The 56895-nt window shown below is 64.1% G+C and carries 53 protein-coding genes and 1 pseudogene (2 of these 54 only partly in view); 23 read left to right on the top strand and 31 right to left on the bottom strand.

What is annotated here, in order from left to right; translation table 11 throughout:
* The 15 genes from AC27VE_RS06085 to AC27VE_RS06015 form a co-directional block, all read right to left on the bottom strand.
* Positions 1-1049 carry the 5' end (the start) of a rhodanese-like domain-containing protein gene (locus AC27VE_RS06085; protein ID WP_488703329.1) on the bottom strand. It extends 1159 nt beyond the left edge of the window, so the window shows 1049 of its 2208 coding nt (coding positions 1-1049); the start codon lies at positions 1047-1049; the stop codon falls past the left edge of the window.
* A gap of 111 nt (positions 1050-1160) precedes the next feature.
* Positions 1161-2090, bottom strand: a complete 930-nt coding sequence (locus tag AC27VE_RS06080) for a CysB family HTH-type transcriptional regulator (RefSeq protein WP_006223069.1) — start codon at positions 2088-2090, stop codon at positions 1161-1163.
* 9 nt (positions 2091-2099) lie between these two features.
* The gene (locus AC27VE_RS06075) at positions 2100-2450 is read right to left on the bottom strand and encodes a VOC family protein (protein ID WP_035212627.1); all 351 of its coding nucleotides are present in this window, start codon (positions 2448-2450) and stop codon (positions 2100-2102) included.
* Positions 2451-2572: 122 nt separating this feature from the next.
* Complete coding sequence (gene metC, locus AC27VE_RS06070; protein ID WP_488703328.1) at positions 2573-3787, bottom strand: cystathionine beta-lyase; 1215 nt, start codon at positions 3785-3787, stop codon at positions 2573-2575.
* A complete protein-coding gene (locus AC27VE_RS06065) occupies positions 3784-4410 on the bottom strand; it encodes a cysteine dioxygenase family protein (protein ID WP_006223072.1) in 627 nt (208 codons plus the stop codon). Before AC27VE_RS06065 ends, metC begins: the two co-directional genes overlap by 4 nt.
* A gap of 19 nt (positions 4411-4429) precedes the next feature.
* The gene (locus AC27VE_RS06060; RefSeq protein WP_006223073.1) at positions 4430-5260 is read right to left on the bottom strand and encodes an amino acid ABC transporter ATP-binding protein; all 831 of its coding nucleotides are present in this window, start codon (positions 5258-5260) and stop codon (positions 4430-4432) included.
* Positions 5247-6065: an amino acid ABC transporter permease gene (locus AC27VE_RS06055; protein ID WP_424626250.1), complete on the bottom strand. Its 819-nt coding sequence runs from the start codon at positions 6063-6065 to the stop codon at positions 5247-5249. The genes AC27VE_RS06060 and AC27VE_RS06055 overlap by 14 nt, the downstream gene beginning before the upstream one ends.
* The gene (locus tag AC27VE_RS06050; RefSeq protein ID WP_088588113.1) at positions 6055-6792 is read right to left on the bottom strand and encodes an amino acid ABC transporter permease; all 738 of its coding nucleotides are present in this window, start codon (positions 6790-6792) and stop codon (positions 6055-6057) included. Before AC27VE_RS06050 ends, AC27VE_RS06055 begins: the two co-directional genes overlap by 11 nt.
* Positions 6789-8036 (bottom strand): aminotransferase class I/II-fold pyridoxal phosphate-dependent enzyme, encoded by a 1248-nt coding sequence (locus tag AC27VE_RS06045; RefSeq protein ID WP_488703327.1) that lies wholly within the window; start codon positions 8034-8036, stop codon positions 6789-6791. Before AC27VE_RS06045 ends, AC27VE_RS06050 begins: the two co-directional genes overlap by 4 nt.
* Positions 8033-9457, bottom strand: a complete 1425-nt coding sequence (locus AC27VE_RS06040) for an FAD-binding oxidoreductase (RefSeq protein WP_488703326.1) — start codon at positions 9455-9457, stop codon at positions 8033-8035. Before AC27VE_RS06040 ends, AC27VE_RS06045 begins: the two co-directional genes overlap by 4 nt.
* Entirely contained in the window at positions 9454-10341 is an 888-nt protein-coding gene (locus tag AC27VE_RS06035) for a transporter substrate-binding domain-containing protein (protein ID WP_175216722.1), read from the bottom strand. Before AC27VE_RS06035 ends, AC27VE_RS06040 begins: the two co-directional genes overlap by 4 nt.
* 30 nt (positions 10342-10371) lie before the next feature.
* Positions 10372-11208 (bottom strand): transporter substrate-binding domain-containing protein, encoded by an 837-nt coding sequence (locus AC27VE_RS06030; protein ID WP_088588116.1) that lies wholly within the window; start codon positions 11206-11208, stop codon positions 10372-10374.
* Between the two features lie 151 nt (positions 11209-11359).
* On the bottom strand, positions 11360-12394 hold the full coding sequence (locus AC27VE_RS06025) for a Bug family tripartite tricarboxylate transporter substrate binding protein (RefSeq protein ID WP_427961073.1): 1035 nt from the start codon (positions 12392-12394) through the stop codon (positions 11360-11362).
* The gene (locus AC27VE_RS06020; protein WP_488703325.1) at positions 12391-13320 is read right to left on the bottom strand and encodes a TauD/TfdA dioxygenase family protein; all 930 of its coding nucleotides are present in this window, start codon (positions 13318-13320) and stop codon (positions 12391-12393) included. Before AC27VE_RS06020 ends, AC27VE_RS06025 begins: the two co-directional genes overlap by 4 nt.
* Positions 13321-13445: 125 nt before the next feature.
* Complete coding sequence (locus tag AC27VE_RS06015; RefSeq protein WP_488703324.1) at positions 13446-14672, bottom strand: FAD-dependent monooxygenase; 1227 nt, start codon at positions 14670-14672, stop codon at positions 13446-13448.
* 139 nt (positions 14673-14811) lie between these two features.
* On the opposite strand from AC27VE_RS06015, the gene AC27VE_RS06010 reads away from it, so the two are divergent.
* Positions 14812-15753, top strand: a complete 942-nt coding sequence (locus AC27VE_RS06010; protein WP_488703323.1) for a LysR family transcriptional regulator — start codon at positions 14812-14814, stop codon at positions 15751-15753.
* Positions 15754-15791: 38 nt separating this feature from the next.
* On the opposite strand, the gene AC27VE_RS06005 is transcribed toward AC27VE_RS06010, so the two are convergent.
* Positions 15792-16691, bottom strand: coding sequence for an alpha/beta fold hydrolase (locus tag AC27VE_RS06005; protein WP_488703322.1), 900 nt, complete (start codon positions 16689-16691; stop codon positions 15792-15794).
* Between the two features lie 16 nt (positions 16692-16707).
* Positions 16708-17355: a pyroglutamyl-peptidase I gene (gene pcp / locus AC27VE_RS06000; protein ID WP_488703321.1), complete on the bottom strand. Its 648-nt coding sequence runs from the start codon at positions 17353-17355 to the stop codon at positions 16708-16710.
* 92 nt (positions 17356-17447) lie between these two features.
* Between pcp and AC27VE_RS05995 the strand changes: the two genes are divergently transcribed.
* On the top strand, positions 17448-18374 hold the full coding sequence (locus tag AC27VE_RS05995; protein WP_488703320.1) for a LysR family transcriptional regulator: 927 nt from the start codon (positions 17448-17450) through the stop codon (positions 18372-18374).
* A gap of 27 nt (positions 18375-18401) precedes the next feature.
* Here the strand turns inward: AC27VE_RS05995 and AC27VE_RS05990 are convergent, their stop codons facing one another.
* The 3 genes from AC27VE_RS05990 to AC27VE_RS05980 all read right to left on the bottom strand — a co-directional run bounded on the left by AC27VE_RS05990 (position 18402) and on the right by AC27VE_RS05980 (position 21190).
* Entirely contained in the window at positions 18402-19061 is a 660-nt protein-coding gene (locus AC27VE_RS05990; RefSeq protein ID WP_488703319.1) for a hypothetical protein, read from the bottom strand.
* 4 nt (positions 19062-19065) lie between these two features.
* Positions 19066-19866 (bottom strand): hypothetical protein, encoded by an 801-nt coding sequence (locus AC27VE_RS05985; RefSeq protein WP_488703318.1) that lies wholly within the window; start codon positions 19864-19866, stop codon positions 19066-19068.
* Positions 19867-20026: 160 nt separating this feature from the next.
* Positions 20027-21190, bottom strand: coding sequence for an alpha-hydroxy acid oxidase (locus tag AC27VE_RS05980; RefSeq protein WP_488703317.1), 1164 nt, complete (start codon positions 21188-21190; stop codon positions 20027-20029).
* A gap of 177 nt (positions 21191-21367) precedes the next feature.
* On the opposite strand from AC27VE_RS05980, the gene AC27VE_RS05975 reads away from it, so the two are divergent.
* From AC27VE_RS05975 to AC27VE_RS05965, 3 genes are all read left to right on the top strand, one after another.
* Positions 21368-22267, top strand: coding sequence for a LysR family transcriptional regulator (locus AC27VE_RS05975; RefSeq protein WP_488703316.1), 900 nt, complete (start codon positions 21368-21370; stop codon positions 22265-22267).
* A 119-nt stretch (positions 22268-22386) separates the two neighbouring features.
* The gene (locus AC27VE_RS05970) at positions 22387-23439 is read left to right on the top strand and encodes a hydroxyacid dehydrogenase (RefSeq protein ID WP_488703315.1); all 1053 of its coding nucleotides are present in this window, start codon (positions 22387-22389) and stop codon (positions 23437-23439) included.
* An 87-nt stretch (positions 23440-23526) separates the two neighbouring features.
* Positions 23527-24525: a tripartite tricarboxylate transporter substrate binding protein gene (locus AC27VE_RS05965; RefSeq protein ID WP_488703314.1), complete on the top strand. Its 999-nt coding sequence runs from the start codon at positions 23527-23529 to the stop codon at positions 24523-24525.
* A gap of 37 nt (positions 24526-24562) precedes the next feature.
* Here AC27VE_RS05965 and AC27VE_RS05960 read toward each other — a convergent pair whose 3' ends face one another.
* Positions 24563-25396: a DUF4189 domain-containing protein gene (locus AC27VE_RS05960; protein WP_488703313.1), complete on the bottom strand. Its 834-nt coding sequence runs from the start codon at positions 25394-25396 to the stop codon at positions 24563-24565.
* 292 nt (positions 25397-25688) lie between these two features.
* Between AC27VE_RS05960 and AC27VE_RS05955 the strand changes: the two genes are divergently transcribed.
* The gene (locus AC27VE_RS05955) at positions 25689-26258 is read left to right on the top strand and encodes a hypothetical protein (RefSeq protein WP_006223095.1); all 570 of its coding nucleotides are present in this window, start codon (positions 25689-25691) and stop codon (positions 26256-26258) included.
* Between the two features lie 9 nt (positions 26259-26267).
* Here AC27VE_RS05955 and AC27VE_RS05950 read toward each other — a convergent pair whose 3' ends face one another.
* Positions 26268-26672: a RidA family protein gene (locus AC27VE_RS05950; RefSeq protein ID WP_488703312.1), complete on the bottom strand. Its 405-nt coding sequence runs from the start codon at positions 26670-26672 to the stop codon at positions 26268-26270.
* Between the two features lie 144 nt (positions 26673-26816).
* Here AC27VE_RS05950 and AC27VE_RS05945 point away from each other — a divergent pair, with 144 nt between their 5' ends.
* The gene (locus AC27VE_RS05945) at positions 26817-27746 is read left to right on the top strand and encodes a LysR family transcriptional regulator (RefSeq protein WP_006223097.1); all 930 of its coding nucleotides are present in this window, start codon (positions 26817-26819) and stop codon (positions 27744-27746) included.
* Between the two features lie 293 nt (positions 27747-28039).
* Entirely contained in the window at positions 28040-29056 is a 1017-nt protein-coding gene (locus tag AC27VE_RS05940; RefSeq protein ID WP_488703311.1) for a hypothetical protein, read from the top strand.
* A 273-nt stretch (positions 29057-29329) separates the two neighbouring features.
* On the opposite strand, the gene AC27VE_RS05935 is transcribed toward AC27VE_RS05940, so the two are convergent.
* Positions 29330-29680: a DUF2185 domain-containing protein gene (locus AC27VE_RS05935; RefSeq protein WP_488703310.1), complete on the bottom strand. Its 351-nt coding sequence runs from the start codon at positions 29678-29680 to the stop codon at positions 29330-29332.
* 64 nt (positions 29681-29744) lie between these two features.
* Between AC27VE_RS05935 and AC27VE_RS05930 the strand changes: the two are divergent.
* Together AC27VE_RS05930 and AC27VE_RS05925 are read left to right on the top strand one after the other, a co-directional pair.
* Positions 29745-30071: pseudogene (locus AC27VE_RS05930) on the top strand (transposase); the annotation flags it as partial.
* Positions 29995-30645 carry a hypothetical protein gene (locus AC27VE_RS05925; protein WP_488703309.1) on the top strand — a complete coding sequence of 217 codons (651 nt, stop codon included), beginning with the start codon at positions 29995-29997 and terminating at the stop codon, positions 30643-30645. The pseudogene AC27VE_RS05930 and the gene AC27VE_RS05925, both read left to right, overlap by 77 nt.
* A 428-nt stretch (positions 30646-31073) precedes the next feature.
* Here AC27VE_RS05925 and AC27VE_RS05920 read toward each other — a convergent pair whose 3' ends face one another.
* Entirely contained in the window at positions 31074-32066 is a 993-nt protein-coding gene (locus tag AC27VE_RS05920; RefSeq protein WP_488703308.1) for a hypothetical protein, read from the bottom strand.
* Between the two features lie 702 nt (positions 32067-32768).
* On the opposite strand from AC27VE_RS05920, the gene AC27VE_RS05915 reads away from it, so the two are divergent.
* Both AC27VE_RS05915 and AC27VE_RS05910 read left to right on the top strand, forming a co-directional pair.
* On the top strand, positions 32769-33509 hold the full coding sequence (locus AC27VE_RS05915; RefSeq protein WP_488703307.1) for an SDR family NAD(P)-dependent oxidoreductase: 741 nt from the start codon (positions 32769-32771) through the stop codon (positions 33507-33509).
* A 32-nt stretch (positions 33510-33541) separates the two neighbouring features.
* The gene (locus AC27VE_RS05910) at positions 33542-34306 is read left to right on the top strand and encodes an SDR family NAD(P)-dependent oxidoreductase (RefSeq protein WP_488703306.1); all 765 of its coding nucleotides are present in this window, start codon (positions 33542-33544) and stop codon (positions 34304-34306) included.
* A 115-nt stretch (positions 34307-34421) separates the two neighbouring features.
* Here AC27VE_RS05910 and AC27VE_RS05905 read toward each other — a convergent pair whose 3' ends face one another.
* The gene (locus tag AC27VE_RS05905; RefSeq protein WP_488703305.1) at positions 34422-35420 is read right to left on the bottom strand and encodes a GlxA family transcriptional regulator; all 999 of its coding nucleotides are present in this window, start codon (positions 35418-35420) and stop codon (positions 34422-34424) included.
* 552 nt (positions 35421-35972) lie between these two features.
* Here AC27VE_RS05905 and AC27VE_RS05900 point away from each other — a divergent pair.
* The 4 genes from AC27VE_RS05900 to AC27VE_RS05885 are packed head-to-tail and all read left to right on the top strand — an operon-like array spanning position 35973 to position 42864.
* Positions 35973-37211, top strand: coding sequence for an efflux RND transporter periplasmic adaptor subunit (locus tag AC27VE_RS05900; RefSeq protein WP_488703304.1), 1239 nt, complete (start codon positions 35973-35975; stop codon positions 37209-37211).
* A 35-nt stretch (positions 37212-37246) separates the two neighbouring features.
* The gene (locus AC27VE_RS05895) at positions 37247-40426 is read left to right on the top strand and encodes an efflux RND transporter permease subunit (RefSeq protein ID WP_488703303.1); all 3180 of its coding nucleotides are present in this window, start codon (positions 37247-37249) and stop codon (positions 40424-40426) included.
* Positions 40423-41859, top strand: coding sequence for an efflux transporter outer membrane subunit (locus tag AC27VE_RS05890; protein ID WP_488703302.1), 1437 nt, complete (start codon positions 40423-40425; stop codon positions 41857-41859). Before AC27VE_RS05895 ends, AC27VE_RS05890 begins: the two co-directional genes overlap by 4 nt.
* Positions 41860-41916: 57 nt before the next feature.
* On the top strand, positions 41917-42864 hold the full coding sequence (locus AC27VE_RS05885; RefSeq protein ID WP_488703301.1) for a LysR family transcriptional regulator: 948 nt from the start codon (positions 41917-41919) through the stop codon (positions 42862-42864).
* A gap of 5 nt (positions 42865-42869) precedes the next feature.
* Here the strand turns inward: AC27VE_RS05885 and cyoE are convergent, their stop codons facing one another.
* Positions 42870-43724 (bottom strand): heme o synthase, encoded by an 855-nt coding sequence (gene cyoE / locus AC27VE_RS05880; protein ID WP_488703300.1) that lies wholly within the window; start codon positions 43722-43724, stop codon positions 42870-42872.
* Positions 43725-44061: 337 nt separating this feature from the next.
* Positions 44062-45288: an MFS transporter gene (locus AC27VE_RS05875; RefSeq protein WP_488703299.1), complete on the bottom strand. Its 1227-nt coding sequence runs from the start codon at positions 45286-45288 to the stop codon at positions 44062-44064.
* Between the two features lie 646 nt (positions 45289-45934).
* Here AC27VE_RS05875 and AC27VE_RS05870 point away from each other — a divergent pair.
* The gene (locus AC27VE_RS05870; protein ID WP_488703298.1) at positions 45935-47398 is read left to right on the top strand and encodes an MFS transporter; all 1464 of its coding nucleotides are present in this window, start codon (positions 45935-45937) and stop codon (positions 47396-47398) included.
* Positions 47399-47534: 136 nt separating this feature from the next.
* Here AC27VE_RS05870 and AC27VE_RS05865 read toward each other — a convergent pair whose 3' ends face one another.
* On the bottom strand, positions 47535-47705 hold the full coding sequence (locus AC27VE_RS05865; protein ID WP_488703297.1) for a hypothetical protein: 171 nt from the start codon (positions 47703-47705) through the stop codon (positions 47535-47537).
* Between the two features lie 297 nt (positions 47706-48002).
* On the opposite strand from AC27VE_RS05865, the gene mqo reads away from it, so the two are divergent.
* Positions 48003-49715, top strand: a complete 1713-nt coding sequence (mqo, locus tag AC27VE_RS05860; protein ID WP_488703296.1) for a malate dehydrogenase (quinone) — start codon at positions 48003-48005, stop codon at positions 49713-49715.
* Positions 49716-50024: 309 nt separating this feature from the next.
* Entirely contained in the window at positions 50025-50717 is a 693-nt protein-coding gene (locus AC27VE_RS05855) for a hypothetical protein (protein WP_488703295.1), read from the top strand.
* A 96-nt stretch (positions 50718-50813) separates the two neighbouring features.
* Here AC27VE_RS05855 and AC27VE_RS05850 read toward each other — a convergent pair whose 3' ends face one another.
* Entirely contained in the window at positions 50814-51752 is a 939-nt protein-coding gene (locus tag AC27VE_RS05850; protein ID WP_488703294.1) for an NADP-dependent oxidoreductase, read from the bottom strand.
* Positions 51752-52180, bottom strand: a complete 429-nt coding sequence (locus AC27VE_RS05845; protein WP_488703293.1) for a nuclear transport factor 2 family protein — start codon at positions 52178-52180, stop codon at positions 51752-51754. The genes AC27VE_RS05850 and AC27VE_RS05845 overlap by 1 nt, the downstream gene beginning before the upstream one ends.
* 98 nt (positions 52181-52278) lie before the next feature.
* Between AC27VE_RS05845 and AC27VE_RS05840 the strand changes: the two genes are divergently transcribed.
* Complete coding sequence (locus AC27VE_RS05840) at positions 52279-53181, top strand: LysR family transcriptional regulator (protein WP_488703292.1); 903 nt, start codon at positions 52279-52281, stop codon at positions 53179-53181.
* Between the two features lie 220 nt (positions 53182-53401).
* On the top strand, positions 53402-54952 hold the full coding sequence (locus AC27VE_RS05835) for an FAD-dependent monooxygenase (protein WP_488703291.1): 1551 nt from the start codon (positions 53402-53404) through the stop codon (positions 54950-54952).
* An 11-nt stretch (positions 54953-54963) separates the two neighbouring features.
* Here the strand turns inward: AC27VE_RS05835 and AC27VE_RS05830 are convergent, their stop codons facing one another.
* A complete protein-coding gene (locus AC27VE_RS05830; protein WP_280027698.1) occupies positions 54964-55719 on the bottom strand; it encodes a sulfite exporter TauE/SafE family protein in 756 nt (251 codons plus the stop codon).
* A gap of 223 nt (positions 55720-55942) precedes the next feature.
* On the opposite strand from AC27VE_RS05830, the gene AC27VE_RS05825 reads away from it, so the two are divergent.
* Together AC27VE_RS05825 and AC27VE_RS05820 are read left to right on the top strand one after the other, a co-directional pair.
* On the top strand, positions 55943-56512 hold the full coding sequence (locus tag AC27VE_RS05825; RefSeq protein ID WP_488703290.1) for a GNAT family N-acetyltransferase: 570 nt from the start codon (positions 55943-55945) through the stop codon (positions 56510-56512).
* 43 nt (positions 56513-56555) lie between these two features.
* Positions 56556-56895, top strand: the 5' portion of a protein-coding gene (locus AC27VE_RS05820; protein ID WP_006223156.1) for an AraC family ligand binding domain-containing protein. It continues 20 nt past the right edge of the window; only the first 340 of its 360 coding nucleotides appear in the window; it begins with the start codon at positions 56556-56558; its stop codon lies beyond the right edge, outside the window.

Genomic DNA, 56895 nt, shown 5'->3' with positions numbered 1-56895 from the left:
ACCACGACGATATCGTCGCCGCGCGCCACGCGCTCGTGCAGTTCCTCGACGTCGATCCAGGGCGTGTGCTTCTCATGTTCGATGACCTCGCCGAACGCCTTGCTGGGCACGTTCGTGCCCGAGAACAGCTCCAGGCCCGCGCGCTCCCAGCCGTCCGTCCCGCCGGCCAGCACCGACACGTCGGTCCAGCCCAGGCGGGTCAGCTTGGCCGCAGCCTGATGGGCCTGGGTTTCGTCGTCGTCCACCAGCACGATGCGGGTGTCGCGGCGCGGCACCAGCCGGTCGGCCAGCAGTTCCAGGCGCCACAGGGGCGCCGGTACGGCATACAGCAGATGGCGGCGGGCATAGCGGCCGGCCTCGCGCACGTCCAGCACGGCGATCTCGGCCTCGCCACGCAGTTCGTCCTGCAATTCTTGCGGCGACAGGCGCGCGTGATAGATGGCTGCGGGCGGCGAAAACGTCCGGTACGTGCCGCCCGCGGTGCTTTCGAACACCACGCGGCCGTGCAGCCGGTCCAGCGCCAGGCCATAGAAGTGCAGATGCGCGCCAGGCTCGTCGCCGACCAGTTCGATGGTGTGCACGTCGCCCGGGTCCAGCACGATCGAACTGCCAGGGCCGACGTCCACGCGCCGCACATGGGTCAAGGTATCGCGTAGCGGATCCTGGCTGGAGGCGCGCGCATAGACCTCGTTGCGCTCGTTGCCGTTCACCCCGGCGATGATGGCCCACGTCGTATGGTCATGGGGCGGCTGTGCCTTGCCCGGTTCGCCCAGCGACAGGTACAGCGCATAGCCGCCGTCGATGTCCTCGGCCAGACGATAGATCGAGGTCGGGCGGCCCGGCACGACGGCAAAGGCATCGGCGGAAAACAGGTCGCGGCGTTGCCCCAGCGCTTCCAGCAGCGTCGCTACCTGGGCCAGTTGCGCGGGCGTGGCTTGCGCCGCATCGGGCGCCAGTTGCCGGACCTGGGCGATGAAGGCGCGCACGGCCCGTGCGCGTTCGGTGTGCTTGCTGAGGGCCGGCGCGGCCGTTTGGGCAGAGGTGCTCATGGGATGACCTGGACTTCCTGTAATGTAGAGAAGTCCAGGCTACGTGCGCGCCCCGGACGGGACAACGTAGAAATGCGTCTATGGATATGCGGCGCGCGGTTCGGCCCGGCGTCAGGCCTCGCCCTTCAACTCGCGGTCCACGACTTCGCGCGTCAGTGTCGGCACGAACATCTCGATGAAATGGAAGGCGTAACCGCGCAGCCAGGCGCCCCGGCGGATGGCCAGGCGCGTCAGGTTGATCTCGAACAAGTGGCGTGCATCGATGGCGGTCAGGCGGGTGTCGCGTTCGGCGTCCCAGGCCACCGCGGCCACGATGCCCACGCCCAGTTCCAGTTCCACATACGTCTTGATCACGTCCGCGTCCATCGCGGTCATCACGATGTCGGGCGTGATGCCTGCCCGGGCGAAAGCCTCGTCGATATGGGCGCGCCCGGTATAGCCGCGCCCATACGTGATGAGCGGATAGCGCGACAGCTGCGACAGGCTGACGCCGTCATGCTCGCGCTCCAGCGGGTGGCCGCGCGGCACGATGATGCTGTGGCTCCATCGGTAGCAAGGCAGGTTCACGAGCCCGGGATAGTCCGCCACGGCCTCGGTCGCCACGCCGATATCGGCCTCGCCTTCCAGCAGCATTTCAGACACCTGCTTGGGCGAGCCCTGATGCAGATGCAGCACCACGTCGGGATAGCGCTGCCGGAATTCCTTGATGACGGGCGGCAACGCGTAGCGCGCCTGCGAATGAGTGGCCGCGATCGACAGCACGCCCTTGCGGCTGTCGGCGTATTCCGCGCCCGCATGCCGGATGTTGTCGGCGCATTGCAGGATCTGCTCCACCAGCGGCAGGATCAGCTCACCGGGCGGCGTCAAACCGATCAGCCGCTTGCCCGACCGCACGAAGATGTCGACACCCACCTCTTCTTCCAGCTCGCGTATCTGGCGGCTGACGCCGGGCTGGGACGTATGCAGGCTTTCGGAAACGTCGGTCAGGTTGAAGTCCTGGCGCACGGCTTCGCGCACCGACCGCAGTTGCTGGAAATTCATCGCGCGCCTTCAGCCCAGAAAGGCCAGTTGATTGCCTGACGGATCTTTCACGTACATGACGCGCGGCTGCGCGTCGGGCAGCGAACAGACAGGGTGATGCCCCGCCTGGCGCAAGCGCGCCAGGATCTCGTCGTAGGCAGGGGTATTGATGGCCAGGTAATCGGGTTTGACGGCCCGGCTGACCTCCGCCACGGGCGACAGCGACAAGGTCGCTCCGCCCAGCGAAAAAAGCAGGCGCTGGTCGTCGGCACCCGCTACCTCTTCCAGGCCGATCACGCGGTGATAGAAATCCCGGACCGCTTCCGTCCGGCGCGACAAGAACGGAAGCTGTACCGATTCAATCGAAAGAAATGGAGTCATGCCCTGCTGCCAGCCATGGAACAAGGCAAATTCTAGTACCCGGGGGTACAACCGGACAAAGAGGTTGTAATTGCTTCTACATAGCCAGAAACCCTAAAGCGCAAGGCTTATTTGCATATGCCTCACGCGCTGCGGCGCAGTGCGTCGCGGGTGGCGGCGAAGGCGCGATCCAGATCGCCGATCAGGTCCAATGGGCTTTCCAGGCCGATGTGCAGGCGCACAACGGAGGGTTTGCCCGCGCCCTGTTGCCAGAAGCTGTGTTCGGCCAGACGCTCGGGCGAAGCCTCCAGCGCCAGGCTTTCATAGCCGCCCCAGGACGCGCCGATGGAAAAGTACTGCAACGCATCGATGAAGCGCGATGCGGCCGTCGAATCCGGGTTGCCGAAGGCGAACGACACCAGGCCGCTTGCGCCGCTGAAGTCGCGCCGCCACAGCGCATGGCCCGGATCTTGCGCCAGTGCCGGGTAGTAGACGCGCGCCACGTCCGCGTGCCGCGCCAGGTATTCGGCCACGGCCAGCGCATTCGTTTGATGGCGCGCCAGCCGCACGTCCAGCGTGCGCAGGCCCCGCAAGGTCAGATAGGCGTCGTCCGCGCCCACTGACAGGCCCAGCGCGTCGTACGTCACGCCGATCTTCTGCGCCAGCTCCGCGCTGTCGACGGTGACCACCCCCATCATTACGTCCGAATGGCCGGCCAGGTATTTGGTGGCCGCCTGGATCGAGATGTTCGCGCCCAGCGCCAGCGGCTGGTAGTACAGGCCGCCGCTCCAGGTGTTGTCGGCCGCGACCAGCACGCCGTGGCGTCGCGCCGTGGCGGCCAGCGAGGGCAGGTCCAGCACTTCGAACAGCAGCGAACTGGGAGACTCCAGATACAGCAGCCGCGTGTTGGGCCGGATGCGCGATTCCAGCGCATCCTGCGCGGGTGAGAAATATTCGACCTCGATGCCGTAGCGTTGCAGCAGCGACTTGTCGACCTTGCGCACGGGCGAATAGACGCTATCGGCCACCAGCGCATGGTCGCCCGGCGCCAACGTCGCCAACAGCACCAGCGCAATCGCCGACAGGCCGGACGGCGCCAGCACGGTCCGGTAGCCGCCTTCCAGCGAGGCCACCGCTTCCTCCAGCGCCTGGTGGGTATCCAGGCCGTGACGCCCGTATGTCGCCACGCGATCGCCCGCGGCGCGCTGCTTGTTCAGGGCGGCATGGGTGGCGGTATCGGCAAAGCGCACGGTGCTGGTGCGTACCACCGGCACGTTCACCGGACCCGACCCGCCCTTCAATTCCGGCGACCCGGCATGCACCAGCCGGGTCTGCACTTGTGCGTGGTCGAGGCTCATGCGCGCACCTCTTGGCCGGGTTTCATCTGGGTGGCGTTGTAGTTCAGGATCTGGCCGGTGGCCAGGTCGATGCCGATGCGCCCCGACAATGTTTCCAGCGGCTGGCCGTAAAGGTGGAAATGCAGCGTCGGCGTGTCGCCGGTGACGTGAATGCTATGGATGTCGTCGGCCAGGAACGACACGGACTGCCCGGGTTGCACCACCACCTCGCGCACCTGCTCCAGCGTGGCGCGCCCTTCCTGCGAGCCGTCGTCACTACGGCGGTACACGCGATTCAGTTCCTGCCCGGACAACGCCACGATGGCGGCCCAGGTCGTATGGTTATGCGGCAACGTGGTCTTGCCCGGATTGATCGAATTCAGATACAGCGCCGGCACGCCCGGCGCATCGTCCGGGTTCAGCCGGTAGCGGGTGGACGCGCCCACGCCCTGCCCGGGTGCGGGTGGCGGGAAGTCGGACACGGGAAACAGTTCCTGGCGTTGCGCCAGTTGCTCCAGGCGCGCGGTCACCGCGGCCAGGCCCTCTCGGGTCACGGGGCCGTCGCCCAGCAGGTGTTGGATATCGGACAGCGCCGCTTGCACCTGCTGGCGGCGTTCTTTGGAAATTGCGGATTCAGTGCTCATGGTCAGACTCCAGTGGGGATCACACCGCCAGGCGCAGCGGATCGAATGTCAGGTAGCTTGCAATAGGGTCAGGCGACGATTGGCGGGCCACGGCCGCACCGGACGACCGTTGCAGAAAGGCACGCGTGCGTTCGCTTTGCGGCGAACCGAAGATGCGCGACGGGGGCCCGGATTCCACGATGCGGCCAGCCTCGGTGAAGTACACGGTGTCGCTGACCTCTTCGGCAAAACGCATCTCATGCGTCACCAGCATGCAAGTCAGGCCGTCCTGCACCAGGTCGCGGATCACGGTCAGCACCTCCCCCACCATCTCCGGATCCAGCGCGGACGTCACCTCGTCGAACAGGATCAGCTCGGGTTGCAGCGTCAACGCGCGCGCAATGGCCACCCGCTGCTGCTGACCGCCCGACAGCTCGCCCGGATAGGCGCGTTCCTTGTGGTCCATGCGCACCTTGGCCAGCAGTTCACGTGCACGCGCCTCGGCCTGGGCCCGCGGCTGACCGCCCACCTTGATGGGCGATATCACCAGGTTTTCCAGCACGCTCAGGTGCGGGAACAGGTTGTATTGCTGGAAGACGAAACCCACGCGCTTGCGCAGCGCGATGAAGTCCGATTCCGTCTTCAGCCCGTCCACTCGCACATCGCCCACCTGGATCGTGCCGCGCTGCGGACGCAGCAGTCCGGTGATGCAGCGCAAGATCGTCGATTTTCCCGACCCGGACGGCCCGATGATGGATACGGCCTGCCCCTGCTTGACCTCCACGTCGATGCCCTTGAGCACCTCGGTGTCGCCAAAAGCCAGGTGGACGTCGCGCAGGCTGACCAGCGGTGAAATATCAATAATGCTCATGGCGTCGTTCCAGATACCGCGTCCAACGCGCGATGGGATAGCAATAGGCGAAGAAAAGCGCCAATAGCGTGAAATAGACCAGGATGGTGAAGTCGCTGCGGGCGACGGTGTTGCTGGCGACGGTGGCCGTGTCGACCAGGTCGTGCACGCCCACCAGCGAGGCGAGCGACGTGCTCATGGTGATGCTGGCCATCAGGTTCATCCAGGACGGCAGCATCCGCCGCACGCACTGCGGCAACACGATCATCCGGAAGATCTGCGTGCGCTTGAACGCCAGCGACTGCGCGGCCTCCCATTGCGCGCTCGGAATCGACTGGATCGCGCCACGGAAGATCTCGGCCACGTTGGCGCTGGCGGGCAACCCCAAACCGATCACGACTTTGATCCAGTCCGGAAACGGCAGATACCACCCCGCCAAGTTCACCTCGAACGGGAACACATAGGTCGTGAAATACACCAGCACCAGGATGGGCGCGTTGCGAAACAGCAGCACGTAGGCCCGCGTCAGGCGCCGCAGCAGGCGCGACGGCGACAGGGACAGCGCACCCACCACCAGCCCGACCAGGGTGCCCAGCGCCATCGCCAGCACGCTGATCTGGATGTTCATCCCCAGCCCGCGCAGCAACGCCGGCGACCAATGCCACAGCGCCTGCACGGCGGCGGGCGTGGTGCCGGTCGCCGCCCACACGACGCCCAGCGCCACCAGCGCCAGCAACAGCCCGAACCACGGGTCGCGCAGCAAGGCGGGCAGGAAGCGTCCGGAGGCCTGCGCGCGGCCGGCCTGCAATGCAAGATCATTGGCCATAGCCGGGCATCCTCAAACGGTCTTCCAGCCAGCGCCCCGCCACGCTGACCAGCCAGGTCAGCAAGCCGAAATACAGCAGGATCAGCAGCAGCAGCTCCAGCACGTTGTCGCGGTGCGACCAGATCATGATGGACTCATAGGTCACGTCGCCCACCGCGATGGCCGAGGCGATGGCGGTCATCTTCACCAGGTCCACCAGATTGTTGACCAGTGCCGGCAAGGCAAAGCGCACCGCCAGCGGCAGCTGCACCTGCGTCAGGATCTGCCGCCGCGAGAACGCCAGCGACCGCGCGGCTTCCATCGTCACCTGCGGCACGGCCTCGATCCCTGCGCGCAGGGCTTCCGCATGGAACACGCCCTTGTGCAAGGCCACCACGATCACCACCCACGCAAACGGGGTGATCGGATTGCCGCCGCCCAGCTTCTGCGTGATCAGCATGTTCAGCACCAGGAACGCGCAGTACAGCTGCACCAGCGTGGGCGTGTTGCGGGTAACTTCCACGAAGGCCTGCAAGGGCCGCGCCAGCCACGGCCGGCCGCTGGTCAGCGCGGCCGCGATCAGCACGCCGAACAGCAGGCTGACCGGAATGGTCCACGCGCACAGCTGCAGCGTCACCAGCAGGCCGTGGCCAAACGCCGACAGTTCGCCCGGGTCCTGCACAAAGCTGTAGTTCAGGCCCAGGGGTTTGAAGAACGCCACCCAGGCATGCAACACCGAATCGATCATGCGGCGGCCTCCAGCGTCTGCGGCAGCGCCAACACCGCCACCGCCCGGCCGATGCGTTCCAGCGCCGCGTCGATATTGGCGTCGGACGCGGCGAAGGACAGGCGCAGGTACGGCGACAAGCCGTATGCCGCGCCGCGCACCACCGCCACGCCCTCGGATTCCAGCAGCCAGTCCACCACGTCGCCATCGTCTTCGATGCGCCGGCCGTCGGGGCGCGAGGCACCGATCAGCCCGCCCACGCCGATCCAGGCGAAGAACGATCCCTGCGGCGCGTGCACCTGCACGCCGGGCACGGCGGCCAGGCCCTTCACGACCCGTTGCGCACGGCGTTCATAGGCCTTGCGGGCGGTATCGACGAAGCCGTCCGCCGCGCCTTGCAAGGCCGCCAATGCGGCCGCCTGGCCCAGCGAGCTGGGGCCGGAGGACACCTGCGACTGCACCGCTTCCAGCGCATGGATCAAGGCCGCTGGGCCGGTGCCCCAGCCGATCCGCCACCCGGTCATGGCATAGGCCTTGGACACGCCGTTGACGACCAGCGTGCGGCCAGCCAGGTCGGGCGCGGCGCGCAACAGGTGCGCGGGTGGCTCGCCAAACCAGATCTCTTCGTACATCTCGTCCCACAGCACCAGCACATGCGGCGCGGCGCGCAGCACCTGCGCCAGCGCCCGCAATTCGTCGGCGGTATAGACCGCGCCGGTCGGGTTGCTGGGCGAGTTCAGGATCAGCCACTTGGTGCGTGGCGTGATCGCCTCGCGCAAGGCGTCGGGCGTCAGCTTGAAGCCATCTTCGGCGCGTGTGGCGACGATCACCGGCACGCCGCCGTTGATGCGCACCGCGTCCGGGAACGTCGGCCAGTACGGGGCCGGAACGATGACCTCGTCGCCGTCGTCCAGGGTGGCGTTCAAGGCCAGGTAGATCACCTGCTTGCCGCCATTGGAAATGATGACGTTGGACGCATCGACCTCCAGTCCGTGCCGCTCGCGGTAGCCGTCCGCCACGGCGCGGCGCAGTGCCGCCGTGCCCGCGGTGGGGGTGTACTTGGTCTGGCCGCGCTCCAGCGCGGCGCTGGCGGCATCCTTGATCGGGGCCGGGGTATCGAAATCGGGCTCGCCCGAGGTCAGCACGATGATCGAGCGGCCCTCGGCCGCCAGACGCGCGGCGCGGGCGCCGGCCGCGGCAATGGGCGACAGCTCGGCGCTGCGGGCACGGCGGGACAACACGCCGGGAAACAGGGTTTCGGTCATGACAGTACCTTTCCGGGATTCATCAGGTTCAACGGGTCCAGCGCCTGCTTGATGCGGCGCATCAGGGCCAGTTCCAGTGGGCTTTTGTAACGGGGCAGCGTGTCGCGCTTGACCTGGCCGATGCCGTGTTCGGCGCTGATCGACCCGCCCTGCGCGTGCGCCTGCGCATGCACGAGGTCGTGGATGCGGTCTTCCAGTTCGAACAGATGGCGCACGGGCCGCAAGGGGTCGTGCGACACGTTGTAGTGCAGGTTGCCGTCGCCCAGATGGCCGAATGCCATCGGCCGCAGCCCCGGGTCCAACGCGCGCAATGCGTCGGCGGCGCCGCGCAGGAATGCGGGCACGCGCGAGATCGGCACCGAGATGTCGTGCTTGACGTTGCCACCAGCGCGCGCCTGCGCCAGCCCGATCGCCTCGTCGCGCAGGCGCCAGAAGGCGGCCGACTGCTGCAGGTTGTGCGCGATCACCGCATCCGCCAGCAGGCCGGACTCCAGCGCCTCCTGCCCCAGCCGCAACAAGGCGGCGCCTGCCCCGTCGGGCGTTTCCGACGCCGCCTCCAGCAAGGCGTACCAGGGCTGGCCCAAGCCCGGCAGCGGCTGCGGCTGTTCGGGCACATGGCTGGCCACCAGGTCCAGCACGGGCTGACTGATCAATTCAAAACCCGTCAACCCCGCGCCCAGGCGCTGGCGCGCCAACGAAAGAAAGGCCAATGCCGCGTCGATGGACGGAAAGCCGACGAACGCACTGCCCTGCCCGCCGGGCAATGGATACAGCTTGAGCGTGGCCGCGGTGATGACACCCAGCGTGCCCTCGCTGCCGATATACAGATCCCGCAGCGAATAGCCGGTGTTGTCCTTGCGCAGGCCGCGCAGTCCGTTCCAGATTTCGCCTTCGGCGGTCACGACCTCCAGCCCCAACGTCAGTTCCCGGGTATTGCCGTAGCGCAGCACCTGCGTGCCGCCCGCGTTGGTGGACAGGTTGCCGCCAATGGTGCAACTGCCTTCCGACCCCAGGCTCAGCGGGAACAGGCGGTTGGCCTGGCGCGCGGCCGCCTGCACGGCGGCCAGCACACAGCCAGCCTGGACCGTGATGGTGTCGTTGTCGGTATCCAGCCCCAGCACGCGGTTCAGGCGGCCCAGCGACAGCAGCACGGCCTGCCCGCCCGCGTCGGGCGTGGCGCCGCCCATCAAGCCGGTATTGCCGCCCTGCGGCACGACCGGCACGCCCGCCGCGCGGCACAAGCGCAACACCGCCGCCACTTCCTCGGCATCCGCCGGGCGCGCCACGGCCAGCGCCTGCCCGTGCAGGCGGCCGCGCTGGTCCGTCAGATACGGCGCGGCGTCAGCGCCTGTCCACACCCATTCTTGCCCCAGCCTGGCACGCAAGGCGGCCAGCAGGGAATCGGCGACGCCGGCCGTCATGGCTTGGCCTGCGCCTCGGGCGGCGCGCTGTCGAATTTGCCGGTTTGCGCCTGCGCGGTCGCCTGCTTCAGATAGTCCGCCGGCACGCCATAGCGGTCGGCCTCCTTGACCAGCAAGCCCGTCTTCAGCCAGTCCTGGATCACGCCGTCGACAAAGGCGCGCGTATCGGCCTCGTTGCGGCGGGTCCAGATGACCGTCGGCGACGGGATCAACTGGTCGGAGGTAGCCAGTTCAAAGTCGTTCCATTCCTTGCCGTTCGGGCCGTGCAAGGTCTCATACAGCGCCGGCTGGATGTGCACCGACGCGTCGCAGCTGCCGCCCTTGAGCGCCAGCAGCGATTCGGGGATGTTGCGCAAGCCCTTGACCACCGCGCCATAGGTATCCTGCAGAGGCTTGGCGAAGTTGCTGCCTTGCGACACGCAGGCCACCTTGCCCTTCAGGTCTTCCCAGCGCTTGATGCCGCTTTGCTTGGACACCATCGCTGCGCCGCCCACCAGGTTATAGGGTGTGGGCGCGTAGCTCAGGATCTCGCTGCGCTCCTGCGTCCACTGGATGTTGGCGATCAACAGGTCGACCTTGCCGGCCTGCAGGAACTGCACGCGTGTGGACGCTGTCACCGGCACGGTCTCCAGCGTCACGCCCAGGCGCTTTGCGATGTCCGCGCCCAGTTCGGTCTGAAACCCGCCGACCTTTCCGGTCGCCGGATCCAGGACGCCGAACGGCGGGCTGGCCCCGTCCACGCCGATCACGATCTTGCCGCGTTGCTTGACCTTGTCCAGCGTGGCGTCCGCCTGCGCGGCATTGCTGGCCAATCCGGTCAGGGCGGCCAAGGCAACGGCGGCGGCCGTCTTCCATCCTGTTGTCTTCATGCTGATGTGCTTCATTTCTGCTTTCCGTTCCTGTCGTGGCCGCGCTCAGCTGCCTTGCTTGTATTTCGCGTTCAGTTCCTGCAGCAGCGGTTGCGCCGGCTCCAGCCCCAAGCGCTTTTCCGTGGCGATCAGCCAGCCCGTGCGGTGCCAGTCCTGCACCACCTTATCGACGGCGGCGATGGTGTCGGCCTCGCCCTTGCGCGTCCACACGACGGAATTGGCCGGCAGCACCTCGGTGGCGATGGGCGCGTGGTAGTCGGCCCATTCCGGATTGCTGCGCAGCAAGGGGTGGATCAGCGTGGAATCGTGCACGGCCGCCACGCACTGGCCGCCGCGCAATGCCAATAGCGAATCGGATGAACTCTTGTAGCCCTTGACCACGGCGCCGTAGTCGGCCGACAGGGGCTTGGCGAAGCTGCTGCCTTGCGACACGCAGACGGGCTTGCCTCGCAGGTCTTCCCACTTGGTGATGCCGCTGGTCTTCAGGGTGGCCGCCGCGCCGCCGACCCGGAAGAACGGCGTGGGGGCATAGCCCAGGATCTCGGCGCGTTCCGGATTCAGTTCCATGGACGCGATCAGCAAGTCCACCTTGCCGGAAATCAGGAACTGCGTGCGGGTGGCGGTCTGCACCTGCACCAGCTCCGCCTTCACTCCCAGGCCGCGGGCCAGTTCACGCGCCAGTTCCGGGTTCCAGCCCACCAGCTGCTGCGTGGCGGGGTCCAGCGAACCGAACACGCCGCCATTGGCCAACACGCCGATGGTGACGGTGCCCCGTTCCTTGATCTTGTCCAGGGTGGCGTCGGCGTGGGCGGAGCCGGCGGCCAAAGCCAGCGCCAGCGCGATTGCGGTGCGGGCTGCGCCCGGTATCTTGCGGATTGCCATGTTGTCGTCTTGTCGTATGCAGTGAACGGAGGTCCATGCTGCGTGCCGCGGGCCGGCAAGACAAAGAAGACTTTCAGATATCAATATGCGGGGCGTCGTGTCCCCAGGGGAAGACGCGTCCGCGCATATAACGATATGACACGAAGCCGCGCTACTTCAGCTTCACTTCCGCCGAAGCGATCACGCGCCGGTAGGTTGCGATGTCGTCGCGCACCGTCTGATCCACGGCTTCGGGTGACGTGGCTGCAATGGTGAACCCCAGGTTTTCCAGCAGCGCCGCAGTCTCGGGTTCACGCAGCACCGCCACCACATCGTGGTTGATGCGGTCCACGATGGCGCGCGGCGTCGAGGCCGGCACCGAGAACCCTTGCCAGCTTTCCACCACGTAATCCGGCAGTCCGGCCTCCTGGATCGTCGGCACATCCGGCAGCGCCTTGGACCGGTACGGCGTGGTGACGGCCAGGGCCACCAGCTTGCCGTTGCGGACGTTCTCGGTGGCCGCGGCCAGCGTGATCAGCATGGCGTCCACGTGCCCGCCCAGCACGTCCAGCGTGGCAGGCCCGCCGCCCGGGTAGGGAATCTGATTGGTCTTGGCGCCGATACGCTCGTTCAGCAGTTCCACTGCCAAATGCTGCAAGCTGCCGGTGCCGCCGGGCAAGGCCAGCGAAATCTCGCCCGGCCGCTGCTTGACCAGCGCCACGAACTCCTGGAAGGTCTTCACGCCCAGCCCTGGCCGCACCACCAGCAATTGCGGATTCACAACCGCCTTGGTCACCCCCTGCAAATCCTTGCCCGGGTCATAAGGCAGCTTGCCCGGCTGCAGGGCGTTCAGCGACAAGGCGTCGCCGCTCAGCAACAAGGTGTAGCCGTCGCCCCGCGCGTGCGCAACCGCCGCGTTGCCGATGGCGCTGCTGGCGCCAGGCTGGTTTTCGACCACGACGCTTTGGTGCCATTTCTCGCCCAGCTTCTGCGCCACCGTGCGCGCCAGCTTGTCCGCGCTGCCGCCGGCCGAGACCGGAACGATGATCTTGACCGGCCGGTTCGGATAGCGGTTGGCGTCTTCACCCGGCACGGGCGCCGATCCGGCGAAATTGCTCAACAGCCCTGCACCCAGCACCACGCCCGCCAGCAAGCCCACACCGGTACGCCAGGCCCGCTTGCCGGCCCATTTTTGCTTGATGCTCATGCCACCGCTCCCGTGTCCACGCCGAACGCGCTGAACGGCTTGCCCAGCACGGCATTCGAATGCCGGCCATCCACGCCCACGGGCACGTCGCCCTCAAGCGTGATGCGGTACAGCACCCGCTCCACGTCCAGATAGGCGAAATCGCCCGGCCCCTGGTGCGCCGTGGCGCGGTTGTCCCAGAAGGCGATGCTGCCGGGCTCCCAGCGAAAGCGCGCGGTGTACTCGGGCCGGGTGATTTCCTCGAAGAACAGGTTCAGCAGGTGGCGGCTTTCCTCTTCGTTCACGTCCTTGATGCGGCGCGTGAAGCCCGGGTTCACGAACAGCGCGCGCTCGCCCGTTTCAGGCAGCACCCGCACCACGGGATGCTCGGACACCAGCGGGCTGGCTTGCACGCGTTGCGCGTAGACGGTCTGGTTATCGAAATCGCCGTTGTAGCCGCCGAACTGATGACGTGCCCACAGCGTGTCTGCCAGCGCGCGCAAGGCGGGCGACAGGTGTTCATAGGCCGCCACCAGGTTGGTGAAGACCGTGTCGCCGCCGTAAGCGGGAACCTGATGCCCGGCGCGCAGAATGGATCCCGCCGGCGGATTGACCACCCCGGTCACGTCCGTATGCCAGCGCTCGCCGCGGCGGCCGGTCTTCGATGTGGACGAGATGGTGCGGATCTGCGGATAGCCTTCAGGCGGATTGGCGTCGTACGGATGCGCCGAAGTCGGCCGCCCGAAATACTGCGCAAACGTCAGATGCTGCGCGTGGTCGATGTGCTGGTCGCGAAAGAAGACCACCTTCCAGCGCAGCAGCGCGGCCTTGATCTGGTCGACCTCGTCGCCGCTCAATGGCCGGGTAAGGTCCACGCCGTGGATCTCTGCGCCAGTGAAGACGGAAAGCGGCCGGATATCCAGCCGCGTGCTTGCTAGCGTGCTCATGTGCTGCCCCTGTCTGTTTGGTAAAAACAGGATAGGTGCGGCCCATGCGCTCAACAAATACCGATACGCAATGTGAAAATAGCGCGCGGCGCGTGCCAAGGTTCGAAGCTCATTGCCAGCGCACGTTATTCGATACGGTACAGGCTGCCGAATCCCACCCCTTGCGCGGGCGTGCTGTCGGTGCAGCCTGGCATTGGCAGGCCCTCTCCCCATCCTGCGGCCAAGACCGCCACGTCACGCACAGGATCGGACGCCTTGGCCCGCTCGTTGCGCATGCGACAAGTTTCAGGATCGGTGGCGAACAGCCCGCGTGCGAAGACTCGACCTTGCTCCGCCAGCTTTGCAGTTTTGGGGCTGCGTACCTTCGCGAACGCCCGAAAGGCCTCATCCAGGCGGCCGCTCGCTCCATCCAGGCACCGGACCAAATGCCACGCATCCTCCAACGCCTGGCAGGCCCCCTGCCCCGACGTCGGCAACGGCGCGTGTGCGGCGTCCCCGACCAGCAGAACATTCGCCCGACTCCATGTATGCAGCGGCTCCAGGTCATGCACCGCTATCAGCCGGATGGCATTTGCGGGGGTGGCACGGATGATATGCGCAATCGGTGCGGGCCATCCCGCGAACAGATCTTCGACCTCCTTGCGTATATCTGCGGTCGGTATGGCTTCAGATAGGGGCCGAGCCTGGGCTGCAGCCCAATACACCAGTTGGGGTCGAATCGCGACGCAACCAAAGCGCTGGCCCGCCCCCCAGAAATCCTGAATCGAAATATCGTCCACCAGCGCATGCTGCCCCTGCGCCACGCCAATCCAGTTCACGAAGCCCTGATAGACAGGCGTGTTGTCACCTGCGACAAACTTGCGAGCCACGGAATCCATGCGACCGTCAGCGCCAATGAGCAGGTCCGGGCGGATGCTCGCACCGTTCTCGAAATGGGCCACAGCCCTGCCATGGGCATCCAGCTCAATACCCACCGCCCGGTGTCCGAACTCCACCGGTATCCTGGCCCGGGCTACATGATCGAGTAACACCTCCTGCAAGTGCCGGCGTAGCACCGTGTAGGTCGGGTATCCCATCGTCCGGTCCAGCAACGCAATATCGAGGCCTCCCAATGCATTGCCGGCAGCGTCCTGTCGGTGCATGACCAGCGGTCGACCGCCAATGGCGTCGATGTCTTGCAGCAGCCCCAGTTCTTCCAGCACAAAGCTGGCATTGGGCCAAAGCGTCACGCCGGCCCCCATGGTTGCCGGCTCCGCTCGGCGCTCATAGACCCGAGGGTTGTAACCCTGCTTGCGCAAAGCCAATGCCACGCTCAGGCCTGCGATGCCGCCGCCAAGTATTCCAATTTCCAAGGTGAATCCCTCCTGTCCAACCGATGCTCGATGCACGGCTCACCACTTCGCATCGAACAAAATGGCATCTTAAATTCCGCCATGACAGAGAACTAGCATGTAAAAATGGGACTCTTTCATACCTGAATCGGGATAATCAATGCGAGATGTCCTCGATCTGAATACCGTCCGTGTCTACACAGCAGTCGTTGATGAGCAAAGCTTTGCTGGCGCATCGCGTCTTTTGGCTATCCCCTCGTCCAACGTCAGCCGCTACGTTGCCGCACTGGAACGTCAACTCGGCACACGCCTGTTGGAACGAAGCACTCGCCATCTGCGTATGACGGAAGCCGGTCGACTGCTCTATGAACGCGCCAAGCCCTTGCTTGACACCCTGCTCTCCACGCAGGAAGAGCTAGGTGCGGTACAGCGCGACCTGCGTGGTCCTCTGAAAATGTGCATGCCCGGCGAAGCGCCAAGGCTGCTGGCTCCCATCCTCGCCGAATTCTGTAGCCTCCATCCAGGCATCGAGCTGGAATGCGATACCCGGATGACCGGCCTGGAAGTGCTTCGAGAGGACGTTGATCTTTCCATCGTCTTCCACCGGGGCCATCAGGAGGACAGCGCCTTCATCACCCGCGAACTCGCCACGCTGCCCAGCATCGTGGTTGCAGCCCCCTCCTTGCTGGCCAAGACCGGCACGCCACGCCACGTGCGCGAACTGAAGTCCCTGCCCTGTATCACTACCCTCAGTGCGCTGAAGGGCCAGCCCTGGCAGTTTCAGGATGCCTCCGGCGATATCGTCAAAGTGCCGGTACGCAGCCGCTACCGCGTCAACAGCGGAGAATTGGCAGTGGCAGGCGCACGCCAAGGCATCGGCTTCGCGATTGTCGCGGCCTATCCCTGCCAGGACGACCTTGCCACGGGCCGATTGCAGGAGGTATCACTGGACCTGTGTCCCGCACCCCTGCAACTGCTGGGGGCATACAGCCATCGTCATTCCGTGACTGCGCGTGTTCGGGCGCTGCTGGATTTGATACAGGTACGGTTGGCTGGATCGGCGAGCGTGAATAAACCCAAATCTCACGAAGTCTTGATCTAAAGGGTGTCGAGTTGCCGCCTTTTCTATGAACATCGACATCAGACGCGGCTCTGCGTCAGGAACGCCAGCATGCGGCGCGCCAGTTCGCGTGGCTGCTCTTCGGGCAGATAGTGGCCGCAATCCTCCAGCACGCCGCCTTGGAGGTCTTGCGCCAAGGGCTTCAAGGCCTGGTGCAGATCAGGTGCGCTGCCCCGGTCGCCACCCAGCGCCAGCACCGGCACCGTCAGCGGCGTATCGCGCAGCGCCCGGTTCTGCGCCGCGTCTTCCACCGCCGCCCGGTAGTACCCCAACATGCCCCGCAGGCCGCCCAAGGTTTGATAGACGCGTTCGTACTCGTCGATGTCTGCACGGCTGAAAACCCCGGGCTTGTTGGCAGTCTTGCGCGAAAAGAACCATTCGATCAGGATGCGCTCGCGGCCGGCCAGCAAGGCTTCGGGCAGGTCCGGCACGCTGTTGAACAGGAAATGCCAGCTCTTCCAATTGTCGGGCCCAAGCTCGATGGCAGGCTTCAACGTCACCCCGGGGATATTGGCGTCCAGCAGCACCACGCGCTCGACCTCGGCGGCGTAGCGCGCCGCATACGGGTACGCGATCCAGGCGCCGATGTCGTGGCCCGCCAGTGCATAGCGCGTCAGGCCCATGGTGTGGAACAAGGCGCGCAGCCGCTCGCCGGCGGTGCGCGTATCGTAGCCATCCAGCGGCTTGTCCGAATCCCCCTGCCCAGGCAGGTCCACCGCGAACACGCGGAAATGCGGGGCCAAAAGCGGCATGACCCGGCGCCATGCGTACCAGCTCTGCGGAAAGCCCGCCAGCAGGATCAGCGCCGGGCCAGCGCCGCCTTCCACCACGTGATAACCCAGGCCGTCCACCGATACCCGCCGATGCTGGAACGTCACGCCGTCCAACGCAAAGGCGTCCGGGCTTGCGAATGTGCTCATTGTCGATGGCTCCGTGTCAGTGCAGCGCGCCGCCGCCGACCTTGATGTCCTGGGTTACGGCCAGCGACGTCGCCACCATGATCTTCACGCCGTGCACCAGCACGTCCAGCGCCAGGCTGGGCGCACCCGGATGGCGGGTCGCCATTTCCGGCAGATACGGCACGTGCACGAAGCCGCCGCGCAGCGCGGGCCGCTCCGTGGCAATGAAATGGGCCAGTCCGTAGAAGATGGTGTTGCAGTTGTAGGAGCCCGCCGTCAGCGACACCGATGCCGGCACGCCGCCCGCGCGCAGGTCCCGCACGATGGCCTTGATGGGCAGCGACGAGAAATATGCCGCCGGGCCGCCCTCCACCACCGGTTCGTCGATGGGTTGGTGGCCGTCGTTGTCCGGAATGCGCGCATCCACCACGTTGATCGCTACCCGTTCGACGGTCACATCGCTACGCCCGCCCGCCTGGCCCAGGCAGATCACCAGGTCCGGCTGCACGTCTTCGATCGCCTGCCGTAGCACGCCCACCACCTTGCCGATCACGCAGGGCAGTTGGCGCGCCACCAGGTGGGCGCCGGCCACCTCCTGGCCATCCAGGCGGCGCGCCGCCTCCCAAGACGGGTTCAGCGATTCGCCATCGAAGGGTTCGATTCCGGTGATGAGCACGGTGGGCATGGCAGGTTCCTTTTCTGTATCCATGCCGGCCATGGTAGAAGCGCGCCGTGCAATTGTTGAAATCGATAATCGTTATTCGTACTATTGATGGCATGAATCTATCTGCTGTCGACCTGAACCTGCTGGTCGCCTTCGAAGCTCTGTACGAAACACGCAACGTGACCCTGGCCGGGCAGCGCATCCACCGCGCCCAGCCTTCGGTCAGCAGCGCGCTCAACCGTTTGCGCCGTGTCTTCAATGACGAGCTTTTCGTGCGCACCGCCGACGGCATGCAGCCCACCGACCACGCTGTGGCGCTGATGCCCGCCATCAGCAGCGCGTTGGACCAGATCCGCCGCGCCCTGGAGCAAGGCGCGGGCTTCGACCCGGCCGCTGCCAACGGCCGGCGCTTCACGCTGGCTGCCAGCGACTACGCCGACGTCGTGTTGGTGCCGCACATCGTTGCCCGGCTGCGGCGCGAGGCGCCCGCGGCCGATCTCCGCGTGGCCCGGCTGGACCGCGCCACCATCTATGAACAGCTGGACAACGGCAGCGTGGACATCGCCATCGGGGGCCACCTCACCGCGCCCAAGCGCATGCGCGTCACGCCCCTGTATGAAGAATCGTTTGTCTGCATCGCCGACAAGCAGCACCCTGGCCTGCGCGGCCGCAAGCTGACCCTGGACCGCTACGTGGCGCTGCCCCACGCGCTGTTCGTACCCAGCGATGACGGCTCGGCCCGCGGCGTGATCGACGCCAGCCTGGCGCGGCTGGGCCGCAAGCGTCGCGTCGCCTGCACATTCGCGCATATCGTCGCCTTGCCGCACGCGGTGGTCGGCACGGACTTGATCGCCACGCTGGCACGCCGGGCGGCGTTGCGATTGGCTGGGCAAGCCCTCAGCCTGCGGCCCTTGCCGCCTGAAGTGGACCCGGGCCCCTTCGGCATCGACATGGTAAGCAGCCGCCGGGCGCCGGCGGATGCCGCCCTGGCCTGGCTGCAGGGGTTGATTCAGCGCGCGGTCAAAGACCTGAAGGATTGAGCCCGGGTGGCGAGCGGCCCTGTGGCCTTATTCGACGCCCGAGAAGAACGCGCACTGGCCCGGGTAGCCGGGCCGCGCATCGCAGGCCTTCAGGCATCCGGGTTTACCGCCCGGAAAACTGGCGGCCACTGACATCCCGAAGCCATACGTCGGCGTCGTCACGTCGAAGCGGCTTTCGCATACCGTCTTCGCGCTGTAGGCGAACGTCATGCCCTCACGCCGGCCATTGATGGCAAACGCGACCTGAAAGCTGTGCATGCTGTTCCACCCCGGCCGGGGCAGCACAACGAAGCGGTAGCGGTTGGCGTCCAGGCGTTCGCCAAAGATCTTCAGCTGCGCGGACGTCGTCCGGGTCGTGGGCGACGGGTACGGCAAGGCCAACAGTGCCCGCGGGTCGCCAAGCACGCCCAGATCGAAGCCCAGGCCCTTCTGGTAGAAAGGCACGTCCAGGCTGGGATAGCCGGCATACTCCACCCGCTTGACCTTCGACCCGAACTCATTCGTCTTGGGCTCGTAGTCGGGCGCCCGCGCAAATGTCACATCAAGCGTCAGCGCCACATCCGCCGGGTTGGCGTCTTCGGACCGGACATGCTTTTCGTACACGTCGGGCGAGCTTGCACACCCGGCAAGCGCCGCGGCACCCGCAAGGGCAAGCCCGCGCAGAACCTGTAACACAGGCGTTCTCATCACGTCATCGCTCCTGCCGGGACTGCACCGGCAGGGGAACCGCCTTCAAGCCCTGCCCCACGAATTGCCAGCCGTCCTTGCCTTCCTGCCATCGAAAATTCCTGTTGATCCATTCGGCCTTCATGTTGGCGTAGAGCCGGCGCTGGTCAATGCGCTTGCCTTCGGCCAGCGCCTTGCGCGCAAGTTCCGAACTGCCGTCCGAAGCGGGCCTGAAGGCGGCGATCTGCATCGCCCTGGTAAACGGCACGCTGGCATACGGGCCTTCGTCCGCTTTGCTCAATCGGATCTCGTTATCCAGCAGCAACGCGCCATGGCGATTGTCTGGCGACACCGACACCAGAAGCGGAATGGAACGCTGATATTCCTTCGGCAATGCGTGCTCAAACCACAGCACCTGTCCCGTGGACGTCACCAGCGCGCGCGACCCCGCGGTGAACAGCAGCAGGTCCTGCCGCCCGGGTTGCGCCAGGCCCATGTCCGGGTCGCGCATATCGACGGTCGGGCTCAGCACGCGCGCAAGCGGCGTGTCGTTCTGCACGGCGATCAGTATCGTGCCCACGCCCATGAAATCGTTGGACACCGCCAGCAGCATCGGCTGGCCCTCTTGAGTCGGACCCAGCGCTTTCACGTAGATGAACTCGTAGGCGTTCAACGGCCGGTAGGCCTTGCCGCGATACCTGATCTGCCGCAGCGTGGACGCCGGATAGCCTTCCAGTTCGAAGGCACCGCCAAGCGGCTCGGTCGCCTTCAGGTAAGTGGGTGCGGCGGCGGGCGCGGCCGCCTGCGCATGCGCGGCAGCCGGCATCCACAAGGCCAATCCCAGTACAGCGACGGCGCACGCTTGGGCGCGCCGGTTAAGCGTCAGAACGGTTCTACGCAGATGAAGCAAGGCATCCTTGGCGGACAGCGCCGCATGAAAGAGGTGCCCGCATTCTAGGCCAAGCCGGCTCCCCCCGCTGCCTGGCCTATGCGCCTGGCAGCCGCACGATGCAGTCCGAGTTGACCGCCTTTACGTCCACCACGCCCAGCAGCCCCATGTTGCGCCGGACCTCTTCCACGATCAGGCCGATGGCGTGGGCCACGCCGCGCTGCCCCGCCACCGCCGCCGCATAATTGAAAGGCCGGCCCACGAAGACGCAACGGGCGCCCAGCGCCATGGCCTTCAGCACGTCCGACCCGCGCCGCACCCCGCTGTCGAGCATCACGTCCATGCCGCCGGCAGCGTCCACCACCGCCGGCAAGGCCTGCAAGGGCGACATGCTGCCGTCCAACTGCCGGCCACCATGATTCGATACGATCACGCCGTCCATGCCCTGCGCGCGCGCCGTGCGCGCATCGTCGGGATGCAGGATGCCCTTGATCACCATCAGCCCCTTCCAGCGGCGGCGGATGGCCGACACATGCTGCCAGTTCAGATGGCCCCGGTCGGAAAAATCGCGCAGCACATTGGCGGACAGGATCGGCGCGCCGCGCGTCGCGTAGTTGTTCTCGAAGTGCGGCATGCCATGGCGCCACAGCGTGCGCAGGAAGGTGCCGAACAACCAGCGCGGATGCGTCAGCCCCTGCCAGGCCAGGCCCGCGCTGGGCCGCAGCGGCGTCGAAAAGCCCGCGCGTACATTGTTCTCGCGATTGGCGGCCACCGGCGTATCCACCGTCAGCACCAGCGTCGTCACCCCGGCCGCCGCCACCCGGTCGATCAAGGCCGCGATCTGCGCGTCGTCGCCCGGCAGGTAGGCCTGGAACCACGTGCCCGGCGCGGCCTGCATGACTTCCTCCAGCCGGATCAGCGACGATCCGCTCATGATGCACGGCACGTCCGCGTCCGCCGCCGCGCGGGCCAACACGATGTCGCCGCGGTAGCTGGACAGGGCCGAAATGCCCATCGGCGCCACGCCGACCGGCGCCGCGTATTCGCGGCCCAACACTGTCGCCCGCGTGCTGCGTTGGGACACATCCACCAGCACCTTGGGCCGGAAACCAAACTGGGCGAACGCCTGCCGATTACCGCGCTCGGACTGCCCGTCTTCCACCGCCCCGGACACATAGGCGTAGATCGGCTTAGGCAATCGCCGCTTCGCGGCCGCCTCGAAATCATGCAGGCTGAGCAAATGGCGCAGAGGGTCGGGCATGGGTTGGGGCTCCTCGCGGCGGTCGACCAGCCTGTGCAGGGGCCGCCGCGCTGTTGTCATGGGAATGGCGGATGACTATAGGCGCGGCGCCATTTTGAATAAAGTGACTTTATCGATATTGGTTATTACACTTTTATTCGCCCTCGACTCTATTTTTTGCCACCGCCCACCGCCGCCATGACGCTTAAACAACTTGAAGCCTTCTACTGGGCCGCCACCTGCAAGAACTTCGCCATTGCCGCCAACCGGCTGAATATCTCGGTGTCGTCGCTGTCCAAGCGCATCGGGGAACTGGAGGCGTCCATCGGCGCGGACGTGTTCAGCCGCAGCGCGCGCAGTGCCACGCTGACCGCCCTGGGCGAACAACTGGTGCCCCACGCCAAGGACCTGCTGCGCAACGCCGACCAATTCATGCAGCAAGCCAGCAACAACCTGACGTATTCCGGGCGCTGCCGGTTTGGCGCGGGAGAACTTACGTCCATCACCTGGATGCCCCGGCTGATCGAAGAAATCCAGCGCGCGCATCCCAATCTGCTGGTGGAACCGTACGTGGGCGTGGGTGAACTGGTGGAGCGCGGGCTGGAAGAAGGCGATCTGGATTTTGCCGTGATCGCCGGCCCGTCGTCCCGCGCCTCCATCGCATCGCACCTGATCGGCAGCGCGGACTTCGAATGGGTGGCGTCCTCCCGCGCGGTGCCCGACCCGGCGGCGCTCACCCCGGCCGACCTTCCGGGGCTGACCTTGATCACGCAGCCGCAAAGCTCCGGCGTGATCCGCATGCTGGACGACTGGCTGACCGAACAAGGCGTATCGCCCGGCCGCACCCAATGCTGCAACAGCTGGGGCGCCATCGCCGGCATGCTGCGCCAGGGCCTGGGGCTGGGTTTCCTGCCCACCGCCTGGGCGCGCATCCTGATCCAGCGCGGCGATCTGCACCGCCTGCCGGGACTCGCCCCCCTGCGCCCCCTGCCCTACACCTTCCAGTGGCGGCGCGACGACACGCGGCCCATGCTGGAAAGCCTGCGCGTGCTGGCGCAGGACACGCTGGATTTCGAGGCACCGGCTGGAATGGTGTGAGCGGGCCAACTGTTTACTAAAAGTCGCCCTTAACTCCGAAAATTATTCGCTTTATCTCCGGTTTTGGCACGGGTAGAGTCGCCTCAAAAGACACCATGCCTATACGGAGACCACACGCAATGCCGGATTTCGGTTCCTCTCAGCAAGACTTCCCCAAACGCCTGTGCCGGCTCGACCTGTGGCTGAACCCGGTGTTCGACCAGCTTATCGACGCCGAGCCCGGCATCGGCTTGTCGGTGCTGCCGGCGCGTGGCGACGATGCGCGCACGTTGGCCGGCCTGAAGACCGCCCACGCCTATCACGTATCCGCCGCCCGCGATGAACTGCCCCGCCACTGGTTCGTGAACGCGGAACTGATTTCGCAATGCCCGGATCTGGTTTGCGTGTCTTCGGGTGGCGCGGGCTACGACACGGTCGACGTGCCAGCCTGCACGGCCGCCGGCATCGCCGTGGTGAACCAGGCGGGCGGCAACGCCGCGTCGGTGGCCGAACACACGTATGCGTTGCTGCTGGCGGTGCAGCGCCGCGTCGTCGAATCGCATCAACGCTTGCGCAACGACACCGGTTTTTCCCGTGAAGACCTGATGGGCCACGAGATCCATGGCACGGTGATCGGCCTGGTGGGCATCGGACAAATCGGCTCACGGGTCGCCCGCATCGCGCAAGGCTTCGGCATGCGGGTAATTGCGCATGACCCGCTGCTGGACGCCGACACCATCCGCAGCCGCGGCGCCGAACCGGTGGGGCTAGCCGAGTTGTTGGCGCAATCGGACGTGGTGTCGCTACATTGCCCGCTGGACGCGTCCACGCGCGGCCTGATCGATGCGCGCGCCTTCGCCGCCATGAAACCGGGCGCCGTATTCATCTCGACCGCACGCGGCGGCATCCATGACGAAGCCGCCCTGTATGACGCCTTGCAGGGCGGGCACCTGCGCGGCGCCGGCCTGGACGTCTGGCAGCAAGAACCCCCTTCGCGCGATGCGCCGTTGCTGGGGCTGCCCAACGTGGTGGCCACCTTCCACACCGCAGGCGTCACCCACGAGGCCCGGCGCAACGTCGCGCAATCGTCCGCGACCCAACTGATCGCGATGCTGCGCGGCGAGCGCCCCCCGCAATTGCTCAACCCCGAAGTCTGGCCCGTCGCCGCGGCGCGCATCGCCAAATTGAAGTAACGCAGTGCCCGCAACGCCACCACGGCGTTGCCCCCCTTAAAAAACAGCGCGGCACCAAGCCGCCGACCCATCCCCCGAGGAGACACCATGCAACACCCCAACAAGCGCCGCATGCTGCGCGCACTGGCCGCGTCCGCCGCCCTGCTGTCGGGCGCCGCCTTCTTTGGCGGCAGCGCCCAGGCCGCCGGCTACCCGGAGCGCCCCATCAACCTGATCGTGTCCTACGGCCCCGGTGGCGGCACTGACCTGGTGGCGCGCATGATGGCGCCGTTCCTGCAGAAATACCTGGGCAACGACGCCCGCATCGTGGTGCTGAACCGCCCGGGCGCAGGCGGCGCCATCGGCTTCACCGAACTGGCGCGCGCCCAAGCCGACGGCTACACCATCGGCTTCATCAACACGCCCAACCTGCTGACGATTCCCATCGAACGCAAGTCCAACTTCACCTGGCAAAGCTATGACTTGCTGGGCAATCTGATCGACGATCCCGGCGCCTTCACCGTGCGCCGCGACAACGAACTGAAGACGCTCGCCGACCTGTCGGCGTACGCCAAGAAGAACCCCGGCAAGGTGACGGTGGGCACGACCGGCACGGGGTCGGACGACCATCTGGCGATGCTGCGGTTCGAACGGGCGTCAAGCACGAAGCTCAGCCACATTCCCTACAAGGGCGCCGGCGAAGTGCGCGGCGCGCTGGCGGGCGGCGAGATCATGATCGGTGCAATCAACGTCGGCGAGGCGCTGCAGTACCAGAAAGGCGGCACGCCGTTGCGTTTCCTTGGACAGATGGGCAAGACGCGCTCGGCAGCCCTGCCCGACGTGCCCACCTTCAAGGAACAGGGTTATGACTTTGAACTGGCGTCCTTGCGCGGCCTGGCCGCCCCCAAGGGACTGCCGGCGGAGGTGCGCGGCAAGCTCGTCGACGCGGTCAAGCGCACGGTAGACGACCCGGAGTTTCAGGCGAAAGCCAAAGAGATGTTCGCCCCGCTGCGCTACCTGGCCCCCGCCGACCACGCCCGTGAATTGGCGGCCGGGGAGGCGGAATTCCAGACGCTGTGGAAGGAAGCCCCCTGGCTGGACAAGTGAGCCGGGTGCGGCCAGACCGGGCCTGGGCCGCCAGCGCTTACTGCGCCTTGACGTCTTCGCCCGGGTAACCGTCGATATAGGCGCGGCCCGAGCAGCGCACCATGGCCACGCAAGCCGGCGCGCCCGTCTTGGCCGTGCAAGTGGTGCGCGACGTCTCGCGCGCCGACACCGCATCGGTGTTCACCGCCGTGAATCGCGTGCCGCGGCCTTCGCTGCCCTTGACCCAGGCCATGCCCACGCAGCTGTCCTTGTAGGTCAGCAGCTTGCGGCAGTCCTTGCAATCTTCCCACTTCAACAGCATGGTGACGGCCTCGTCTTCGGTGGGATAGCCGTCCGCATAGAGCATGCCCCCATCGCCGTTTTCAGCCACGGCGCCCCAGTAGCCGCGGCTGTCCATCTTGGCCGACAGCGCTTCCACGTCGGCGGGCTTGGCCCGCTTCGGGGCCGCAAGGTCTTCGGCGCTATAGGCCGGTCCCGCGCACAACGGCATCGTGGTCAGCCGGCACTTGCCGTCCGGGCTGCCTGCCGTGCAGCGGCGCATGGCCTTCTTGGCCGCCATTTCCGGCGACACGCTGTTGCCCGGGAACAGGTCCTGGCGCGAATTGCGCGCATAGACCATGCAGCTGTCCCAGAACGTGGTCAGCACCTTGCATTCCTTGCCGCCCGCTCGCTTGCACTCGGCGATCGCCCCCATATCGGCCCACTGCTTCGTCTTTTCCGGCATCACCCAATAAATCTTGTTGTGCTTGCCGTCGGTGGCAACGCCGCCATAGACCGTATCAGCCTGCGCCGCAGGAGAGACCAGGCCCGCCATCAAAGCAAGAGCGGCGAACGCGGCACGGATCAGGGGAAGGAATCGGGCAGACATCATCGTCGGAGTCAGGGGTCGAGTGGAGAGCGGGGACGATCTTAGCAAGAAGCTCCCCTGGTCCGTCCCCCTGTGAATATCGCCTGCCGGCATATTACGTAACAAATTTCACAGGCCGCGAAGGGCTGCTGGCCCCGTTTTCCGGTAAAAATGTCGAACTTTTCTGAAAGCAGACCGACAGCGGCAGGTGCATGCGCCACCAGACGGTGTCTGCGGCTCAGACAGCCCTCTGTCACGAAAAGAAACAAAACGCGTTGAGCCACCTCGATCCGCCACGGAGCATCGACAGCACGCCATGAAGTCGCCCCAGCCCTCCCCGATTCGCCGCAAACCGCTCTGGCAAGCAGCCAGCCTGATTGCCGCCGCCGCCAGCCTTGCCGGCTGCGCGCCGATGCCGACGGGCGGCAGTTCCGCGCTGCCCTCGTTGGGCAATGTGTTCAAGTCGGGCCTGTCCTTCTCGCCCAGCGTGAACGTGGCCAAGAACATGGAAGGCCGCTCGATCAATGACGCCATCGCGGCCCTTGGCGAACCGTCCAAGACGCGCACGGTAGGCAACACCGTCGAGCTGGAGTGGTCCGACTATCAGACCGCGCCCTACACGGAATGGGTCACCACCGGCTCCAGCCAGCAGGTTGTCGGCATGATCGCCGCCACCAACACCACCGCCGCCACCCCCGTCTTCCAGACCAACACGACCGGCCACTACCAGAACCGGTCGCGCGTCTATGAATGCAAGGTGCTGATGCAGATGCAGAACAGCGTCATCGTCAGTTCCAGCGTCGACGGCAACGTGTGCCCGGAGTTCATCGCCGCACTGCGTAAATGGGCAGGTGAAAACGAGGCGAACAACTACGTCGTGAAGTAAGCCGCGGGATCAGCCCTTGGCGGCTTCCGGCAGTTTCGCGATCACCTTGATCTCGAAGTCGAAACCGTACAGCCACGTCACGCCCACGGCGGTCAGGGTCGGATGCGGCGCCTTGCCCCAGTATTCCGGCACCACCTGCCAGATGGCTTCGAACTGGGACGCGGGATTGACCATGAAGACCGTCACGTCGACGATGTCGTCGAACGTGCTTCCGGCCGCTTTCAAGATGGCGTTCAGATTGTCGAACGCCCGCCGGACCTGCGTTTGAAGGTCCGGCTCCGGCGAGCCGTCCTCGCGGCTGCCTACCTGCCCCGACACGAACAGAAAACCATTGGACCGGATCGCCGGCGAATACCGGTTGCGTTCGTAAAGCGCCTGGCGGCCCGGGGGAAAAACGACGTTGCGCGTAGTCATCAGTAAGCTCCATCAATGGGCCGGAAACGGCCCGTCATTAACCATGGCTTCACTGTAAAGACCGGTCCGGGCCCGATAAACGGGCAACGTTGTCCATCACTGTTTGTAGAATCCAAACAATCTGCACACCCCCCTGGAGCCGGCATGGACCGATTCGATGCGATGCAGGCGTTCGTCCGCGTGGTGGAAGCCGGCAGCTTCACCAAGGCGGCGGAAACGCTGCACATGAGCAAGACCAGCGTCACGCAACTGGTGCAGCAACTGGAGGCGCGCCTGCGCGTCAAGCTGCTGAATCGGACCACGCGCCGGGTCGCCGTCACCGCCGACGGCGCCGCCTACTACGAACGCGTCGTCAAATTGCTGGCCGACATGGACGATGCCGAAACCGGCTTATCCGCCGCCTCGGCCGCGCCCCGTGGACGTTTGCGCGTGGACGTGCCCAGCCCGCTTGCCCGCATGATCCTGATCCCCGCACTGCCGGCATTCCACGCCCGATATCCCGACATCCAGCTGGACATGGGCGTCAGCGACCGCATCGTGGATGTCATCGGCGAGAACGTCGATTGCGTCGTGCGCGGCGGTGAAATCACCAACCAGTCTCTGATGGCCCGCCGGGTGGCCGACCTGCAACTGGGCGTCTATGCCGCGCCCAGCTATCTGGAGCGCGCTGGCCTGCCATCCCACCCGAAGGAATTGGAAGACACGCATCACCGGATTGTCGGCTACCTGTGGTCGCGCATCGGCCGCGCCTTCCCCTACGCCATGCACCGCGGCGACGAAAGCGTCAACGTGCACGGGCGCTACGTGCTGGCGGTGGACGACGGCAATGCCTACCTGGCCGCCGGCTTGGCCGGCATGGGCGTGCTGTGGCTGCCGCAATACATGGTCCGGCCCTACCTGGCGCGCGGCGAACTGGTGCCGATTTTCGAAGACTGGCGCCTGGACCCCATGCCGCTATACATCGCCTTCCCGCCAAACCGGCACGTCAGCGCCAAGCTGCGCCTGTTCATCGATTGGGTGGTGGAATTGATGGGGCAATATGTGCCAGCGCCTGCTGGGTCCATCACGTCGTGAGGTCCCCCACCCAGTCCGTGTGGCCTACCTTACAGGGGCTGTGAGCTAGACGCGGCTGATGAACGACTGCCATCGGCCAGATGCAGTCATTGCTGGCATGCGACGCGGCGTCAAGGACCGCACTGAGCGGTCCACGGCACTCCTGAAGGAGCCGTGATGTGCAGCCGGCTTTATCGGATCTTCCCGAGCAGAATCGGCTGACGTGAGCGGTCTCTCCCCGGCTCTGTCAACGATCACCACCATGGGCAGTTATCATCGGGGCGCGGCATGACAATGGAGACGGCGACGCGAGTATGAGTGCAATCCTGCAAGTCACGGAAGAACCCCTGGCTGAGGAGGACATCCTGCTGCTGCGCCGTAACCGCAGCGGCAGATCGCTGATGGCCGTGTTCGCCAGCCTGACGTTCCTGCTGCTGTCGAGCAGCGCGATCCTGTGCGTCGCCCTGTTCGTGTCCGACCGCAGTCTGCACCGCGGGGCCGAAGGCATGGTAGTGCTGTCGTGCGCGGTGGCGATGGCGGGCTTCGCGGTCTTTCTTGGACGCAGGTTGTTGCGCATGCCGCGCGCTTGGCGCCGCTTCAACCAGGCGTTGACGGGGCGACTATCCAAGCAGATCGTTTCCGGCCACCTGACCGGCTTTGGCCCGTCCGAAGGGCCGGGCATCTGCTACACCTTCGGCGAGCAGCGCGTGGACGTGGCGCTGCCGTTCTGGAACGAGATCACGAGGGACACCCGTAATGGCTCGCGGCCCCTGACGGCCGCGGCGCTGACAGATTTGCCGGTGCGCCTGCATCTGCTGACGCTGCGGCCCGGCGAGCCGCCGGTGCTGCTGCGGGCCGAATACCCGATGAGCGCACAGGCCTGGAATTCGGTCGAGGAAGTCAGCGATGCCGACCGCGAGACCGTGCGCAAGGAAGAACTGGGCGCGCGCAAGCTCTTCTACGCGCTCGCCCTGGTAGCCCTGGCCGGCAGCCTGTTCCTGGGGCCCTTGATCCTGCTGGCCGCATTCTTCGTACTCATGGGACTCGTCCTGGGCACGCGCAGCCCCAGGCTGAAGCGCGCCCGCTACAAGCACGGGGTGCGCGGCCTGGTCGAAGAGATCGTGACCTACCGCATGCGCACGACCAAGCCGGGCGTATTCACGCTGGTCCAAAACTATCGCATCGGCGGCGTGATGTACCGGGTGGAGCACTTCGGGCAGGAGGCCGCACCGGGCCAGGGCGTCGCGTTCGAGTATCTGGACGGATCGGACTTCCTGGGGCCGCGTGCCTTGTTCTTCCAGATCGAAGACCAGCCCACCATGACGCTATAAGCGCACTGTCGCGCATCCCGCCCATGCCCAGTTGGTCTCCAGTACCGGAGATAGTGCCTGGGGCGATCTGATCGTAAGCGACTCCCTCAGCGGCGGTTCGCTACCTCGGAATCGGGGTCTCTGATGTCCTTGAGATGGCAGAGCAAACCGAGGATTGATGCATCCCGGCAGGCGAGCGGTCGCTTGCCGGCCAGGAGCGGACATGCTCAGTTCGGACAGCCTGCTGAACAAAATTGGCATCATCAAACTGCATCGCAGACTCTTGGTCTCACCTCACTCTTCCGGGGGAGACCAATCATGGACGGCGAGGAACCGCTCGGATTCTGGACGCTTCTCATAGACGCTACCCACTGGGGCATCAAGGAGCGGAACGATACTCGAGTCGAAATTAGCAATCGTATTGACGTCATGGACTCCATGATTCTTGGGATCGTCCATGTAAGCGTTATCCTCAAAACCGCTCAAGAATCGCCAACCGCTATCAACACTGTTGTCTGGAGCCTCTCGGTACATGAACCGGACCGGAAAACCCTCTACTGTTATCCGGTCGGTGGCAATGCATCCACCTCGGCCGATAACCAAGGGTTTGATTTCTTCCGCGGTCAGCTTGAATTTCTTTTCCATCTGTCTCTCCGAGTTGAGAGTTGGCAATTAACCAAATTTTGGCACACTGACCCTACATGCCGTGACCGGCGAGACAGCCAGCGTCGCGTTTGCCTACCAATGCTATACGGGGCAACACCCGGCCAAGGCCGCACGAGCCCAAAGCATTGATCTACACGTGGTCAAACTGCCTGAGGCCAAGAAGGGGTTTATCCTGCTGCCGCGACGTTGGATGGTCGAACGCCGCTTCGGCTGGTTCAACCGCTTCCGACGGCTGACCCGAGATTATGAGCAGCTGCCAGAAACTCTCGCCGCTCTTCGACCGCGGATGCGACTTGCTGCAATACCTGCCGGTTATGCTTGTCATCCAGTTCATAAAACGCCGCCATGTCGAGGATCGTGGCTGGGTTAGTGCGATTATTAGCATCATCAATGTTCAAGACATGCTTGGCCTTGCCGACGTTCGGATTGAGATCAAATGTCGGGGCCGGGTACGCCGCCGCGCCATCCATCACTCCTTTCACGCCGATTCTCGACAGGCAATCCGAACCATGAAGATCTTTGCCGCAGCGTTGCTAAGCCTTTCGTTCCTGGTGATGGCTCCCTCCGTCGCGGAGACTGACGTGGATCAAGCGGAGGTCCTGGGGACGCTGACTGGCGGAAGTTGGCATTCCCGCGACGGGCGGGGCTCCTACCGGGTGATCTTGGAGAACGTGGGTTTCGAGCATGTGAGCTGCCATGTCTGGATCGAGTGGCTGGCCACTAAGACATCCGGAAAGAAGCAACCCGGGCAACCGCCGCGCCTCGTCGCCAGGGCGTCATACAACGAAATCTCCAGCGGCTTCTGGTCTTGCAATCCAAAGAAGGTCGGGTTGGCCGGTGCCACGCTGACCATCCACGCCAAGCACACCTATTCCGGCGAAAACCGCAAGTTTTGCGCCGTGCTGGGCGCACCGGGTGAGTACCGCGATCAGGGCTTATGCTGAGCCTGCTTCCATATCGCGCGGGTTAGTGCCTGCGGCACACCACGAATGTTCCGATCTGTCTGGATATCTCGGCCCAGGAAGGGGCAGGAACGCGGCAATTACCGGGTCTTCGTGCACTGCTTCAACACGGCCCTCGACAACGGCGCTCTTACGCAGTCAAACGCTCTAAGAAGTCCTGCGGACATTGGTGAACGGCAGCTATAGGCAAGGCACAAGGACCGCTTTGGGTCGCAAGCAGTCGTCCAGAGCTTGAAATTTGCCAGGCTGAAGCTGTGCACAAGACTGTTATCGAATGCTGTCGTCGCTGGGTAAAAGTCCAGGTATTGGTAAAACAGAAGCGCCGCCTAACAATGATCTGATCGCATTGCGGGCACGCATAGAAAAGGCCGTTGGTGTTTTTAACCAGCGGCCTTTTTTGTGCGCGGCGTTCAGTGATTCAAAGCGAGCTTTCTCGAAGGCGTGTAAAGCGCCCGCTTTCCCACCATGCAGCCCAACACCAGAAGCGCGGCATACCCCACCAGCGTGACTGTGACCGCCACATTTGATTCAGCAATGCGCGCCGGCGGGCCCCATGGCATTGCGATATCGGCCAAAATTCCCATGCCGATTCCCAGCACCTGCGCCAGCCAGAAGGCCAGCGTGCCATGGGCCAGCGCACGCCCTTGGCGCGCGGCGCCTATCGGGCGCGGCAGGATTTTCAGGCAGATGTATGTGCACAGCACCAGGATGAGGGCGGGCAGGACCAGGTAGCCCAGCACGTGTTCCAGCCAGCCCATCTTCGGCGACTGCATTTGCAGGTAGTTGCCCACGCCGACGAGTACGCTCAATTGCCAGCCCAGCACCATGAGTCCCGAACTCCAGGCGGCATGGCGCTGTTCATATACCGGCCCCCCGACGGGGCCCGCAGGCTGCAAGGTCCTCGTGGCAATGCGCAAGGCGAGATACGCTCCAAGAATTTCCAGGGTAATGGTTAAGGCACTGATGAACAGCGCCACTGCAATGAATTGGCCCGTCTGGCCCGCCTGGCCCGACAGGCCGGCGTGCTCCAGTACGTACCGCACCAGCGCTCTGTGCAGGTGAATCGTGGCGACCGACACGGTTAACGAGAAGATCAACAGCAGGGCGATGAAAGTGCCGAAGAGCTTGCGGGGTTTGTCCACGGCCTGCGTATTGTGCTGACGCAGCCAGCGATGCATGGCGCCCCACACTGTCAAGCCGACGAAGACCGTCCACGTTGCAATGGTGGTCAGCAGCGGCATCAGGTATTTCGGCTGGCTATACACCTCGCGTAGTTGCGCAGACTGGGGTAGGGCGAACAGTTGATAGCTTTGCGCTAGCGCCGCGTAGATCACGCACACGATCACGGCCGTCAGTGCCATACGCCAGGCGAGCGAAGGGGAGCAGCGAGCGGGGTTGGTCATCAGCGTTGTGCCAAGAGTATTGGGATGTACCGCAGTGCAAAAATAAGGGATTGAACATACCACAGCGCTGCGAGGCGGCATGGAGAGGCTGGGGTGTGGGGGTAATGCTGCTTGAGCTATGCGCTATTGGAAGGGGAAAACCCCACCAGGATTTGACAGGGTCAAAGGGGGCGGTTTCCAATCCAGGCGGAAAGTCGCAAAAGATAGCCATCCGGATCCTGCTCTAAAAACTGGCGCACCCCAATTTCGATTTGCTCGCTTCGATACCAGCGCTCCTGCGCTTCCCGGTAGAGCGGCCAATCGGCGTCCAGTAGACGCTTCTTACACGCTAGCCAGGCTTCATGCGAGTCTGGCGCAGACCTCCATGCGGAGACCGCTTTCGGCCAGAAGCGGACTCTGAGAGCGTGCGGTCCATTAGGGTTATTTGAACGAACTGGACCGCAGGGAGACTTAACGGGTTGCGTCATTTTCGGGTCGGTCCGGTACCTTACCGCTGAGAGGTGAGGCTTTACTCCTTCGGCTTGGCCGCACCCTGGCCGCTATGCCCCCCGCGCCAACGGATAGGTTGCATACCTACAAAAGGACGCTGGCCGCGCTGGCGAAATTTGAGGGATCAACGTCTTTTACGCAGAACACCAGTAGGGTGAAACTTCGACATTGCCTATGCGAAGGCTGGCGTCTACGTCAAAAAGAGAGCGATGTATGAATGATCTTTCAGGAAAGCGGGCGATCGTCACCGGCGGGGCCCGGGGGATCGGCGCGGCGATTGCGCGGGAGCTATCTGCTCGCGGCGCGGACGTCGTGATCACCTACAAGAGTGCCGTCGGGCAGGCCAACAGCCTAGCCGATGAGTTGACTGACGAGAGCCGACGTACCGTGGCCATTCAGGCCGATAGTGCCGATGCGCAAGCGGTCCGCTACTCTGTCGAAGAAGGCACCCGCCTGATGGGGGGACTAGACATACTCGTCAACAATGCGGGCATCCTGATTTCGAGCACTCTACAAACAATGACGTTGGCTGATATCGACCGAATCCTAGCAGTCAACATCCGTGCAGCCATCGTCGCCTCGCAAACAGCGATACCACTTCTCTCGAACGGTGGGCGCATCGTGTCGATCGGGTCGTGTCTCGCGGAGCGAGTAGCCATCCCGAACGTGACCGTCTATTCGATGTCGAAATCGGCTCTGCTGTCTTTCACTCGCGGACTCTCGCGCGAGCTTGCGCCGAGGGACATTACCGTAAATCTTGTTCATCCAGGCCCCACTGACACCGATATGAACCCAGCCCAGGGCCCTGATGCCGACTACCTCCGATCACAAATAGCGCTTGGGCGATTCGGAAGCCCGACTGACGTAGCGAAAGCTGTGGCCTATCTTGCGGGCCCAGACGGACGCCACATCACAGGCACCGGCCTGGTCGTTGACGGCGGAATCAACGCCTGACGAGTTCAATCTTCATCGCTCATTCCGGGATAATGCAGATGGCACCCTGCCATTCTCAGCAAATAGCGCGGCCCACATTGCTGCTAAGCGGCGCGAGCCGTGGTATTGGGCATGCGACAGTGAAATTGTTTCACCACAGAGGGTGGCGTGTCTTGACGGTATCGCGGGCGAGCTTTTCGAGTGAATGCGCGTGGGTGGGCGGCGTGGACGACCACATTACCGCCGATCTGGCGAACCCGAGCTCGTATGAACTGATCGCGGCTGAAGTCCGCCGGCGCCTGGGTGGCGCGAAACTGGCTGCGATTATCAACAATGCCGCGATTTCACCGAAACTGGCGAACGGCGGGCGCAAGGGCGTCAGCATGACGGCATATGAAGAGTGGCTTTCGCTTTTCAACGTCAATCTTTTCTCCGCAGCGATGATCGTCCGTCTACTCCTGCCGGAACTCCGCATAGCGCAAGGCGCGATCGTCAACGTGACATCGATAGCGGGTTCTCGCGTTCATCCCTTCGCAGGAGCGGCTTATGCCTGCTCTAAGGCGGCCCTCGCAGCGCTCACGCGCGAACAGGCTTTCGAGTTCGGTCCGATGGGAATCCGGGCCAATGCGATCGCGCCCGGCGAGATCGACACCTCCATCTTGTCTCCAGGCACCGAGGCCATGGTTCAGGCGAACGTGCCGATGGGCCGGCTTGGCGACCCAACAGAAATCGCAGGAGTGATGTTCTTCCTTTGTTCGAACCGAGCCTCGTATGTGAATGGCGCGGAAATCGACGTGAACGGAGGCCAGCACGTTTAATCGCCTGGATGACCGGGGCCTTCCGTGGCAACAATCGCTGGGCACCTACTGGGCATGCCAGTCCGGACGGCCGCCGGATTAAAGGGTTAGCTCCACTCCCGGGTGGGCACCATAGTCAGGCAAGCGGAGACGCTTCCCGGGATGCCATGCGCCGGATGCTCTGCGGCGGATGGCCAAGCACGCGAATGAATGCCCGGCGCATTCTTTCGGGATCGGTGAAACCGATTTTGTGGGCGATGATTTCGATAGGCTCCGCGCCACGCTCGACGCGCTGCCTGGCCACCTCGACCCTCAGGCGCTCGACGGCCTTGGCCGGCGTCTCCCCCGTTTCGGCAAGAAAGGCGCGGCCGAACTGCCGGGGGCTCAGGCAGGCCACGGAAGCCAGGAGCTCGGTCGACAATGATTCGTGCAAGTGTTCACGTATATAAGTAAGCACATTACGAATTCTGTCCGACTCGGGCTCCATATCGGCGATGGCCGAAAATTGGGATTGCCCGCCGGGCCGGCGATGGTAGACGACCAGCATCTGGGCGACCGCGTGAGACAAGTCGGCGCCATGATCCTCTTCGATCATTGCCAACGCCATGTCGATGCCAGTCGTGACGCCGGCTGACGTCCAGATGCCACCTTCTCGGGTGAAGATCCGATCGCCATCCACTTTCACCCGGGGATACTCCCGTTGCAGACGGGCGGCGTATTTCCAGTGTGTCGTCGCGCACCGGCCGTCCAAGAGGCCGCTCGCAGCCAGAATGAAGGCCCCTGTGCATACGCTTGCGATGCGGCGAGCGCCCTTGGCGACGACGTGGTTCAAGTAGTCGCAGGTTTCCGGCAATGCGTCATCGGGGTAGGCGCCAAGGCCGGCTCCCGCCACGATCACTGTGTCGTAGGCGGAAAATCCGGCCTTCCCCGTGGTGACCTCCAGCCCCGCCGAACTTTGAACGGGTCCTCCAGCCAGCGATATGACCTGGCATCCGTAAGCGTCGTCGCCCAGGAGCCTGCTGGCCACCTCGAACGCCGCCAGCGGCCCGGTCACGTCCTGGATCTGGAAGTCGCGGAATACGAGGAAAGCGACGTCCCGCGAAGCGGGACTCGCACTTGATGATGTTGGGTTCATAACACTCTTGCACAACGCTCGAAAGCAGGCTCCACCGCATCCTGGCTACAGGCCGGTGCGTGGACGAGATCTGATGGTACACACCCAGCATGGCGGCGGGTAAGACATATATACCTCAAAAACCGTCACGCCGGCACGACGAGACACAGCCTGCCAGACGCAAGGGCGAATCACGTGTTCCCGCCACTGAACGAAGAGGATTTCACCGTTATGGCGGGCATTAACTGACGCATCGCATGGTCCCAGCATCGAAATTTTCAGAATCTCCAATCGGCGCGCCATGACTCTAAAGGAGGGAACTTAGTCCTTTTGCCATTGGCTCTCCGGCCGGAGAATCTGCACTCGTTGAAAGCCTGGGATGACCCGGATTCACATCGCTCGACGCGACTCCCTCACCCGCCGGGCGGATTGTCTCGGGCCAACGAAAGCGTCTGTGCCAACGGATAGGCCGTAGAAGCGTGGCCGACGTACGCATGGCGCATTCGAGTCTTCTTACATAGCGATATCCAACATGAAGCATAGAGAGTCCAACCCTGCGTGGAGTGCAGCCGCATGACCCGTCCACGCCTTCCCTCCCGCACGGGAGCAAAACCGACCTTCCTGCGCGTGGCTCTGCTGGCCGCGGGGCTCACCGCCGCAACGGCATGCGCCTTGTTTCTACTGCCCGGCAAGAAGTCGTTGTCGGCCGGTACCTTCGAGCCTCCCACGGTATCCGTCGCATTGCCGATGCAGCGCACCGTTATCGAATGGGACGACTATGTCGGCCGTTTCGAAGCGAGCCGCCGCGTGGAAGTCCTTCCCAGGGTGTCGGGCCAAATCGTAGGGGTGCATTTCAAGGACGGCGAAATCGTCCAGCAGGGCCAATTGCTTTTCTCCATCGACCCGCGCCCCTACCAGGCCGCCTACGCCGAGGCGCAAGCCGGCCTCGCGAGCGCGACCAGCGAGCTCACGCTGGCACGCGCCGACCTCGCGCGAGCGCATCGACTGGCGGGCGACAGCGCGATTTCAAAGAGCGACATCGATCAGTTGCAGGCGCGTGTGCGGACGGGAACGGCAAACGTCGCCGGCGCTCAAGCCCGCGTCGCGCTGAAGTCACTTGAGCTGGAATTCACCCAGGTACGCTCGCCCATTACGGGCAGAGTCTCTGACCGACGCGTCGACCCGGGCAACCTGGTCATGAGCGGAGAGGCCGGTAGCGGCACCCGCCTGACCACCATCAACGCGCTGGATCCGATCTATTTCACATTCGACGCGTCGGAAGCCTTGTACCTCAAAGCTATGCGCGCACAGGAACCAAACGCAGCCCAAACCCAGGTCGAGATACGTCTTCAGGATGAGCCTGACTACGCCTGGCGCGGAAAGCTCGACTTCACGGATAACGGGATCGACCCCCGCTCGGGGACCATCCGGATGCGTGCCGTGATCGAGAATCCGAGATTGTTCCTGACACCGGGATTGTTCGGAAACATGAGGTTAGCAAGCGGATCCGGCACGCCTGCCTTGCTGATCCCCGATTCCGCGGTCCAGATGGACCAGACGCGCAAGACGGTTCTTACCGTTTCCGCAGAAGGCACCGTGCTCGTCAGGGCCATCGAACTCGGCCCGCTCATTGATGGGCTCAGGATCGTACGTGGCGGCCTGACCGCCGACGACCGAGTGATCGTCGCCGGGCAACAACACGCCATTCCAGGCGCAAAAGTACAAACGAAGCCGGAATCGGCGGCCTCCCAAAGCGGGATGGGGAACTCGACCCCTCTCATTTCCGACAGCAAGCCCGCGTCCGCGTCGTAACGATGCGCTGGCGGCTGTCCTAAAGGAAAAATCTCATGCGCCTGTCGCGCTTCTTCATTACGCGCCCGATATTCGCCGCGGTGCTGGCGATCGTCATCACGATTGTGGGTGCGATCTCCTATTTTGCACTTCCCGTTGCGCAGTATCCGGACATCATCCCTCCCACCGTGGTCGTTTCCGCGACCTACCCTGGCGCGTCGGCGGAAACCGTCGCGGAAACCGTTGCCGCTCCTATCGAGCAGGAAATCAATGGCGTAGAGAACATGCTTTACCAGTCCAGCCAGTCCACGGCGGACGGGAAGGTGTTCATATCGATTACGTTCAAGGTCGGGACTGATCTCGACGCAGCCCAGATGCTCGTTCAGAACCGGGTGGCAGCGGCCGTGCCTCGCCTGCCGCAAGAGGTTCAGCGCCTGGGCGTCACCACCCGCAAGACTTCGCCCAGTGCCCTGATGGCGATCAACCTGGTTTCTCCAGATGGCTCGCGGGATCAAACCTATCTTTCAAACTATGCCCTGACGCAGTTGCGCGACAAGCTGAGCCGTATCGACGGAGTCGGCGAGGCTCGAATTTTCGGCAGCCGTGAAGTGGCCATGCGTGTCTGGATTGACCCCCGGCGCGCCGCCGCGCGTGAGCTGACGGCCGGCGAGATCGTCGCCGCCATCCGTGCCCAAAATGTGCAGGTTGCCTCGGGAGCCCTAGGCCAACCGCCCTCCCCGAGTGCCGACGCCTTCCAGCTAAACGTTCGGACACAGGGACGGTTGAGCGAGCCGGAGCAGTTCGCCGACATCGTCATCCGCACGGATCCCGCTGGCCGGCAGACTCGCGTTCGCGACGTCGCCCGCGTGGAGCTGGGTGCCGACGACTACGGAACCAATGCCTATTTGTCAGGCAAGCCATCCATCATGATCGGCATATTTCAACGGCCCGGGACCAACGCGCTTGAAACCGGCATCACTCTCGAACGCGAGATGCAGGCAGCGGCCAAGGCGTTTCCGCCAGGGCTTGAATACCGGATTATGTGGAACTCAACGCGTTTCATCGCGCAGTCTACCGAAGCCGTCCGGGATACGCTTTTCGAAGCCGCGGCACTCGTTGTGCTCGTCATCTTCATCTTCCTGCAGAACTGGCGCGCCGCCATCATCCCCGTCGTGGCGATTCCCATCTCGCTGGTCGGCACCTTCGCCTTGCTGGCGATGTTTGGCTACAGTCTGAACAGCTTGTCGCTGTTCGGGCTGGTCCTCGCCATCGGCATAGTGGTCGACGATGCCATCGTCGTGGTTGAAAACGTGGAAAGAAACCTCGCTCAGGGCCTGAACCCGCTAGAAGCGGCTCGCATCTCGATGGACGAGGTTTCGGCGGCGCTGGTGGCCATAGTGCTGGTGCTTTGCGCGGTGTTCATTCCCACGTTCTTTCTGACCGGCCTTTCTGGGGCGTTCTACAAGCAGTTTGCGCTCACCATTTCCGGCGCCACCGTCATTTCGCTCGTCTTGTCGCTAACGCTCTCGCCGGCCTTGGCCACGGTACTTCTGCGGGCGCACACGAAGGAGAAAAGTCGGCATCAGATCATTCGGCGTATGCAGTTTGCCGGCGACTGGTTCAACGAACGATTCGACCGGTTCAGCGCTAGCTACGGCCGATTGACGCAATGGCTCGTGGTGCGCCCGAAGCGTGTCTTGATCAGCTACTGCGGACTTGTGCTGGCGACCATAGGAATTTTCTGGGTAACGCCCACCGGCTTCGTGCCCTCGCAGGACCAGAGCTATCTAATATCGATCACTCAACTTCCACCGGGAGCCTCGCTGGCGCGTACCGATGCCGTCCTGCAAGAGGTGTCCAAGCGCTTGTTGAAGATCGATGGGGTCCGAGGCACGATCATGCTGCCCGGCTACGACGCCGCGTCGAACACGAATTCCCCGAACACCGCCACCGCCTTCATCCCGCTCAAGCCATTTGAACAGCGGTCCCGCCCCGCCAGCGACATCCTCGATGAAGCACGCAAGGCCGTCTCGGACATCGATCAAGCACGGGTTCTCATCATTCCTCCTCCGCTGATCGACGGCATCGGTTCGGCGGGCGGCTACCGGATGATGGTGCAGGATCGCGGCGGCCACGGCTACAAACCGCTGGGGACGATTTCCGATCAACTCATGGCCAAGGCGAACGGCACCGAAGGTTTATCGCAGGTCTATTCATTCTTCAACACATCAACCCCCCGCATCTTCGCCGACATCGACCGGCGCAAAGCCGAGGTGCTGGGCGTCCCGCCAGATCGCGTCTTCGAAGCGCTGCAGGTCTATCTCGGCTCGGCCTATGTGAACGACTTCAACCTGCTAGGGCGCACGTTCCGGGTGGTTGCCCAGGCCGAGCAAGGCCAGCGCAACAGCGAATCCGACATTGCCAATCTTAAGACGCGCTCCGATAGCGGCGCCATGGTGCCCATCGGCTCGGTCGCCACGTTCAAGAGCGAAACGGGGCCGTTTAGGGTCGTGCGCTACAACCTGTTCCCCGCGGTCGAGGTCGACGGAGACACGGCGCCGGGCTATTCCACGGGCCAGTCGCTAGCCACGATGGAAAAGCTCGCCGACCAGATGTTGCCCCCGGGATACGGCTACGAATGGACGGGCATCGCGTTCCAGCAGAAGATCGCGGGCAACACGGCCGGCCTCGTCTTCGCGCTGGCGGTGGTGTTCGTGTTCCTGGTGCTGGCGGCGCAATACGAAAGCCTCACTTTGCCCCTGGCCATCATCCTCATCGTCCCCATGTGCCTCTTCGCGGCCATGGTCGGCGTGAATCTTCGCGGAATGGACAACAACGTCCTGACGCAGATCGGGCTCGTGGTGCTGATCGCCCTTGCCGCGAAGAACGCGATCCTGGTGGTCGAGTTCGCGAAACAGGCGGAAGAGGAAGACGGCTTGATGCCGGCCGCCGCGGCGGTGCGCGCCGCGCAGACCCGCCTGCGCCCAATCCTGATGACGAGTTTCGCCTTCATTCTTGGCGCTGTGCCGATGCTCCTAGCCTCGGGCGCGGGCGCCGAGTTGAGGCAGGCCTTGGGCACCTCCGTTTTCTTCGGCATGGTCGGCGTCACCGTCTTCGGCCTGCTCTATACCCCGACGTTCTACGTCGTTTGCCGCAAGCTCGGAGATCGGCTGTCCCGGCAGACCGGCGCCCGCTCGCTGGAATCGCGGCACGAACAATCAGGAAGCATCAAGTGATTCGATTGCACACCCTATCGATGCTGGTTGCGCCGCTGCTCTTGAGCGCGTGCGCGGTCGGCCCGGACTATGAGACACCGCCGTTCCCGGCTTCCGCGGCGGGGCCTTTCCTCACCCAAAGCGATGCGACCGCGCCCGACGCCACGCCCGTTTCCGCCGACTGGTGGAAGCTCTACCACGACCCGGTGCTGGACAGGCTGGTACAAGATGCGCTCGCCTCGAATACCGACCTGCGCGTGGCGATCGCTCGGCTCGCCCGCGCGCGCGCCCAACTTCGCCAAACGTCCGCCGATCGGCTGCCCAGCACTGAGATCGCCGCAGGCGTGAACCGCCAGCGGCAATCCGCCATCCAGGCCTCGCCCGGCGTCGATCGCGAGAATACCGTTGTCGATGCGGGCCTGTCCGTCGCGTACGAGGTAGACCTTTTCGGCCGCGTACAGCGGAACATCGAAGCCTCGCGGGGCGACTACCAAGCGGCACAGGCCGAGCTGGACGCGGTGCGGGTATCGACCGTAGCGGCGACGACCCGCGCCTATCTGGGAGCCGCCAGCGCCGCGCACCGCCTGGCCGTGGCGCGGCAGATCGTCGAGTTGCTGGACCGCTCGGTCGGCGTGACGAGCAGCAGGGAGGACGCCGGCCTGACAACTTCGCTCGACACCGCGCGTATCGCGGCGCTTCGGGAGCAGCGACGATCCGACATTCCCAGGATCGTTGCCGAGCGCCAGGCCGAGCTGTTCCGGCTCTCCCTGCTCACCGGCCGAGCGCCCAAGGACCTCCCCTCTGAGGCCAGCGCCCTCGCGGCACCGCCCACGATCCTGCAGCCCATCCCTATCGGCGACGGGATGGCCCTCCTCACCCGGCGTCCGGACGTGCGCGCTGCGGAACGACGGCTGGCGGCGGAAACGGCCAGGATAGGCGTGGTGACAGCGGATCTGTATCCGCGCGTCTCCATCGGCGCGTCGGTCGGTTCTACCGGGTTACGCCTAGACGACTTCTTCGGAAGTGGCCCGCTACGCTGGCTGGCTGGATCGCTCCTCTCCTGGTCGTTTCCGAATCAGGAAGCGATCCGCGCCCGCATCGACGGCGCGACCGCCGACGCCCAGGCGGCGCTGGCGGCGTTTGATGGGACGATATTACAGGCCTTGAGCGAAACGGAAACTGCGCTCTCGAACTACGCCCAAACCCTGGACCGGCGCTGGTCGTTGGCCGCGGCCAGGGACCAGGCGGAGAACGTGGCGCGCATCGTTCGGGCACAAGCGCGGGAGGGACGCGCCGACAGTCTGGCTCTGCTCGACGCCGAGCGCACCTATGCTGACGCGCAGGCACAGCTTGCCGAAAGCGAAGCGCGGGTCGTGAATGCTCAAGTGGACCTGTTCAAGGCGCTCGGCGGTGGCTGGGAGTCGGCCCGCGCTGACCGCGTGGTTGCCAAGTAGTTCCCCGTCTTCTGGATGGGCTCAAGGCGGATTATCCGTGGATGGAGGGCGTGGCGCATGAAGGCAGATATCCCGACGGCGATTCTTGGCTCGGCCCGCTCGTCATCCAACGCGCTCCGCGCGAACATACAGCTGAACGACATTGCCATGTTTATTGAGGTCGCGAGGCGGGGCAATTTCAGCCTGTCCGCGGCGGCGCTGGGAGTTCCTCCGTCGACGCTCTCCCGGCGAGTGAGCGGATTGGAACGCGATCTGGGAGTGCAGTTGCTCAGGCGCAGCACTCGGAAAATCGGCCTGACCGAGGCCGGCGCGCTCTACTTCGAGCGTTGCCGGGACCTCATCGATGAAGCTCGTGTTGCGCACGAGCAGCTGCATACAAGCATCGCCTGCGCCAGCGGGCAACTGAGCGTGTCGCTACCCGCCTCCCTGGCACAGGCACTCGTACCTAAAGTGATCGACGCCTTCCACCGCCGGTATCCCGATATCCATTGTCATTTCGAGTTGGGCAATCAGCACGTCGACCCGATCAGCAGCACCTGCGACATCGCGTTGCGCTTCGGCCATCAACCGAGCTCCAGCCTGATTGCCCACGTAATCAGCGCGATGACGCCGCGCCTTTACGCATCCGTTGACTATCTTGATAGGCATCGCGCGCCCCGGTCACCGGCCGACTTGGCCAGGCACCAATGCCTTGCCGGCGCGCGCAGGGGCGAGTTCGAATGGGTGTTGCGCTCCGGGGCACGAGTGGATCGGGTGCGGGTATCGGGCAAAGTCGCGGCTAACGATTCCAGCATGATCCGATCATTGGTCCGCGCAGGAATCGGCATTGGGCCCCTCATGAAGTTCGAGGCCGCAAAGGCCGGCGGCGACGACAAGATTTCCCAGGTTCTGCGGCAATGGTCTTTGCTGCCTGTGCCGCTCGTCGCCTTGCTCCCTAGCCGGAAGGTGCCGGCGCGAGTCAAGGCGTTCCTGGATTTCATTCATCCTTATCTGCAGGATTGCTGATGTCTTCAAATGGCATCTATAGCCATTGCCACGCTGATCAGCACGACTGCAGCGATGGAAGCCGCGAACACCCGCCGCGCCCAGCGCACATCGTCGCCGGCCGTAAACCCGTCCATGGCAGTTTTCAGCCAGTACAGTCCGCTTAATAGAACTATAGAGATGTAGAGATATCCCACGTAACCAAGCGCCGCCAGGGAAAGCGCGGCCACAAGAAATGCGGCAATGTACAAAACGATGCGCTTCTTCGCTTGATGCCGCCCCTTCACCAGGGGCAGTATGGGGATACACGCGGCTTCATAGTCCTTCCATCTAAACATGGCGATGGCGTACGAATGAGGCATTTGCCATATTCCGAAGATCACGAAGAGCGCGACAGCGGCCGTGTCGATGGCTCCGCGTACCGAACAATAGCCCACGACAGGCGGGATCGCGCCCGATATGCTGCCGACCAACGTGGCGTGGACCGATCTGCGTTTCAGGAAAAGCGAGTACAGGCCTACATAGACAATGTATCCGATGAGCATCAGGACCAGCGGCTCAATTCGACGCGTCGCGACATACAAAAGCCAGAACCCGACGAGACCCAGAATACAGGCAAAGGTCAGAGCCGACCTTATCGAAATGCTGCCGGCGGCCATCGGGCGCGTATAGGTGCGTTCCATGAGCCGGTCGATGTCACGGTCAATCACGTTGTTGGCGGCGCATCCGGATCCGATTACGAGCGCGACTCCAGACATCACGAGTGCAATATGAATAGCATCCACGACGCCTCGCGATGCAAGCAGGTAGCCGCCGAGGAGAGATACCAGGTTACCGGCCACGATGCCTGGCTTGACCAATTCGAAATAGGTGCGATGCATAAAATTTTGTCGGGTCGGACTGACCGCAGACAAGGAACAGCGGAACAGGCTTGGATGACAGGAAGAACCGTGATCACGCGATCGGTGGGCCAAAGCCTGGGCCTGTCGGATCAACCGGAAGTCACTGCGATACGGTCGAATGTGGCGGAGGGGTCCCTGAATTACGGAACGCTTCGTTGCAACTGAAGCTTTATACCTTCTGGACGAGAGGGCACGAAAGTGAAATGCCGGACAAAGATCCCGCAGATACCGACGCCACGAATGACCGATGACGAAGGCCGTCTTGGGACGATTTTGTTGCTACCTCGCTGTTCGGCATCATCGCTCCGAGACAGGCTTAGCCCGGCCCGGCCACAGCAGCCCCCCGGGCCGGCCCACGAGCCCACCACCATGTCATCAGACCGGCAGCCAGCACCACCGGCAACATGGCCGCGTTCAGCGCTTCCCACCCGAAGGCGTCCAGCGCCGGTCCGGCCGCCAGCGTGGCCAGCGCGGTAGCGGCATAACGCAGTATCTCGGCCGCGCCTTGCGCGCGGGCGCGTTCCGAGGGACGGTAGGACTGCGCCAGCAGCGTGGTTCCGCCGACGAACATGAAATTCCATCCCACGCCCAGGCAGCACAGCGCCGCATAGAACGCGGGCAACGACGCCGAGGCCATCGCGATCAGCGAGCAGGCGACGTTCAGTAGCATGCCGGCGCCCAGCACCCGCGGCAGGCCGAGGCGCTGGATCAGCGCGCCGGCAAAGAAAGCCGGCGCGTACATGCCGACCAGGTGCCATTGCATGATGTTGGCGCCGTCACCAATGCTGTGGCTGCACGCCACCGCGGCCAGCGGCGCGGCAGTCATGATGAACATCATCGAGACCGATCCGACTACGTTGTTGGCGAGGGCGGCCACGAACACGGGCTGGCGCGCTACCTCGCGCAGCGGTCGCGCCGGCAGACCGGCCTGGGCCAGGCCGCCCATAGTCGGCGCTTCGGCGTCGCGATAGCCGCCCCAGAGCAGTGCGGCGGACAGCAGTGCCAGCAAGGTCACCATTAGATAGGCGCCGGCGAAGGTCACTGGTGCGAACAGATCACGGCTCCAGGTGGCCAGCGCGGGGCCGACAACCGCGGCGATGACACCGCCGGCCATTACCACCGAGATCGCGCGGCTTTTGGCTGCGGGTTCGACGGCGTCGGCCGCCGCTAGGCGGTAGTACTGGGCAAAGGCCTGGAACACGCCGACCAGTGCGGTGCCGACACAGAACACCCAGAAATCGGCGTGGAACACGGCCCAAACCGATAGGCCACCGCCCGCCGCGCCGGCCAGGGCGCCCAGCGCGAAGCAATTTCGCCGGCCGATGCGCTGCATCAGCATCGAAGCGAACCAGGTGACCACAGCGCCCGCTACCGTTATCAATGCAAATGGCAGCGTCGACAACGTTCTGTTGGGCGCGAGCATATGGCCGGTCAATGCCGTCAGCGTCAAGTCGATGGAAATGGCGGCGACGAATAGGCCCTGGCAGATAGCCAAGATACGGGCGTTGCGACGGCCCTTAGTGTGGGAGGCTGATAGGGGCATAGCGCGATCGGTGGGAATGAACGGAATCGGGGGGCCGGTTCGGCAAGCGCGGCCTGGTGGGGTTGACGGGTTCGACAGGCCCGACTTTACCGAAGCACACACCAGCGCAAATGACGTAATTCCCTTAAAAACTGCCGTGCGAAACAGCGTCATATGTCCAGCGCCTCTAAGTCGGAGTCACTGCACTGTGTCGTTGAAGCGTCGCTATCAGGCTTGAAGTTCAGCAAATCGAAGAACCACAACTTGTGCGAAGCCGCCGTCAAGCTTTCGCTTTGAACTTCCGCTTTGGGTCGGGTGCGGTCTGTCGTCAAGGACAGCTCCCGGCCAGGAACGGTCGCAGGAGATCTGGGTCCGTATGGTGTGTGAAGCGCACTCAAGAGCTATTCGTGCCAGAGGCATCCAAGAGCGACGTGTCGCCCGCACTGCGCTGAAATGCGTTGAAATGCGGTGTGATGGGAAGGTCTGGGCAGCGTCCATGCACCCGTGCTAATGTGAGCTCCAGTGCACGGGAAAAGCGCCCGTTGCACCGTAAGCGTTCACGTCAACCAACGCACCTGGGACCGCCTTCGCCGCGGACCGGTGCGGCTGCGTGCTCGCGTGGGCCAAGCCTCTCGGCGTGGGCGTTTCCTTCTCGGAACCGTTATTCATGGCTCACGATTCTGCCCCCGCAGCCCCTGCTGCGCCTTTGGCCGCTGACGCGGACAAACGGCGAAATACCTGCACCGCTCTATTGGTCGCCACGGCGTTCTTCATGGAAAACCTGGACGGCACGGTGATCACGACCGCCGTGCCGGCGATGGCACGAGATTTTGGCGTCAATCCCACGGACCTCAGCCTGGGCGTCAGCGCCTATCTGTTGACACTGGGCGTGTTCATTCCCATCAGCGGTTGGATGGCCGATCGGTTCGGCAGTCGCCGCGTTTTTTCTTCTGCATTGATCCTATTCACCCTTGCTTCTCTGGCTTGCGCACTGGTCAGCAACCTTTGGGGCTTTGTGACGCTGCGGGTCCTGCAAGGGATCGGAGGGGCGATGATGGTGCCCGTGGGGCGCCTGGTGCTACTCAAGAACACACCCAAGAGCGACTTGATGCGCGTGATGTCCATGCTGATCTGGCCGGGTCTGTTTGCACCGGTGCTGGGCCCTCCGTTGGGGGGCTTCATCACGGAATACGCGTCGTGGCAGTGGATCTTTTATCTCAATATTCCGATCGGCATCGCGGCGTTGACGGCGGCATGGGTCTTGATCCCCGCCGAAGACGGTAATGAACGGCGCCCTTTCGACTGGACGGGGTTCTTCTGGATAGGCGGCGGGCTGACCAGCCTGCTGTGGGCCCTGGAACTATTCGGCCGGCCCGTTCTGCCATGGGGGCAGATCTACCCTTGCCTGGCCATGGGGCTAGCCTTTCTCTACAAGGGGATCAGGCACCTGAATTGCCATCCCCATCCTATGCTGTCACTGGCTCCCATCAAAAAGCACACCTATGCCGTCAATATCTGGGGCGGATCGTTGTTCCGCATGTCGGTCGGCGCGGTGCCGTTCATGCTGCCTCTGATGTTTCAAGTGGGGTATGGCATGGATGCGTTCCGTGCTGGGCAACTGGTGCTGGTGGTGTTCGCGGGCAACCTGACGATGAAGCTGTTCACCACGCCGGTGATGAAGCGGTTTGGCTTTCGTCGGATTCTGTTGTGCAACGGCGTATTCAACAGCCTGGCCCTGGCCGCATGCGCGTGCATCGGACCGGAAATGGGTTTTGTGCCCACTGCGATCATTCTTTTTATCGGCGGCCTGTCGCGGTCGATGCAGTTCACTGCTTTGAATACCTTGGCGTTTGCCGATATGCCCAAGGAAGACCTCAGCGCCGCCAGTTCGCTGTTCTCGACCATGTCGCAGTTGGCGCTGGGTATGGGCATTGCGCTGGGAGCCATTGCCATTCGCCTGGGCGACTGGGCCGTGCCGCTGCTTGGCCTGCGGGAGGCCCCGGGGGCCGCTTATCGATTGGCGTTCCTGTTCGTGGCGCTGGTGTCCCTGCTGGGCATGCTGGATCTGCTCGGCTTGAAACACGACGCGGGGAGCGCGTTAAATGCGCCTGAAGAAGAGAAGGAGGCTTAGGGAATTGTCCTTGTCGCGGCTTGCGCCGTGGCAAGGACGGATCGCTTCGCACGAATACCGGGCTACCACGAAGTCACCAAGTGGGCGCACGCCGTGAAAATCTCGGGCGCATGCATCGACTGAACCCGGCCCGGCGTCAGCGCAGCACCAGCGCGCGGACGTCGACCAGTATGCGGGCCGCGGTGGCCTCGTCGCCCACCGCCCGGGCCAGGCTGACCGCGCCCACAATCGCCGTGAAAATGGCGGTGGCGCGGTCGGTTGCCTGCGCCCCACCGCCCAGCGCGGCGGCAAACGTGGTCGATCGCAAGCTTGTATACAATCGCGCCCCCGGGAAACCACCACGCTTTATCGGGGTATTCCCCTATACGGAACGAGAATCGTCTAGTCTTTGGCCAGCCTGCCCTTATTCCAAGCTGCAGCGACACCCCACGCCGACCCGGTCGGCATTTGATCCACTTTTGCCCGATTGCCTGATCCCGGCGCATGTTCCCAGACGCCCGGGCGGCCTTTCGCGTGCTTGACCGCCACGGAGGTGCCCACCCCTGTCTACCTGTAAGTCCCCATAAGAAAAAAATAATCCTTTGAACCAAAAGGTCTCTAACCCATGAGAAAGTTCCTCAAAATCGTGGGCAGCCTGGCTGCATTGCTGGTCATTGCGGCGGCGCTGTTTCTTTATTGGCCGCTGCACCAGCGGTCAGTCCCGGCAGCCGAGAACGATAAGCCGGTCGACGCCGTGCTCGTCGGCGGCGGCATCATGAGCGTGACGCTGGCCACCTATCTGCAGGAATTGCAGCCGGACTGGCACGTCGAGCTCTTCGAACGTCTGGACGGCGTGGCACTGGAAAGCTCCAATGGCTGGAACAATGCGGGTACCGGCCACTCGGGCTTTGCCGAACTGAACTACACCCCCGAAATGCCCGATGGCTCGGTCGACATCAAACGCGCCATCAACATTGCCGAGCAGTTCGAGATCTCGCGCCAGTTCTGGGCGCATCAGGTCAAGGCCGGCCGCCTGGGCCAGCCCTCAGACTTCATCAATCCTACGGGCCACATGAGTTTCGTGTGGGGCGATGACCGCATCGAATACCTGCGCAAGCGCCGCGACGCGCTGGTCAAGAGCCCGCTGTTCTACGGCATGCAATATTCCACCGACACCGCCCAGATCAAGCAATGGGCGCCGCTGTTGATGGAAGGCCGCGACCCCAATCAGAAGGTTGCCGCTACCTACATGCCGCTGGGCACCGACGTGAACTTCGGCGTCATCACCAATCAGCTCACCCAGGGCCTGCAGCGCAACCCCAACTTCAAGCTGCAGCTGCAGCATGAAGTCACCGCCCTGCGCCAGAACGACGACAAGACCTGGAACGTCACCGTCAAGGACCTGAAGACCAACCAGGAACGCACCACCAAGGCGCGCTTTGTCTTCATCGGCGCCGGCGGTGCATCGCTGAAGGTGCTGCAGATGTCGGGCATTCCCGAATCGAAGAACTACGCGGGCTTCCCGGTGGGTGGCCAGTTCCTGGCCTTTGACGCGTCGTCCATCGCCGGACGCCACGACGTCAAGGCTTACGGCATGGCCGACACGGATTCCCCGCCGATGTCGGTGCCCCACCTGGACGCGCGCAAGCTCGACGGCAAGCCGGTGGTGCTGTTCGGACCGTTCGCGCTGGCCACGACCAAGTTCCTGAAGGAAGGCTCGGCGTTCGACCTGTTCTCGTCGGTGAACCACAACAACGTCACCAGCATGGTCGACGTCGGGCTGGAAAACCTGGACCTGGTGAAGTACCTGGTCAACCAGGCCCGCCTGACCGACGAAGACCGCCACGCCCAGCTGCTGAAGTATTTCCCGCAAGCCAAGCGTGAAGACTGGCGCCTGGTGACGGCCGGCGAACGCGTGCAGGTCATCAAGCGCGATCCGGAAAAGGGCCCGATCCTGCAGTTCGGCACCGAAGTGGTGACCGACAAGGACAACACCATCGCCGCGCTGCTGGGAGCTTCGCCCGGCGCATCGACCTCGCCCCCCATCATGCTGAACCTGTTGGCCAAAGCCTTCCCGCAGCAGATGGAAGCCGGCTGGAAGGCGCGCCTGAAGGAGATCATCCCGTCGTATGGCCAGAAGCTCAATGACAGCCCCGCGCTGACCAACCAGATTCGCGCCATGACCAGCCAGACGCTGCACCTGCCGTACGTGGAAGTGCCGGTGACGGACAACGCCGCGGCCAATACGGGCGTGCCGGCGGTGAACCCACCCGATGCGCCCAACCCGGCCGCAGCGCAACCGGCCCGCAACGCCAACACCGAGATGCAGGCCCTGTAAGCCAACGGGCACCGCCATCACGAAAAGCCTCGGGGGGAAGCCGGCATGCGCCGGCTTCCCCCCGATTTCTTTGCAGGCAATAAAGGTGTCAGACTACAACTTCAGAAGCGGAATTTTAGTCTGACATCATTTTTTCCTGGCGGCGTCAATCGCACGGACTTCTACAATCGAACTTAGACTCAGGCTTTGAGAGCTACCCGCCTGCCCTTGCGGCGATGCGATAATCCCCCCCGCGGCGCAACGATTCTGGACGAATCGCTCGCCCGTCGTTGAGTAAATTTCCAATAGCTAACATAGGAAACATCGACATTGTCGCGCGCCCTTAGATATCTCTCGTCGCCGGCCTTACGTTGGGCATTGCCGACGCTGGTCCTTCTGGCCGCCGCCGGGTGCGGGTCTAATTACGCCGATAGCTCGGCCAAAGCACCGCTGCGCAAGCTGAACCCCGCTCCGACGCAGGCCTATGAGATACGGCTCACCCTTGCTAATGCGTCCGATCTCTCAAGCCCAGCCGACGGCAAATCGCCGTTTACGGTAGTAGAAGGCACTGTGCAGTTCGACGCCAGCAACGGTGCCCGCTGTGGAAAATCCAACGCCCTGTCCGGCCACGTGCCGACATTGTCCAGCCACGAACCGTTCCGACTTTCCCGTATATCCGCCACCGAGTACGTGGGCACCGTGTATGCCGACATGTTGCTCGATGAGGACTATTACGGGCGCGGGGTATGCCATTGGGCATTGACAGAGGCCCGCGTCGCTTTGCGAGCGCGAGCGGACATCGCCGATACGCGATTCGTAGCCGGGCTGCCTGCGAAAAAAGTGCTCGCGGGCGGTACAGAGGCGCGCTATTTCTGGAAAGGGTATTACCCTCGATTCGAGAACGGGCAACATTCTGATTATGGAAGGAGCCAGTTGGATGCCGTTCCGGCCGATAAGGTGAACGAGTTTTTCACCGTAACGCTGACGGCCAGGAAGATCGGTGACGACGTGCAAGGCAAGTAAATAACAGGCCGGAGAATACCGGAGCCGCCCCCGAGTGGCCCGTGGAAATGCCTCCGGCCAGGCGGCAAGGTTTCTGATAATTTGATGCCTGGAAAATCAAGCACTCAATTCAGCGGAAACATCCAGGACCACCTTCCCTTGCGTGTGGCCGCCCCTATTCCTTTCCATCGCCTGGCTTGCGTCTGCCAGCGGAAACACCGAATCGATGCGGATGCGCAAATCTCTGGCCGCGAATGCGGCACTCAGCGTGGCAAGTTGCTGCCCGTCTGAGCGCGTGGCGAAGTGCCTGCCCGCCACACGCATCGCTTGCGCGCGCGCCGGGTCCGGCTTGCTGACCGTTGACACTAGAATGCCGCCGGGCTTGAGCACCGGCCAGGACCGCGATTGCGTGTCGCCGCCCACCAGGTCAAGCACCAGATCGACGCCGGAAACCTGTCGTGCAAAGTCGCCCGCGCGATAGTCAATCACGTCTGTCGCGCCCAGATCCCGAACATAGTCATGATTGGCCGTGGAAGCCGTGCCAATCACCCGCGCGCCGGCAAGCTTGGCGAGTTGCACCGCGGCACTGCCCACGCCGCCCGCCGCCGCGTGGATCAAGACCGTTTGGCCCGCCCGCAATTCGCCGTGCTCGTGCAAGGCCTGCCAAGCGGTGAGCGTGGCGGCGGGAATCGCCGCGGCCTGCATGAGCGTCAGGCCCTCGGGCTTGCGCGCCAGGCGTTGTGGGTCGACAACGATCCGGCTCGCATAGGCGCCGACAATGCCGATGAACCCCATGACCTCGTCCCCCGGCGAAAAGCCGGTGACATTGCGCCCCACGGCGATGATGGTGCCCGCAGCGTCTACCCCAGGCGTAAACGGCAGCGGCAGCGGAATGAACGCCTGCATTGCGCCACTGACAATCTTCCAGTCGATCGGGTTGACCGACGTGGCTGCCACATCAACCAAGACCTCGTCGTCGCCAGGAACGGGATCGTCAAGCTCAGCCAGGATCATGGCGTCGGGGCTGCCGTAGGCAGCAACACGTATGGCTTTCATCAGAGGCTCCCCGTCGCAACGCCGGCAATCGGCGCGTCGAACGCCCGCGCAGCTTGGACCGGATTGAAGTATTCGCGCAGGTGGACGATTCGCCCGTCACGCGCGGTCAGGAACACGACATATTCCTGCCGGTAGGTCCGCCCGGTCGACACGGCCTGCCCTTCCCCCAGCACCCGCGCTACGGCGTGGTTCGCGTCCGTCGTGGCGATGATTTCCGCATCGAAAAACCGGAAATCCTTGACCGCGCCGATAAACCAGTTCGCGTGCCGAAGCACCGCCGCCCGTCCTTCAAGTGTCAGCGGATGCCCCAGGCTCGGCCCATAGGGCAGGTCCCAAACGATTTCATCGGCAATCAGGCTTTGCCACTGCCCGTTGTCGTCGACCAGTAGCTTCAGGTGCTGCTGCAAGAGCGTTGTTGCGGTTTGCATGGAATGTCCTTCGATGTGGGGATGCACGAAGGTTAGGGGCTTGACACCTATCTGAATAGCCTATATTTCTAGATTCAATCCATCGACCGGATAGATACATGCTGGACGCCATTTCGCTGGACCAACTGCGCACGTTCATCGCTGCGGCGGACGAAGGCAGCTTCTCGGCAGCCGGGCGCAAGCTGCGGCGAGCTCAATCCGTCGTCAGCCATACGCTGGCCAACCTGGAAAACCAGATCGGCGTGCAACTGTTCGACCGCAGCGGCCGCTACCCCCGCCTGACCGAGGAAGGTATCGCGCTACTCGTGCAGGCCCGCCAGGTGGTCAGCGGCATGGATGGCTTCAAGTCGTCTGCGCGGGCAATCGCGGATGGGCTGGAACCCGAGCTCTCGGTCGTGGTGGATGTCATGTACCCGATGGCGTCGCTGACCGATGCGGTCGATGCCTTCCGCAAGCAATTTCCCCACACCCCGCTGCGGCTGTACGTCGAGGCGCTTGGCGCCGTCATGCAGCCGGTCATCGGGCAGACCTGTCGCCTGGGTATCAGCGGCTCGATGCCCTCGGTGCCCGATGGCCTGGACGCGGAAAAGCTGCTGGACGTGCGGATGGTTACCGTGGCCGCGCCAACGCATGCGCTGGCGTTAAGCAATGGGATCATCCGGGCGCCTGAATTGAAGCAGCACGTGCAGTTGGTGCTGACCGACCGCACGACGCTAACGGAAGGCGCGACGTTCGGCGTGTTCTCGCCCCAGATCTGGCGGCTGGCCGACCTGGGCGCCAAGCATGCCTTCCTACGTGCCGGCTTCGGATGGGGCCACATGCCGGCCGACATGGTGCAGGACGACCTGGATGCCGGCCGCCTCGTCACGTTGCGGATCGAGCACTTCCAGCCCCACACGCCGCCCATCGCGATGTTTGCCGTCTACCGCAGGGACACGCCGCCAGGCCCCGCCGGCCAATGGTTCCTTAACCGGCTCAAAGGTGCGCACGGCACGCCGTGAGCGTTGCGGCCCTGTCGCCGCGGTGCTATAAAGCCGTGTCGGAAAAGGCAGACTTGGTCTGGTAAGCCCAAGTCCTTTCGGTAACGAAAGCTCTGGTCTTTGGCCTCGTGCATGAGATCCCCACGACGAACATCGGGCGCTATCCCAGCGTCCAGTCGTTCGTCGGCGCGGGTGTCTGCTTGAGAAACGCTCCGGTCGAACCTCGACACAGGAGTCTTTCATGCACGATCTTCCCTCCCCCATCCATGACGTCATCATCGTCGGCGCCGGCCCCGTTGGCCTGCTGCTTGCTTGCGAACTACGCCTGTCGGACCTGTCGGTCCTGGTGCTGGAACAGGCCCACGATCCCCACTCCGCCTTGAAACGACTGCCGTTCGGCCTGCGCGGCCTGTCGGTGCCCACCCTTGAAGCCCTGCACCGCCGCGGCTTGCTGGACCCACTGACCGCGGCGCAACACGCGAATCAGGGCGCCAGCAAGATTGCGGCCGCCGCCCATTGGACCCGCCAGCCACGCCAACCGGCCGGCCATTTCGCGGGCATCCAGTTCTTTCACGACGACATCGACACGTCGACGTGGCCGTACCACCTGCCCAGCCCGGCCGGCACGGGCATGGCCGTCGACATAGAGACGCTTGAATCCGTCCTGGCGCAGCGCGCCGGCACCCTGGGCGCCGAAATTCGGCGGAGCGTCCATGTCGACGGCTTCCTTGCCGCGGATGACCACGTGACGGTTCAGTCAGGCCCGGAAATCTTTCGCGGCCGCTGGCTCGTGGGCTGCGATGGCGGGCGCAGCGCCGTGCGCAAGGCAGGCGGCATCGCATTCACCGGCACCGACCCCGAATTCACGGGCTATTCCGCAGAGGTAGAACTGGACGACCCGAGCGCGCTGCGTGCCGGCCGCCACTACACGCCTAACGGCATGTACACCTTTGCGCCGCCCGGCACCCTTGCCATGGTCGACTTCGATGGCGGCGCCTGCCATCGCGCCCAGCCCATCACCTTGGCGCACGTGCAGGCAGTGCTGCGCCGCGTCACGGGAACGGACGCCACGCTTACCGCGCTGCGGCTGGCTGCCACCTGGACGGACCGGGCCTATCAAGCGGCCGCGTATCGCAAAGGGCGGGTGCTGCTGGCCGGCGACGCCGCCCACATCCACTCCCCTTTGGGCGGCCAGGGGCTCAATCTTGGACTGGGCGACGCGATGAACCTGGGTTGGAAACTGGCGTCCACGATCCGCGGCGACGCGCCTGCCGGCTTGCTGGATACCTATCACACGGAACGGCACCCGGTGGGCGCACGCATTCTGGACTGGTCGCGCGCGCAAGTCGCGCTGATGCGCCCTACCCCAAGCACGCGTGCCCTCGAAGCCATCGTCCGGGACCTGGTCGGCACCCGCGACGGCGCGACGTATTTCGCCGAACGTGTCTGGGGCGTATCCCAGCGCTACGACTTGGGCAGCAGCCATCCGCTGGTCGGCCGCAGCATGCCCGATTTCGAACTGGCCGACGGCACAAGAGCGGGCACCCTGCTGCGCCAGGGCAAAGGCCTCTTCCTGGACTTCGCGCCTGCCGCCGCGGCGGATGCGTCTTGGGATGCGCTGTGCCGCGGCTGGCGGCAGCAAGTCAATTATGTCGCGGGTGACGCTCGTGAACGGCTGGGTTTGCGGGCAGTGTTGGTGCGGCCTGACGGCATCGTCGCGTGGGCCACCGATTCCCACCCGGACGAAACCGGGGCAGCGCAAGCGCTATCGCGTTGGTTCGGCGGCGCGTAGGAAGCTCGGCCTTATGCCACGCGTTCCAGCAAGCGCGGAACGGAAGACGCCAGCAAGGCCAGCCCGGACGCGGTCAGCAAACCCAACACGATCTGCCGGAAGCGCGCCTCGCTGATGCCGATGTACAGCTTGGCGCCCAGCAGCGTGGGCACCAGCATGGCCGGCGCCACGATGGCGAACATCGGCAGCATGTCGCGCGTTACGATGCCTGTTGCCAGGTACGTGCCCATCGTCACCGCCAACATCGACAGGTTGAAGTTCTGGATGATGGCGCGTTGCTTGTCCTTTTCGAAGCCGCGCAGCGTGCACCAGAGCGTGGGCAATGTGCCGGAAAAGCCACCGATGCCGCCCAGCACGCCGCCAGCGAAGCCCGCGGTTCCGTCAGCCAGACGACCGCCAGCCGTGATCTTCGGCATGTTCTTGGCCAGCAGCATGGCCGGGCACCAGACGATCAGCAAGGCGCCCAGCAGCGCCTTGAACCAATCCATGTCCAGCGTCGGCAACACCGCCACGCCGATCGGAATGCCGGCCAGTCCGCCCAGCACGAACGGCAGCAGCTGCTTGAAATCGAACCCGCGTCGAACCGTGATGGCCGCCAGCACTTGCCCCACCAGCGCACCGAACACCGCCAGCGTGGCCGCCAAACGCGGCTCCAGCGCCCAGGCCCAGAACGACATCGCCACTAACCCGAAGGCAAAACCAGACAAACCCTGCACGAAACCCGCGACCACCGCGCCCAGCGCCACCACCAGATACACCGATTCCATCGTCATCCTCTTATGTTCTATTTTTTGCCCCGCCCAGGGTTTGGGGCGGACGGTATGCATTGTGGTTCATACCCATAAGAGAAAAATTCCCTTTCTTGATGGCCGAATAAGGGTTTGCTTATGGTGCGCCCGGGCCCCCGCCGCCAAAACCCGGACGCGGGGTGATAACGTTCACCGCAAGCACCTGAAAACTCCGCCCCATCCGCGAGCCACAAGACACACCATGACAGCAGCCCCGATCGCATTGCCCAGCGCCCTCGCGGCCTCCCTGCGCCCGCTTCAGCTCCATGACGCGGTGGCGTGGTCGGCATATCTGAACCGCCCCGGCGTCATAGAACACACAAGCTGGGGCGATATCAGTCCGGCCGCCATCGCAGCCCTCATCGGCAGCTACGCCGAAAACCGCGACGCGCTCCGCTGGGCCATCGTGGACACAAGCGGCCGCCTGTTGGGCACGGTGGGTTTGAACGAAATAGCTCGCGCACATGGACGCGCTGAACTAGCCTATGACCTTGACCCGCTTCACCAAGGCCGTGGCTTGGCGACGCACGCTGCGCTTGCCGTCATGAATTGGGCGCACGATGCCCTGGGCCTGCAACGCGTCCAGGCCACCGTCCTGGACAGCAACGCATCCTCCATTGCCGTCCTGGAGCGCATCGGCATGCAGCGCGAAGGAATTCTGCGCCAGTACCGCAAGGTGCGCGGCCAGGCGCGCGACTACTGGATGTACGCGGCGGTTCGGACGGGCCAAGGAACAGCCGTTCCCCGCCCGTCGCCGCATCAGAGCACTTGAATATCCCTGGGCCGCAAGGTCGGTCACGCCACTGGAGTCCCGTATGGCACTGAAGCACGCGAATCCGCTGGAAGTCATCGACCTGTTTCATCGTCCCAGCCTGGAGCCCGCCCCGCCGGTCAGCGTCAGTCTGCTGCGCACGGCAGAATTGCAGATCATCCGGCTCGTGCTGCCCGCAGGGCACCGGATGCCCTCGCATCAAGTCCAGGGTGTGGTGACCCTCCAGTGCCTTCAGGGACGGGTCGACATCGATGCCTCAGAGGGCCGATGCACGCTGACAGAAGGCCAACTGGTGACCCTTCCCGGAGATGAGCCCCACAGCCTGTACGCCGACGTTCCGGCCATTGTGCTCCTGACCTTGATACACCCGCTTCCCGGCAAAT

This window comes from Achromobacter sp. 18P8.1.1 (assembly GCF_057799415.1).
The sequence above is the reverse complement of the archived record's forward strand: the minus strand, read 5'-3'. Positions and strand labels throughout refer to the sequence as shown.

Coding starts and splice junctions, on each gene's coding strand:
- AC27VE_RS06075 (WP_035212627.1), bottom strand. CDS start 2,450: ATGACTCCATTTCTTTCGATTGAATCGGTACAGCTTCCGTTCTTGTCG.
- AC27VE_RS05895 (WP_488703303.1), top strand. CDS start 37,247: ATGCGCCTGTCGCGCTTCTTCATTACGCGCCCGATATTCGCCGCGGTG.
- AC27VE_RS06050 (WP_088588113.1), bottom strand. CDS start 6,792: ATGATCGATTCGGTGTTGCATGCCTGGGTGGCGTTCTTCAAACCCCTG.
- AC27VE_RS05970 (WP_488703315.1), top strand. CDS start 22,387: ATGCCGGATTTCGGTTCCTCTCAGCAAGACTTCCCCAAACGCCTGTGC.
- cyoE (WP_488703300.1), bottom strand. CDS start 43,724: ATGCATCGCACCTATTTCGAATTGGTCAAGCCAGGCATCGTGGCCGGT.
- AC27VE_RS05955 (WP_006223095.1), top strand. CDS start 25,689: ATGAAGTCGCCCCAGCCCTCCCCGATTCGCCGCAAACCGCTCTGGCAA.
- AC27VE_RS05985 (WP_488703318.1), bottom strand. CDS start 19,866: ATGCCGGCTGCCGCGCATGCGCAGGCGGCCGCGCCCGCCGCCGCACCC.
- AC27VE_RS06035 (WP_175216722.1), bottom strand. CDS start 10,341: ATGAAGCACATCAGCATGAAGACAACAGGATGGAAGACGGCCGCCGCC.
- AC27VE_RS05990 (WP_488703319.1), bottom strand. CDS start 19,061: ATGAGAACGCCTGTGTTACAGGTTCTGCGCGGGCTTGCCCTTGCGGGT.
- AC27VE_RS05950 (WP_488703312.1), bottom strand. CDS start 26,672: ATGACTACGCGCAACGTCGTTTTTCCCCCGGGCCGCCAGGCGCTTTAC.
- AC27VE_RS05870 (WP_488703298.1), top strand. CDS start 45,935: ATGGCTCACGATTCTGCCCCCGCAGCCCCTGCTGCGCCTTTGGCCGCT.
- AC27VE_RS05850 (WP_488703294.1), bottom strand. CDS start 51,752: ATGAAAGCCATACGTGTTGCTGCCTACGGCAGCCCCGACGCCATGATC.
- AC27VE_RS05920 (WP_488703308.1), bottom strand. CDS start 32,066: ATGACCAACCCCGCTCGCTGCTCCCCTTCGCTCGCCTGGCGTATGGCA.
- AC27VE_RS05835 (WP_488703291.1), top strand. CDS start 53,402: ATGCACGATCTTCCCTCCCCCATCCATGACGTCATCATCGTCGGCGCC.
- AC27VE_RS05910 (WP_488703306.1), top strand. CDS start 33,542: ATGCAGATGGCACCCTGCCATTCTCAGCAAATAGCGCGGCCCACATTG.
- AC27VE_RS06080 (WP_006223069.1), bottom strand. CDS start 2,090: ATGAATTTCCAGCAACTGCGGTCGGTGCGCGAAGCCGTGCGCCAGGAC.
- AC27VE_RS06025 (WP_427961073.1), bottom strand. CDS start 12,394: ATGAGCATCAAGCAAAAATGGGCCGGCAAGCGGGCCTGGCGTACCGGT.
- AC27VE_RS05965 (WP_488703314.1), top strand. CDS start 23,527: ATGCAACACCCCAACAAGCGCCGCATGCTGCGCGCACTGGCCGCGTCC.
- AC27VE_RS05935 (WP_488703310.1), bottom strand. CDS start 29,680: ATGGAAAAGAAATTCAAGCTGACCGCGGAAGAAATCAAACCCTTGGTT.
- AC27VE_RS06010 (WP_488703323.1), top strand. CDS start 14,812: ATGCGAGATGTCCTCGATCTGAATACCGTCCGTGTCTACACAGCAGTC.
- AC27VE_RS05940 (WP_488703311.1), top strand. CDS start 28,040: ATGAGTGCAATCCTGCAAGTCACGGAAGAACCCCTGGCTGAGGAGGAC.
- AC27VE_RS06040 (WP_488703326.1), bottom strand. CDS start 9,457: ATGACGGCCGGCGTCGCCGATTCCCTGCTGGCCGCCTTGCGTGCCAGG.
- AC27VE_RS06060 (WP_006223073.1), bottom strand. CDS start 5,260: ATGAGCATTATTGATATTTCACCGCTGGTCAGCCTGCGCGACGTCCAC.
- AC27VE_RS06045 (WP_488703327.1), bottom strand. CDS start 8,036: ATGACCGAAACCCTGTTTCCCGGCGTGTTGTCCCGCCGTGCCCGCAGC.
- AC27VE_RS06020 (WP_488703325.1), bottom strand. CDS start 13,320: ATGAGCACGCTAGCAAGCACGCGGCTGGATATCCGGCCGCTTTCCGTC.
- pcp (WP_488703321.1), bottom strand. CDS start 17,355: ATGCCCACCGTGCTCATCACCGGAATCGAACCCTTCGATGGCGAATCG.
- AC27VE_RS05915 (WP_488703307.1), top strand. CDS start 32,769: ATGAATGATCTTTCAGGAAAGCGGGCGATCGTCACCGGCGGGGCCCGG.
- AC27VE_RS05960 (WP_488703313.1), bottom strand. CDS start 25,396: ATGATGTCTGCCCGATTCCTTCCCCTGATCCGTGCCGCGTTCGCCGCT.
- AC27VE_RS05980 (WP_488703317.1), bottom strand. CDS start 21,190: ATGCCCGACCCTCTGCGCCATTTGCTCAGCCTGCATGATTTCGAGGCG.
- AC27VE_RS05905 (WP_488703305.1), bottom strand. CDS start 35,420: ATGAACCCAACATCATCAAGTGCGAGTCCCGCTTCGCGGGACGTCGCT.
- AC27VE_RS05995 (WP_488703320.1), top strand. CDS start 17,448: ATGAATCTATCTGCTGTCGACCTGAACCTGCTGGTCGCCTTCGAAGCT.
- AC27VE_RS05825 (WP_488703290.1), top strand. CDS start 55,943: ATGACAGCAGCCCCGATCGCATTGCCCAGCGCCCTCGCGGCCTCCCTG.
- AC27VE_RS05900 (WP_488703304.1), top strand. CDS start 35,973: ATGACCCGTCCACGCCTTCCCTCCCGCACGGGAGCAAAACCGACCTTC.
- AC27VE_RS06005 (WP_488703322.1), bottom strand. CDS start 16,691: ATGAGCACATTCGCAAGCCCGGACGCCTTTGCGTTGGACGGCGTGACG.
- AC27VE_RS05875 (WP_488703299.1), bottom strand. CDS start 45,288: ATGCCCCTATCAGCCTCCCACACTAAGGGCCGTCGCAACGCCCGTATC.
- AC27VE_RS06030 (WP_088588116.1), bottom strand. CDS start 11,208: ATGGCAATCCGCAAGATACCGGGCGCAGCCCGCACCGCAATCGCGCTG.
- AC27VE_RS05845 (WP_488703293.1), bottom strand. CDS start 52,180: ATGCAAACCGCAACAACGCTCTTGCAGCAGCACCTGAAGCTACTGGTC.
- AC27VE_RS05945 (WP_006223097.1), top strand. CDS start 26,817: ATGGACCGATTCGATGCGATGCAGGCGTTCGTCCGCGTGGTGGAAGCC.
- metC (WP_488703328.1), bottom strand. CDS start 3,787: ATGAGCCTCGACCACGCACAAGTGCAGACCCGGCTGGTGCATGCCGGG.
- AC27VE_RS05840 (WP_488703292.1), top strand. CDS start 52,279: ATGCTGGACGCCATTTCGCTGGACCAACTGCGCACGTTCATCGCTGCG.
- AC27VE_RS05885 (WP_488703301.1), top strand. CDS start 41,917: ATGAAGGCAGATATCCCGACGGCGATTCTTGGCTCGGCCCGCTCGTCA.
- AC27VE_RS06055 (WP_424626250.1), bottom strand. CDS start 6,065: ATGGCCAATGATCTTGCATTGCAGGCCGGCCGCGCGCAGGCCTCCGGA.
- AC27VE_RS06065 (WP_006223072.1), bottom strand. CDS start 4,410: ATGAGCACTGAATCCGCAATTTCCAAAGAACGCCGCCAGCAGGTGCAA.
- mqo (WP_488703296.1), top strand. CDS start 48,003: ATGAGAAAGTTCCTCAAAATCGTGGGCAGCCTGGCTGCATTGCTGGTC.
- AC27VE_RS05830 (WP_280027698.1), bottom strand. CDS start 55,719: ATGGAATCGGTGTATCTGGTGGTGGCGCTGGGCGCGGTGGTCGCGGGT.
- AC27VE_RS05975 (WP_488703316.1), top strand. CDS start 21,368: ATGACGCTTAAACAACTTGAAGCCTTCTACTGGGCCGCCACCTGCAAG.